This is a genomic window from Ligilactobacillus sp. LYQ60 (assembly GCF_045033015.1).
GTDB lineage: Bacteria > Bacillota > Bacilli > Lactobacillales > Lactobacillaceae > Ligilactobacillus.
In genome coordinates, this window is record NZ_JBJFZV010000004.1 from 56,653 (window position 1) to 113,974 (window position 57,322).

Genomic DNA, 57,322 nt, shown 5'->3' on the forward strand with positions numbered 1-57,322 from the left:
CCAAGGTCAGTGCCGGAGTTGCTGGAGAAATGCCGGCCGCTAACGCGCACCGCCGGGCCAGGTTTCCGCCCTGATTAACAGCGTTTCCCAAAACCACCATATCAGGTGTGGTGGGGATTCCTTTCTCCCGTTGGCCCTGGATTAACTGGCGGTATAACTCTTCGGGCGCCACCTGCCGCAACATGCCGTTTACTTTTCCCACCGGTGTCCGGTGCGCCGCAACAATCTTAACCTTCATCATGAAACCCTCCCCGTAAATACTGCTGACAAAGTACCTTCCGCGCAATTTTATGATTATGGAGCGGAATGGCCGCAACCCGAATGATCTCTGCGGGAACCATGTACGCTGGCAGGTCATGCTGTAAGCGCGTGCGCAGGGCAGCAACGGTTCCCTGTAACCCACTCACCAACAGGACCACCCGCTCCTCGTAGGTGGGATCCGGCACCCCAAACACCGCACACTGACCGCACCACGGGGCGACGACGGTTTCAATTACCTGGGGTAAGAAGGTATTCCCCCCGTGACTGATCATGTCGTGGGCCCGGCCGCGCAGGGTAACCTTCTGCCCCGCAACCGTACCGTAATCGTCCGTCACCACCGTAGTAACCTGCTGGGGATGGGCTGCCGTTCCCGCGTAGAGGTAAGGTGATTGCACCTGTAGCCGACCATCTGCCGTAGTCGTGGCGCGAACCCGCGGGAAAAGGCGTCCGACCCGGCCCGCGTGCTCATCTCCTGTCCGTTCCTGGGTGGCAATAAAACTCGTTTCGGCCGTCCCGTACGCTTCAAACACGCGACAGTGCGGCGCCTGGGCCTTAATTTGCCGCACCAACTCGTTCGGGGTGGTTCCGCCACAAAGGATCACCCGCCTAATCTTTGCCCACGGGAAGTCAGCGAGGTGCTGTTGAACATAGGCAGGAACCACAAAGAGCGCCGTCTGTTCCCCGATAGCCGTCAGTTGCCGGGTAAACGGGCGCCCGGTCGTCAGGGCAAAAATCAGGGAGTGGAGCCCCAACGTCGTTGTCAGGGGACTGGGACAAAAGATAGTCATCTGCGGGGAAAGCGCAAAACTTGTTGCACACGCCGCAAAACCCGCCGTCCATGACGCCACCGTTCGCCAGAGCACTTTGGGTGCGCTGGTCGTCCCCGACGTCAACGCAAGGAAAACGGGCGGCTGGGAGTGAACCGGCGCCGGCGTGAAGCGTTGCAGGGCGCTCGTCGGGCCAACAAACGGCACTTGGTAGTTAGTCAGGGTCGCCTGCCAATCCACCCACACGTTTGCCTCATCATCCGGATTAATCACCACCACCGAACGGGACGAGCGGAGTTCCTTACTGCGCACCGCCACCCGGTGGCGAACTGCCATTGGTGAAAGCCACTCCCCTGTTGCCGTTGTAACCACTTTGTCGCAGAACGCCATCAAACCACTCCTTTGCGTCAACATTATATGATTATAGGTTAACACAAACATGCTGCAGATTAGAAATAAAAAAACCAGCGGTGGAAAACCACCGCTGGTTGAACTAATCGTTTAACCGGCTGATTACTTAAGCGTAACCGTAGCACCCGTTTCTTCGATCTTGCTCTTGATTTCTTCGGCTTCGTCCTTAGCAACGCCTTCCTTAATAACTGAAGGAGCGTTGTCAACAAGTCCCTTAGCATCCTTAAGACCAAGACCAGTGATTTCCTTAACCGCCTTGATTGTCTTAACCTTAGCGTCGCCGGCAGCCGTCAGTTCAACGTCAAATTCTGACTTCTCAGCAGCACCGTCAGCACCTGCAGCACCTGCAGCTGCAACCGGAGCAGCAGCTGAAACGCCGAACTCGTCTTCGATTGCCTTAACTAAGTCGTTTAATTCAAGAATGCTGGCTTCCTTTAAGTCAGCAATAATCTTATCTGTATCTAAAGCCATTTTATTTACCTCCGTTTATTATGAAATGTCGTGGCTTAAGCCGCACAATTATGCAGCATCTTCGTCCTTGCTGTCGGCAACGGCCTTGACGGCGTATGCAACATTCCGGACAGGTGCCTGCAGAACAGACAGTAACATTGAAAGCAGCCCTTCGCGGTTCGGCAGCTTGGAGAGCGCCTGAATTTCTTCAAGTGAAGCAACCTTCCCTTCAATCATGCCACCCCGTAATTCAAGGTTCTCATGATCCTCAGCAAACTTAGCCAAAATCCGTGCTGGTGCCGTAACGTCGTCGTTAGTAAAGGCAACGGCCGTTGGGCCAACGAAAATGTCGTCTAAGCCTTCGATACCAGCCTGCTTAACGGCCCGCTTTAAGTACGTATTCTTAATAACACGCATCTCAACGCCAGCTTCACGCAACTGTTTCCGCAGATCCGTAACTTCCTCAACGGTTAATCCCCGGTAGTCCACAACAACGTTAGCAACGCAGTCTTCAAACTTCTTTGCAACTTCGTCAACGATTGCGGCCTTCTTTGCGATAACTTCCTTACTCAATTGATTCACCTCCCAGTCAGTGTGTCAACGGGCAATAAAAAAGCCCTCCATCCACTAAGACATAGAGAGTTCCGATAATTAATTATCTCCTCGGCAGGATATTAAGGCGCATGCCACCTGAGTCTTAGGTAGAATCATATTAAATTGACCTTCTTGAGGTTACCATGTTTTGCTTAAAGCGTCAACAGACATCACATAAATCACAACAAAAAGAGCCCGGTCCCCCGGACTCTTTTTCGTCTTATTGTGCTAGAGCCGCTTACATCGTGGCCGTGTCAATCGTAACACTTGGGCCAAACGTTGAAGCAACTGAAAGGTGCTGAACGTACGTCCCCTTAACACTTGCCGGCCGCAGCTTCAAAATGATGTCGTAAATCGTCTGGAAGTTTTCTTCCAGGGCCTTAGCATCAAACGAAACCTTTCCAAACGGAACATGAACGTTCCCGTCGCGGTCTGTCCGGTACGTTACCTTCCCGGCCTTGGATTCTTCAACGGCCTTCTTAACGTCCATCGTTACCGTCCCGGTCTTCGGGTTTGGCATTAAGCCCTTTGGTCCTAAGACCCGTCCAAGCCGACCAACCTGGGCCATCATGTCTGGTGTGGCGATGGCAACGTCAAAGTCCAGCCAGCCATCCTGAATTTTCTTAACTAAGTCATCGTCGCCAACAACGTCGGCCCCAGCTTCTTCAGCTTCCTTAGCCTTCGGCCCCTTGGCGAACACAACAACCTTCTGGTCTTTCCCAGTTCCGTTTGGCAGCACAACGGCGCCCCGAAGCTGCTGGTCAGCCTGCTTGGTGTCCAGGTTCAGCTTGAAAGCAACTTCCATGGTGGCATCAAAGCCAGCAAAATCAATCTTCTTAACCAGTTCGATCGCTTCAGCAGCCGTGTACGACTTCCCTGCTTCGACCTGCTTAGCAGCTTCTAAGTACTTCTTACTCTTTTTCTTAGCCATTAGTGATTATCCTCCTTGCAATCTGTGGTCAATCGGATATACCTCCCACCTGATTTTCGGGCTTTCGTCCCGAAATCCGACTGAGAAGTATGGGATTAGCCTTCGACGGTGAAGCCCATGCTCCGTGCAGTACCTTCAATCATGCGCATTGCGGCTTCGACATCCGCAGCGTTTAGATCTTGCATCTTTGTTTCGGCGATTTCCTTCACCTGATCCTTTGTCACCGTAGCGACCTTCTTGGTGTTTGGTTCACCGGAACCCTTCTGGACACCAGCAGCCTTCTTGAGTAAAACGGATGCCGGCGGAGTCTTAGTAATGAAGTCAAATGACCGGTCTTCATAAACACTAATAACAACTGGAATCAGCATGCCCGCCTGGTCCTGTGTCCGGGCGTTGAACTCCTTAGTGAAGCCCATGATGTTAATTCCGGCCTGTCCAAGGGCAGGACCTACTGGCGGAGCTGGAGTTGCTTTACCAGCAGGAATTTGTAATTTAACAACGTTAACTACTTTTTTAGCCACGGTAATACCTCCTTAAAATCCGTGTGTGGTCGGATGGCTGCGTCGAATTCAGCCTCCCACTGAATGCATGAAGCGCCATGCATACTTGAATAGTCTACCATGTTAATCCTTAACCGACAAGCCCCTGCGGCCGAGAAACGTGGCAATTAACCGGTCAACCATCGCGTTCTGGTGTAACAGACTGTGCTGGGCTAATAGCCCGGTAAACTTATGCTCCTGATACCGCGAAGCCGGCACCAAATGCTGGAGTGCCCGGGCGGAGTTAACCCCCACGGACCCATCAGTATGGGCGTGCAGCTCACCGTAAACGTTCAAAAACCTGGTGGTCGCCGGGATTGCCGCGTGGTTTCGTTGCAAATGCCGGTACCGCGGAGTCTGGTATGTTGGACCAGCTGAGGTCAGCGCATAGTCCTCAATGTGGGCCCAATTCGTCTTACCCGGATCGGTATCGTTAAACGGCGCGGCAATTGTGACCGCTTGTTGAATCACCGGCTCCATGTGGACATTATGAGTTACCAGGTAATGTAACAGGGCAACCCCACCCATTGAGTGGGCAACCACCTGCACTTCTCTCCGCCCAAGGTGATAAAGCGCCCGCAACAATCCCCGCAAATCCGAAACCTGAATCTCTACGGGTCCCCGGTTTTGGACAAACAAAACCTGAACCAAGTCGCTGGTTGCCAGTTCACCCCGAACCCGGGTAATTCGCCCCTGATCAAGCCACACCGTCGCTACCTGAGCGCCCCAGCCGTGTTTCACAAAGCGCCTAATCATCGGGCCAAAAGAAAACCGATTACCCCTATATCCCGGAATAAATAAAACGGGGACCCGCCATTTGCCCGGCTTCACACAGGGCGAAGCATGGTGGCTGAGCCAGTGACTACCGCCGGCAAGCAGGCCCGCACTGCTTAGTCCCTGACCCCATTTCCGTCGTGTCATGGCCACCACCTCTTTTCCCCTTAAATTAAACTAGTTGACCTTATCAACCTGATCGAAATCGAGTTCTGTTGCCGTTTCCCGCCCAAACATATCAATGTTAACCTTTAACTTCATCTTTTCGTGATCAATGGCCGTAATCTTGCCTTCCAGGCCGCTAAACGCGCCGTTAATAATCCGAACGGTATCGCCCACATCCGCCTTGAAGTCAATGTGGCGCGTGGACATTCCGAGCCGCCGTAAAATTAATTGAATTTCATCATCCAGCAGCGGCGCCGGCTTGCTGCCGGATCCGTGCGACCCCACAAACCCGGTGACCCCCGGAGTGTTCCGAACAACGTACCAGGACTGGTCCGTCATAACCATTTCTACCAGAACGTAACCCGGGAAAGTCTTTTCCATTTCAACCTTGTCCTTCCCGTCCTTCAGCTGGTGGTGTTCCTCTTCTTCCGGTACGATTACCCGAAAGATGTAGTCCTGCATCCCCATTGAGGTTGTCCGTGATTCCAGGTTATTCTTAACCTTGTTTTCGTAACCAGAGTACGTGTGCAGAACGTACCACTTCTTTTCGTTTTCTGTTGTCGTCATAAGTAAGCTCCTCTTAAATTCATTAGGGTAAAATAAAAAAACCTTGCCGCAACAAGATTTTTCGCTTCAATCGTATTATACAAAACCGCACGAATCCCCGCAACTAGTGTCGCCTAAAGCGCCCCAACAATCATCTGGGCTGCCCAGTCAACGAGCGCAAAAAATATGATAAACAAAATTGATGACATCACTACGATGTCGGTTGAATGCATTGTCTGCCGGAAGTTCAGCCATGTTGTGTCCTTCATGGTCTGAATAACACCCTTAATAAACTTCATTTCTGCCGTTCCTCCGTTACTTTGTTTCCCGGTGCAGCGTATGCTTCCCGCAGTACCGACAAAACTTCTTAACTTCAAGCCGCTCAACCCGCTGGGGGTTCGCCGCAATCGTATAATTCCGTGAACCACACACGGAGCATGCAAGTGCTACCCGCTTTTGTGCCATGCTGATCACTCCTCACACGTTATCCCTAGCTACCCTATCATAAACGCGGGAAGCGTGTCAATTTCCGGCGCTACCCCCGCCGAGACGTAAACCCCTGGTACATGACGAGTCCTGCTGCCACACTAGCGTTGAGGCTTTGAACGTGCCCGGTCATCGGAATGGTCAGCATTTCATCACACGTTTTTTTAAGAAGGGGGGTAATTCCCCGCCCTTCATTTCCAATTACCACAACGGTTGGCCCCTTCGCTTGCCATTGCCGGAAATCAGTTCCTTCCATATCGGTGCCAAACAACCAACACCCGCGTTCCTTCAGCATCTTCGCCGTCTGCACCATGTTGGTAACACGGGCAACCGGAACGTGTTCGATGGCCCCGGTGGACGTTTTGGCGACCGTGGCTGTGAGTTGAACGGCCCGGCGTTTAGGGATAATAATCCCATGAACCCCGGTTGCATCAGCCGTCCGCAAAATTGAACCGAGGTTGTGTGGATCAACAATCCCATCCAGCATCAACAGGTACGGCGCCTCACCCCGCGCTTCTGCCCGGGCAAACAGGTCATCGACCGTTGCGTATTCGTACGCCGCAATTGCCAACACAACGCCCTGATGGTTTTGCCCCGCCACCAGACAATCAAGCTTCTGCTTCGGCACGGAACTAACAATGATGTGTTGCTGCTTGGCCAGTTGCATCATCGTACGCACCGCATCCGCCTTTAAGTCCGCCTGAACAAACAACTTATTAGCTTCCTGGTGGGCCTTAAGTGCCGTCATAACGGGGTGCCTGCCCATAATAAAGTCCGCTGCCATTACTTTCCCTCCCGTTCAACCGTTTGGATACACCAGTTAGCCAGCTCAGTCAACCGCTCCTGTTGCCCACTTAAAAAGAGGTACCCAAACAACGCTTCAAATCCGGTTGAGATCCGGTAAGTGACCACGTTCGTGTTCTTTGCGGAAGTATGACTCTTAGCATTCCGTCCCCGCCGGTAAAATTCCCGTTCGGTCGTTGTCATCACATTTTCTGCTTCCATCTTATCGATTAAAAACGCCTGTGCCTTGGCCGAAACGTAGTGGGTCGCCCGGTGGTGGAGCTTTGTCGGTTTGCTAATTCCGCTAGCTAGTAGGTGCCGCCGAATATACACTTCATAGATGGCATCCCCGATGTAGGCCAGGGCAATCCCGTTTAACTGTTGATAGTCAACGTCACTCATGCGCGTTTCCACCTCGTTCCCTGGGGAGTATCTTCAAGAATAATCCCCTGTTCCTTCAATTCAGCGCGAATTTGGTCACTCGTCGCAAAATCACGCTGCTTTCTAGCCGCTTCCCGTTTGGCAATCAACGCTTCAATTTGGGCGTCGTCATCCGCCCGCGTCGTTTCAGCTGGGAAAGTAATTCCAAAAATTGCCATTACCGTGGTGAAGTGATCCAATAACAACGTAAGCGTCTCACGGAAAACGTTATTCCGAGCACTGTACGTGTTAAGCACCTTAGCCATTTCGTACGCGACTGCAATTCCGTTTTGCGCGTTGAAATCGTCATCCATCGCTTCCTTAAATTGCGTTTCCAGGGTAACAAACTGTTCCTCAACGCCCGCGTCGTGGCCTGGGTGGGCAGTTGCTAACCGGAAACGAGCGTTTGCCACCGCCGTTCGCAGCTTTGTCAGGTTAGCTTCTGCTTCATGCAGGCTAACTTCACTGTACTGAATTGGATGGCGGTATTGAACAGTAGCAATCAAAAACCGGAGTACCTGCGGGTCGACCTGCTTAAGCAGTTCGTGGACCGTCACAAAGTTGCCGGCCGACTTACTCATCTTCTCGTTTTCCGTACCCACCGTTACAAAACCGTTGTGCATCCAATAACGGGCAAACGGCTTACCGGTAACCGCTTCGCTTTGCGCAATTTCATTTTCGTGGTGCGGAAACTCAAGGTCCTGGCCACCACCATGAATGTCCACCGTGGCCCCTAAGTACTTGGTAGCCATCACCGAACATTCGATGTGCCAACCCGGGCGTCCATTACCCCACGGTGCATCCCAGCTGATCTCGCCGGGCGTTCCCGCTTTCCAAAGAGCAAAGTCGAGTGGATCCTCCTTCTTGTCCTGGTCGCGCGCATCCGTTCGGGCACTTGCGCCCTGCTCAAGGTCGTCGATCGTTTGCCCGGAAAGTTCCCCGTAGTGGGCGAACTTACGGGTGCGGTAATAAACGTCCCCCGCGCTGACATAAGCGTATCCCTTATCAATGAGCTGGTGGATAAAGTCAATGATTGCGGGAATATTTTCGCGAACCCGCGGGTTTCCCGTTGCCCGCTTAACGTTGAGGGCAGCCGTGTCCTCATAAAACGCACTGATGTACTTATCCGTCAATTCATTAACAGTCATTCCCGTTTCCCGACTGGCCTTAATAATCTTATCGTCAACATCGGTAAAATTGGAAACAAACCTAACGGTATACCCGCGGTATTCCAGGTAGCGGCGAATCGTATCAAACGCCACAACACTCCGGGCGTTTCCAATATGAATATAGTTATATACTGTTGGACCACAAACGTACATCAAGACCTCATTTGGATCCCGCGGTGTAAATTGTTCTTTTCGATTTGTGAGCGTGTTATAAATCTGAATCACTGGAATTCCCCCTAACAAAAAGCAGGTATGGCAAAACAAAGAAAACGAGCGTGATGAAAGCAAGAAAGCGAACGAATCACGTAGCAGCGATTTGGCGGCTTTCGAACTCCCATTCAGCTCGTTCAATTGGGAATCCGGTTATTAAGTTAACCAGAACCTTTGTTATCCCCTCTCCGTGGTCCCGCGCCCCGCCTAGTTAATTTCGGCAAGCGTTTGGTCGATGTACTTCAAGACATTGTCCCGCCCAAACAACTCGATGGTCGGCCCAATCTCCGGACCGTGCATGGAGCGGGTGGCCGCAATCCGAATTGGCATGTAGAGCTTCCGCCCCCGCACACCCGTCTCATGCTGAACGTCCCAAATAGCATTTTGAATCTCCGTTGCATCAAACAACGGCATTGTCTCAACACGCTTCTTAAACGCTTCAACTACTAAAGTGGCGTTTTCATCAGCCAGTTCCGCTTGGTCAGCAGCACTTAATTTAGCAGGAATGTTGAAGAAGATATCCGCCATTTCAACAATTTGTCCCATGTAAGACATCTGCCGCTTATACAGGTTAATGAGCTTCCGGGCCCACTCAATCGTCGCAACGTCCGGATCCTCCTTAATTAAGCCGGCTTTAATCAGCTGCTTGAGGGCCAGATCAACCACTGTATCCTCGTTTCCTAACTTGACGTAACGGTTATTGACCCACTCAAGCTTTTTAACGTCAAAGGCCGCTGGCGACTTGCTCAGCCGTTTGTAATCAAACATCTTGATAAACTGCTTGCGCGTAAAGATTTCTGATTCACCCTTGGGTGACCAGCCAAGCAGCGTGATGAAGTTAAACATCGCATCCGGCATGTATCCCAGAGACCGGTACTGTTCGATAAACTGGAGCACCGTCTCGTCCCGCTTACTGAGCTTCTTGCCTGTTTCAGCGTTAATGATTAAGGACATGTGACCGAACTGGGGCGGCTGCCACCCGAAAGCCTCATAAACCACTAGTTGCTTGGGGGTATTGGCAACGTGGTCGTCACCCCGCAGTACGTGGGTAATCTCCATCATGTGGTCATCAACAACAACGGCAAAGTTGTATGTCGGCATCCCATCCCGTTTCTGAATGACAAAGTCGCCCCCGATAGTCTCAGACTTAAAGCTAACGTGACCCTTAACCATGTCATCCCACTCGTAAACTTTATTAGCCGGAACATGAATCCGAATAACCGGTTTCAGTCCCTTGGCCGCACACGCTTCCTGCTTAGCTTTAATTTCAGCGGCGCTCATCCCCGCGTATTCGTATACGTAGCGCGGAGCTTCGCCGTTGGCCTTTTGCTGCTCCCGCTGAGCCTGCAACTCCTCTTCAGTCATGTATGACTTGTAGGCAATTCCCTTGTCAAGCAGTTCTTGAATTAACGGTTGGTAAATTTCCCGCCGTTCAGACTGCCGGTACGGGCCAAAGTCACCCGGCTTATCCGGGCCTTCGTCCCAATCAATCCCCAGCCACTTCAGGTTATTAAGCTGGCTTTTTTCCCCGTCTTGAACGTTTCGCTTCGTATCAGTATCCTCAATCCGAATTACAAACGTTCCGTTATTATGCCGGGCAAATAAGTAATTGAACAGGGCTGTCCGGGCATTCCCGATGTGAAGATGTCCTGTCGGGCTCGGTGCGTACCGCACACGAATTTTTTGTGGTTGTTCCGCTTCTGCCAAAATGAGCGCCTCTTTCTTCGTAATAATCTCACAGTAGGCGGGGCACCCCCGCCTACCAGTCTTCTCAATTCTACAATGCTCCCCTACGTTCCGCAACTACTGCTGGTTAACAGCTCCACTGGCCTGTTGGTCATTATCCTGGGATGCAGGTGCCTTTTCATCCTGTTTTTGGGTCGACTGTTTTTGGATGACCCCACTGGACTGCTCATCACCGGCCGTTGACTGATCCTGAGCCGCGGATGAACTTTGCACTTCGGATGAACTTGCCGTTGAACTAGCCGCACTTACCCCACTATTTTGATCCTCCTGACTCTTTTCGGTAGAAGCATCCTTTGTCGGATTGTGCCGTAAGATATAAACGTTAACGGCGTGCACGATCATCTTCCAGAGCCGTTCAAAGAAATTCATGTGGGCGTTCTTCCAGTCATTGGCGTTAATCATGTTTCCGTTTTGGTTGTTAGCCACGTTGTGTTGGACGTTTTTAATCGTATTAACAACCGTGCTGGTCTTCGCAACCGGGGCATGCTCAAAGTTAACCAGGGCCTGGACAATCTGAGCGATCGCCGACTGCGGAGTTTCCCCGGCAATTCCCTGCTTTTGCAGCTGCTTCATTAACATACTCTGAATCTCAGCGGCGGAATCCATCTTGCCATTCTGCCGGTCCTGCGCCACCTGCTGGGCAACGGCCAAGACCGCCTGGACTAGTTTTCCGGAGTACTGGGAATCACCCTGGTTAGCCTGAACAGCGGGTTGGGTGGCCTGCAACAAGCCGTTTGCTGCCGTTGTGTTCTTACTGTTCAGTTGAATGCCGTCAACCGCGAGGGCCTTGTACACCCCAGTTAAAGCAGACGTCCCAGAAACCGACGTGTTTGCCGTTACTACAATGTTCATATCCTTTACTCCGGCACAAGCCGCTGCCATGGCGTACTGCTGGGGGGTTACCTGGGTAATGTTGTCCTTACCGTCAAAGTCCTTGATGGAGACGTTAATGCCCGTTCCCGGATCAGCCGGCTGAAGGGCCACTGAACTAATCATGGCTGAGTCCGTCGTTGCCTGCCCATTACCCACGTACTGGCCATAGTCCTGCCCCGTCGCCGTCAGGTTCGTGAAGTTAGCGGCGCTACTATTCCCTGCCAGAACCTGGGCAACCTGTTGCCGCTCACTATCAGATAAGCCCGCCCCAAAGACCATGTATGGCTTGCTGAGCTGCTTGGTTTGAACGGATTGGCCCCCATTATTAAAAGTGGGTGCACTCTGGTTTGACTGCTGTGTCGTGGTCAAAGAATTAGCGTTATCCCCCGTTACGTCATCAGCACACGCCACCGGTGTTGCGGCTAAGAGTGCTAACCCCACCATACTTGCTGTCATTAACTTGTTTAACTTCATGTTTATCCTCCTAATTCTTTTCCCGGAGCTCCCGCTTCGAGTGCGTTGGTTTGGCAAAAATCATCCGGCCGGCATCGGTCTGTAAGGCGCTTGTGACCTCCACTTCAATGGTCTTATTCATGTAATACCGCCCGTCTTCAACCACAATCATCGTTCCATCATCCAGGTACGCAACCCCCTGGTGGCGTTCGGTTCCGTTCTTAATCACCATGACAGTCAGCTTCTCCCCCGGAATCACCCGCGGCTTAAGTGCTTTCGCCAATGCGTTAATGTTAAGAACCTCAACGTTCTGGAACTCACAGACCTTATTGAGATTATAGTCGTTTGTGACGATCACTGCATCCATCATCTTTGCTAACTTAATTAACTTGCTGTCAACTTCTTGGATGTCCGGGAAATCACCCTCATACATTTTTACCGGCACGTCATTTTCCTTCCGGAGTTTGTTTAAAATATCCAGTCCGCGCCGGCCCCGAACCCGTTTGATACTATCGCCCGCATCCGCAATGTATTGCAACTCATACAATACAAAGTTAGGGACCACTAAGACCCCTTCAATAAAGCCAGTCTTTACGAGGTCATAAATTCGCCCGTCAATCAGAATGTTGGTGTCCAAAAGCTTATACTTATGGAAATGATCGTCCACCTTCCGTTCAAGGACGTCCCCCGCCGGCCGATCCCGGTGCATCAGCCGCTTAAAGAAGGCCGGATCAAGGTCACCAAACTTGTTGCGCCCAAACACGTACCCGGCATACCCAAACAACAGCATCAAAATCACCGGTAACACCGTGTTCATAAAGAATAAGTGGGAGTGAGAAAACAAGCTAGAAACCAGCGCCGCAATCAACATTCCTACAATCACCGATAGGGAGATGGCTGCAATGGCCGCTGGATTCTGCTGGGTAAGCCGCTTCTCAACCCGGGCCAGCATCCGGTCAACCAGGTTACCAAACACCACCATCATTAACCCCATCACAACCAGCCCAATCAGCATGTCTGTTAGGGGGTTGTTAATCACAGGCTGATAAATACCGCCGAGTTGCCACAGATATGGTAAAAACGTGTACCCGCCCCCCAAACCAAGGAGGGCAAATACAATCATAATGATTTTCTTGCGCACATTAATGCACCTCAATTCCTACTTATTGAAAACTATCCGGAGCGCATCGTTAATTGTTGCCACCCCAACACATTTAATTCTAGCGGGCGGCGTCCAATCCCGCAGGTTATTTTGCGGGAGAATCACCCGCTTAAACCCGAGTTTAGCCGCCTCGTTAACCCGCTCTTCAATCCGGTTAACCCGGCGGATTTCTCCGGTCAACCCGACTTCGCCGATAAAGCAATCGGTCGCCGCCGTCTCGACGTCCCGGTAACTTGACGCGATGCTAACCGCCAGGGCCAGATCAATTGCTGGCTCGTCCAGCTTCACCCCACCGGCTGCTTTCAGGTAAGCGTCCTGGTTTTGAAGCAACATCCCCGCCCGTTTTTCCAGAACGGCCATGATAAGGGCTACCCGGTTATGGTTAAGCCCCGTCGTGGTTCGCTTGGCATTTCCAAAGGCTGTTGGGGTTACCAACGCCTGAAGTTCAACCAAGATTGGGCGGGTTCCCTCTAAGGAGACGACCACGGCCGAGCCAGTGGCCCCGCGAAGCCGCTCTTCCAAGAAAATCTCGGAGGGGTTGGCCACTTCACGGAGCCCACCAGTTCGCATCTCAAAAATCCCAATCTCATTGGTCGAGCCAAACCGGTTTTTGACCGCCCGAAGAATCCGGTAACTCCGATGAAGGTCCCCTTCAAAGTACAGCACGGTATCAACCATGTGTTCCAGAATCTTCGGCCCGGCAAGCGCCCCTTCCTTAGTTACGTGGCCGACAATAAAAATCGTGATTCCGTTTTCCTTCGCAATCCGCATCAGGTCGGCGGTCACCTCCCGGATCTGGGAAACGCTGCCGACCGCCGCGGTCATATCCGGTTCCTGCATCGTTTGCACGGAATCAATCACTACAAAATCCGGGTGAAGGCTGGCAATATTTTCCTTAATTGCCCCCATGTCCGTCTCAGGGTACAGGTAAAACTGGTCGCCGCCAACTCCTAACCGGTCAGCCCGCATTTTAATCTGAACGGCACTTTCTTCCCCGGAAACGTACAGCACCTTCTGCTTCGTTTCTGCGAGCTGGCCAGATACCTGTAGCAAAAGCGTGGATTTTCCGATACCAGGATCACCCCCAATGAGGACGAGTGATCCCGGAACGATGCCCCCGCCCAGAACACGGTTCAACTCAGCAAGCTGCGTTTTAATTCGTGGGGTTTCCGTCGTTGTAACCTGTCCGATTAGTTCTGGCTTAATGGTGCGTCCTGCCATTGTACGGTGCGCCACCGCTGCCTGGTGGGATTCCGGGTGATCCACCTCTTCAACGAGGGTATTCCATTCACCACAGTTCGGACACCGTCCGAGATACCGCGGCGACACGTACCCGCACTTTTGGCAAACGTACTTCGTCTTTGCCTTGGCCACCAGACCGCCTCCCTTCTCCGCTTTGTGTTTTAGTTACTTACCACTACTTCCGAACCCACCCGTGCGCTTGGCTAACGGTGTTTGTTCGTCATCCGCCCGCAGGTACGGCATGAAAATTGCCTGGGCAATCCGTTCCCCCTGCTTAACGTGGTAGTCACGAACGCCAAAATTTAACAGCTGAACAAACAACTCACCCTCATTGTTGGGGTTGTTGTAGTAGTCCGCATCCACCACCCCAATGCCGTTAGGGAGGATCAATCCCCGCTTCAACGGGCCACTTGATCGGTCGGCAATGAGGACAAACTCATCATCCTGCATATACGCCTTTACGCCGGTTGGCACCAGGTATGGTTTTAAGACCGCCCACGCATCATCCAGCGCAGCGTCCGTAACGGTGTTCTCCCGGCGCAAAGCAGCCAACACCTTCAAAAAGGGACGCCGCCAAATACTCGGAAGCGTAAAGTCCCGCGCCGCAAACAAGTCATAACCCGCTGCGTGCTGCGTTGCCCGGACCGGTAAATGGACGTCTTGTGGGTCGTACGAACTAACCCGTTCAAATCCTCGTTTCATCGTTTTCCTCCATTTTATATAAGTACATTCATCTTACCACTAAGTCCTGGTTCCGAGTAGTATTCCTTGTAGGGGAATCCCCCATAAAAAATGGTATAATAGCGCATGGAATGGAGGCGGTAAATTTGAAGTATGAATGGCGAAGCACGCGGGTGCGGTGCCTGGATGATCAAGGACAGCGCGTCGGTGAAATCGGCTGGCACATGATTGATGATGACCAGACCTATGTAATTGAGCGCACGTGGGTTGATCCCAACCACCGCGGATCAACTATCGCAGCTAAGATGACTAAGAAGCTACTCGACAAGATCGCCGCGGAACATAAGAAATTCATTCCGTTGTGCAGTTTTACGGAGCACTTCTTGGATAAGGAACCGCAGTACCGCAAGGCGGCCTACTATCCACACGACGAGGAGGAATTTTAGATGACGCAGGATGAGTTAAAGCAGATGGTGGGGCAAAAGTCCGTTGAATTCATTGAGGACGGCATGATTGTCGGCCTTGGAACCGGAAGTACCTCTACATATATGGTGGCCGCTCTTGGAAAGCGAATCGCCAACGAAGACCTCCACATCACGGGAGTAACAACGTCAAAGCGAACGGCAAACCAGGCTAAACAGCTTGGAATTCCGCTAAAATCTATTAATGACGTCGACCACATTGACCTCACCATTGATGGCGCTGATGAGATTGATAAGGACTTCCAGGGGATCAAGGGCGGGGGCGCTTCCCTCCTCTTTGAAAAGATTGTGGCCACCAATTCAGACCGAAACATCTGGATTGTTGACGAGGGTAAGATGCGCCAGCAGCTGGGCAGCTTCCCACTAGCAGTTGAGGTGATCCCATACGGGAGCCAACAGCTCTTTAACAAGTTTAGCGCCCGGGGATTAAACCCAGTATTTCGACGGGATGAGACCGGCGACTTTGCCCGAACGGATTCAAATAACTGGATCATCGACCTGCACGTTAATCCAATCACCGATCCGTACGGCCTGCAAGACTACCTGATCAACCAGGTCGGGGTTGTTGAACAAGGTCTCTTCTTGGACGTCGTAAATACAATCATCGTAGGCCATCCGGCCGGACCGGAAATTATTCACGCCCGGAAATAAAAGGAGTACAATGAAAGTATTATTAGAGAAAGGATAGAATTTTCATGAGTAAATCAATTAGTACTGATGAACTAGGGCGGTTCCGGGATAACCTCCAAAACCGGAAAGACGCCGCGGTCATTGCCCGCAGCGTGGCGAAGAACGGAATTCTTGCCTCCGCAACGGACTACAAGGCTGCAACTAAGATGGAGCCGGTCTTCTCCATTGACCTGGATACCGGAAAAGTGGCCGACCAAAAACGGTCGGGCCGGTGCTGGATGTTTGCCTGCCTCAACACGATGCGGCACGCTATCCGGGAAGAATACAAGGTGGCCGATAACTTTGAACTTTCCCAGAATTACACGTTCTTCTGGGACAAGCTGGAGAAAGCCAACTACTTCTACGAAAACGTGCTGAAAACAGCGGACCTGCCGACCAGCGACCGGAAAGTAGCCTGGCTGATGACTACGCCCCAGCAGGACGGCGGCCAGTGGGACATGATCATGGCCATCATCGAAAAGTACGGGGTTGTGCCGCAGAGCGTAATGCCGGAAACGGTTAATTCATCCAACTCAACGGAAATCAACGACATGTTAAACCTGAAGCTGCGCAAGGACGCCGTTGAACTGCGGGAAATGGTTGCCGCCAACGCTACGGATGACGACATTGCGACCCGCAAGGAAAAGATGCTGACGGAAGTTTACCGGATGCTGGCCTACAGTTTCGGTGAGCCACCAACAACCTTTGACTTCGAGTACCGCGACAAGGACAACAACTTCCACCGCGACACCAACCTGACGCCAAAGAAGTTCTTCGACAAGTACGTTGGTTGGAACCTGAGCGACTACGTTTCCATTATTAACGGGCCAACCAAGGACAAGCCGTATAACCACATGTACACGGTCGAAATGCTCGGGAACGTAGTCGGTGGCCGGGAAGTGCGGCACTTGAACGTGGACATGCACGAGTTCCGGAAGATCGCCATCAAGCAGCTCGAAGCTGGCGAAAGTGTTTGGTTTGGTTGCGACGTCGGCAAGGAATCCGACCGCAAGAAGGGAATCATGGATACCAACCTCTACCACCAGGACGAACTCTTTGACGTGGACTTCTCCATGTCCAAAGCAGACCGGTTGGACTACTGTCAGAGCCTTATGACCCACGCCATGGTACTCACCGGTGTGGACCTGGTCGACGGCGAGCCAACCAAGTGGAAGGTTGAAAATTCCTGGGGTGACAAGGTCGGCACAAAGGGCTTCTTTGTCATGAGCAACGACTGGATGGAAGAATACTGCTACCAGGTGGTTGTTAACAAGAAGTACTTGCCGGACGAACTCAAGCAGGTTCTCAACGAAGAACCAACGATGCTGAAGCCATGGGATCCAATGGGATCACTGGCATAACAGCATAGTTAAATAGGATATTAAACAACGCAGCGGACGAGATGGTTCGCTGCGTTGTTTTCTTATTTTAACCGGGATGCCTCAGTATGAAGCTTTTCGGTGAGAGCGTCCGCCTAGTTGCCTAAACTAACAGCACTGATCTGCTCGCCAACACTTTCAACCCTTCCACCCAAGTGACTTGCCTGCTGCTTCATTTTCCCGCAAAGTGCGTTAACCCGGGCTTCAACCTGCTCGTCCGGTCATCTTACGTGAAAGGCATGATGAAAGAACGCACTTGCATTCTAATGTGATAGAATACTGTTAGTAATTTTAAGGAGGCGCTAAAATGACAACTTCTACCAAATCCACGACCATCCGCTTTGATAAAAGCGTTTTGAATCTAATCCATAAACAAGCCGCTTTAGACGGTGAATCACCCACCGAATACATGCGGGATGCAGTTTTAGAAAAACTTGCAGATAGTTTGGATTATCAGGACGCTGTTCGTAATATGCAGGCCTCCCACGGAGAAACCGTTTCACGGGATGACGTGAAAAAACAATTAGGACTGCAATAATGAAATTTACATGGGAATTTGACCGAAAAGCCTTTAAAGACTTCCAGAAGGAACTGGATAAACCTGTTCAACGGCGAATTATTGCGTGGCTTGATTCACACATTGAAGGAAGCGATAATCCCCGCCCCTGGGGAAAAGCGTTAGAAGGCAAACTCGGAACACTGTGGTGTTATCGGGTCGGAAGCTACCGGGTCATTGCGGATATTCGAGATAACATCTTTACCGTCGTCGTAGTCAAAGCAGGGAAACGGAGTGATGTTTACAAACGCTAATTTGTTAATTATGAGTAATCCTTATCGTTTGAACAGGTAAAACCCAAGAAATCAACCATGGAACATCAGCAAAGTTCCTGTGCAGTAATTGCTGACAATAACAAAATAAAGTACACGGGGGTGAATAACATGGTAGTGGCATTGACCCAAAGCGATTTTAAAGCGCACATAAAAAACATTTAGACCGAGTTAACGATGAGGACAAAACCATATATATTGCACGAGCAAATAGCCGCGGCGTTGCGGTAATCTCCCAGGAAAAAATGTACTGGGTGGAAAAGGCCCTTCAAGCAAAGGAGGATTAGTTGGACTATGCAGTAGCGCGGAACCAGCTAATTCAGCGTCATGTTTTACCTGATGATCCAATTATTGCGGCCGATGACGCCTACTGGGAGCAATTTAAATAAAGCGATTAAAGTTCAGGCCCCGAGCAATTTTTAACGTCGGCTTAAAACGGCTTGGTCGGTTAAAACCCACCATTGTTAATGAAGTTAAGGCTGCAGTGAATGAAATCCTTGAAACCTGAACTCTACCAGCCAAAATGGAGACCACCCCATTTCCACCTAGTTTGCCGGAATCACCGTTGCTCCCAAACAATCCTTAAAATGTGCCAGCGCCCACTCCTGACCATGCGGCGTAAAGGTTGCTACGCCTGCTTCCGGAACAGTCAACCGGTAATTCAGGTTGTACGCATAAATTGCAGTGTGAAGCACACAAATATCCGTACAAACACCCGTCAACCATAATTCCGTGATACTGCGTTCCCGCAGGTAATTGTCGAGGTTTGTGTTTTGAAAGGCCGAATACCGGTTCTTCGCAAACTGCCACACCCGACTACTTTCTTGATGCGTTGTGTACCATGATGCCAATTTTCCGTACAACTCATGTCCCCAACTTCCCGCCAGGTTATGCTCGGGAAACAACTGATGTTCAGGGTGAAACTGATCGTTTGGTTGGTGCGTATCTGTTGGAAGCAAAACGTAGTCACCTGCTTCTAAGAACTGATCCGCCAGTTGAATAATTGTTGGCTCAATTTTCTGCGCAGGTTCCCCACACGTCAGCGCCCCGTTGGCCGCTACAAAATCGTTTGTATAATCAATAATTAACAGTGCCTTTGTCATGAGTTAGTTACTCCTTTCCTAATGACATGGAAAACGCCATTAAGTTAGCGTCCTCTTTAGGATTCATCATTTAACGTCGCCTAAATTTAACACCTAATACCAGTTAAATTCAATGGTTACCGGATAAAGTTCGCAATTCACCCGAACGATTCCCAATTAAAAGGGTATTTATCACATTATTATGCGGATTATTGTTGATAATTTTTTTGTTAACAGCTAGAATGTTCGTTGTAAATTTATAATTTATGGAGGACTATTCATGCACTGGTTAACTGATTTAATGGCCGCAATCGGGGTCGTCCTTAACGGAATTCCCCAGGGAATTATGGCGATGGGATTAGGATTTGCTGTTTTCCCAACCACGTTTTCGTTTGTTTTAGTGGCCGGGATCAACTTTTTCTGCAAGTCCGTTGCTCCCGTTTCGTTTCAGGCAGAGTCCCTTGCCCTAACAAGTGATGTTGGCCGCAATCCCCGCGAATTTACATCAATTATTTTTGGTGGATCCGTCATCATGCTAATTATTGGGCTCACAGGAACACTAACCAAAATTGTTCATTTCCTTGGCACACACATCGTAACCGGTATGATGGCTGGGGTAGGACTTATGCTCGTTAAAATTGCACTTGAAATGGCCAAGCCAACAGAAGACGACGCTAGAAGCTTTACCCCCTGGATCTCGATTATTGTCGCCATCATTACATACCTTATTTCCAAAGATTTAGTTTGGACGATTTGTTTATCCGTAATTCTTTCCAGTCTCTACGCCATTTTTATTGAACACTATCATGCTGACCTCCCTGCTAGTGTTACCCGGCGTAAATTTATGTTCACCAAACCCATTTTCAACCAACGAACAATTCGGGGCGCCCTAAGCCTTGCTTGCCTTAACATTGGCGCTAACCTATCGTACGGCCTTATTACTGGCCAGATGACGGGCATTAAGCCTAACCCCGTTAACCTCAACCTGTTAACCAGCTCGCAGGCTTTCGCCGACATGGGGACTAGCCTTCTTGGTGGTGCTCCCGTTGAAACAATCATTTCAGCAACGGCTAATGCTCCCGAACCAGTGATTGCTGGTTGCCTAATGATGTTAATCATGGCCGTCATCCTGCTTATCGGTCTTCTTCCTAAAATTGGCCGGTACGTTCCCAGTTCTTCAATCGCTGGCTTCCTCCTGGTTTTAGGACTCTTCGTCACTTTCCCAAGTAACGCCATCACCGCCTTACACGGGGGAAACTGCCTCGTCGCCGCGACTGCAATCATCGTTACTGGTTTAGTGGATCCGTTTGCTGGTTTAGTTTCAAGCGCGGCACTTCAGGCTATTCTTGGAATCTTATAATAAGGAGACTATCTTATGGAATGCAAACTAAACGTTGCTGGTTTAACCCGCGACCTTCCCATTATTAAAATTAACGCGACCACTGCGATTGCTTCTTTTGTTTTACTCGGTGATGATGAATTATCAGCTGCGGCTGCTAAGGCCATTCTTCCCCAGCTGCCCCAGCAGTTTGATTTTATCGTCACGGTTGAAAGTAAGGGGATTCCGTTTGCGCACGACCTTGCCCTCTATTCTAAGCACACCCCGTCCATTGTTATCCGCAAATCCGTTAAAGCGTACATGGATTCACCCGTCGTAACAAGCGTTAATTCAATTACGACGCAGCACCCCCAACAACTTGTCCTGGACGGCACCATTGCTAGCCAACTACGGGGAAAACGAGTAGTTATTGCTGACGACGTCATTAGCACCGGAAACTCATTACGGGCAGTAGAAGAACTGATGACCCGAGTAGGCGCCCAAGTTGTCGGCCGGGTCGCTATTTTAGCAGAAGGAGCGGCTGCTCAACGTACAGACATTCACTTTTTATCCCCGCTCCCACTGTTTAATTTAGACGGGACGGAAAAACAATAACCACTATTTCAATTACAAAAAGAGGCCTAAGTGTAATCACACCTAGGCCTCTTTTTGTAATTAAATTATTTCTATCATTAAGGTCACGTTATCCTACTTAGTCACTTTAACTGAATTGCTGTCCGCTTTCTGGACGGCGACCCCTTCGTGAATTAAGAACACACAGGCAGCCCCAACAATCAAGGCAATTCCCCCGATCATCAACATTGCTGGCTGGTAGTGCCGCACTAACGGGAAAATAGCAAAGCTCAATACCGAAGCCAAGATTTGCGGTACGCAGATTCCAACGTTAAATAATCCTAGGTACGCCCCTTCATTTTCACCGTTTAAAGATGACGTTAAAAGCGTAAACGGAACGGTACTTAACGTAAAGCTCCATATTCCCGACAAAACCGCCGCTCCAATGTCAAGCCACTTGTTAGTGACCACCGCTTCAGCAATCAAAGCAATTGCCCCTAAGATCGTTCCAAACGCATACCACTGTTTCCGGTGACTTGGCTTGGTCTTTGCATAAAAAATGCCGTAGATTACACCAGCAATACTGGACACCGCCGTCATTACTCCGTACCAGTTCCCTGCAGCCTGGTAAGAAGCCGTCACGGGGTTTGCCGTATGCCATACCCGCCGGGCAATTGTTCCCGTCGTGTAAGTCCAAGTATACATCGTCGCAAACCACGAAAATAATTGAACCAAATTAATCGTCCAAAAGGCCTTCGGGGCTGTCTTTACCAGATGCCACAGACTAACACTGTTTTGCTTCTTCTGAATATCAATTCCGTGGTACTTGGCGTACGTAGCTGGATCATACTCATGTACGCTAAAGACCGTCGCAAAGCACGTTACCAGTAAAAGTGCCGCCGATACCAGATACGCCCAAATAACCGAATTAGGAACAACCCCCTTTTTAGCCGTGTTCGACATTCCAAACATCGTAAAGACAAATGGCAGCAACGTTGCTAAAATTCCCCCAGCATTTGAAAATACCTGTTGCCATGACCACGCAAAGTTCTTCTGCTTATTGTTAACCATATCACCGACAATCATCCGGAATGGTTGCATGCAAACATTTGAAAATAAATCCATAAAGCAAATCGCAAACATTGCGTAAATCATTGCCAGTAATGAACCATAACCAAAGCCAAATGATCCCGAAAACGGCAACATGATTAGTACCAGTGCAGCCAATGGTGCTCCAAACAGTAAGTATGGCATCCGCCGTCCAAACCGGTTCCACGTCCGGTCAGAATACTTCCCCAGTAACGGCTGCACAATCATCCCCATTAGGGGTGGAAAAATGAAGAAAAAGCCTAAGTTATTGGGGTTTGCCCCGATCGTTTGGCAAATCCGACTCATTTGAGAGCTTTGCAGGGAAAACGCCATATTAATTCCCATAAAGCCAAACGTCATCGCTAAAATTGTTCGCTTCGGTAAATCTGGCATGTTTGTATCAACATTGACCGTTTTTGTGTCCTTATTGCTCATTATCCTCAACCTCCTTTTTTATAACCGGTAAACCTTTGCTTCATACGGCCGCAATACTTCGCCTTGATCATCGTTATAATTGCTGATCAACAGTTCAGCTCCCTGCGGCCCAGCATAATCGCGGGTCACCTCCCTTGCCGTATAATTCGTAACTACAAGTAACCGCGTGTGCCCGTCATCACGGGTATAAGCAAAGACCGCATCATCCGTTTCGTTTCCCGTAACCAGTGCATAATCACCATCCGTAATGACTGGAAAGGTATGCCGCAGCTCAATTAGTCGCTGATAGTAGTAGAAAACTGAATTCCGATCAGCAAGCGCTGCCGCCGCATTAATCTGTAAATAATTAGGGTTAACCGCTAACCACGGTGTATGTGAACTAAACCCGGCGTTTGGCCCATCATTCCACTGCATCGGCGTTCGGGCGTTATCCCGCGAGTGTTCTTGCAAGTAACGCATCATCGTGGTGCCATCAACGAGGTGTTGTTCATCAACTAATTGATGATAGGCATTAATCGACTCAAGGTCGTTATACTCCGCCAACCTATTAAACCGAACATTTGTCATGCCCAGTTCTTCGCCTTCAAAAATGTACGGGGTCCCCTGCATCATGTGAAGCATGGTTGCCAGCATCTTCGCCGACCGTAACCGAAACTCTTCGGTCTGGTCGTTTCCAAACCGCGAAACCACCCGCGGCTGGTCATGATTATTCCAGTACAGTGAGTTCCACGCCGTTCCCATCAACGCTGTTTGCCATTTACTCAGATTAGCCCGTAGCGCTCTGAGCGGAACCTTTTTGAGACTCCATTTCCCTAGGGCAGGATCCTCACTCTTATCCAACTCCATGTGTTCAAACTGAAACACCATGTTAAGTTCCCGCTCATCAAGGTTGGCGTATGCGCGCGCATCGGTCGGCGTTACGTCAGGGGTTTCGCCGACCGTAACCATCCGGTGCTTTCCCATCACGTTTGCGTGCATCTCCTGGAGAAATTCGTGCACCCGCGGACCGTTTGCCACGTTGGCATTCCCGTACAGCGCATTCGTACTTTGCGGACCGTTTGGAAGTCCGGCGGGTTTAGAAATAAGGTTAATTACATCCATTCGGAACCCATCAACCCCCTTAGCAACCCACCAGTTCATCATGTCATAAACTGAATGACGCACGGCTGGATTTTCCCAGTTCAAATCCGGCTGTTCAGGAGCAAATAAATGCAAGTAGTATTCATCGGTTTGCTGGTCGTACTTCCATGCTGGTCCAGAGAAGTACGATCCCCAGTTGTTCGGGGCGTGTCCATTCTTTCCGGGCCGCCACACGTAGTAATCCCGGTATTTATTTGTTTTACTTTGACGGGCCTGCTTAAACCATTCGTGCTGGTCGGACGTGTGATTCACCACCAAATCCATTACCAGTTTCATTCCCCGCGCATGGAGTGCCGTCACTAGTTCTTTAAAATCAGTCATCGTCCCAAAATCAGGGTTAATTGCCTGATAATCACTAATATCGTACCCATTGTCAACCTGCGGTGACGAGTATATTGGATTAAGCCACAGGATATCCACTCCCAACTTTTGGAGGTAATCTAACCGTTGGATAATTCCCTGAAGGTCACCAATTCCATCCCCATTACTATCCTGAAAACTCTTCGGATAAATTTGGTAAACAACTGCGTTTTTCCACCAATGGTTATTCTTCATCTTCGGCTTCCTCCTTCACAACAACGTACTGGTCCTGACCGGCATACCGGAACCGCTGAATTCCCATCATCGTTTCGACAGTAATCTTCTGGTAACACGGTCTATACCCGTGGTGTTTGAGTTTAACCGTGGCCTGGCCAGCCGTTACCGTAACCCGATACAGATTATATTCACCTTTCTGATACTGGAAATCACACCCATTATCCTGGTAATGGGTCGTTGCCCCATCATTTCCAAAAACCCGGAACTTCATTTGCTTATCAGGAGCAGCAGCAACGTGCATCGTGACGCACCCCCACGGAATAATGGCGTTTTTCCGAACAAATAGTGGTAGGCAATCCAACGGCGCATCCACCACAATATCCTGGTTGCCGGCATATTCCCGGTTGTTCCAAAAATCAATCCATACCCCCGCCGGCAAATAAACTAAGCGCCGGCGTTGCGCCTTAACTACAACCGGTGCAACCAAGATGTCATCACCAACCATGTACTCATCGTTAACGTTTGCCGCCCGTTCATCATCCGGGTAATTTAAAATTACCGGCCGCATTACCGGCAACCCAGTTTCCTGGTGGTACGCAAAAAGGTCATACAGGTACGGGATAAACCGGTACCGTAACCGGACGTACTGCCGGTATATTCGAAGCGTCTGGTCATCAAACGCCCACGGCTCCTGATGCCGCGTTCCTAATTCACTGTGATTACGGTATAACGGACTAAATAATGCAGCCTCAACCCACCGAACCAAAAGTTCAGGCGTTGTATCAGAGGCAAAGCCCCCAATATCCGTTCCACAAAACGGGAACCCACTGAGCCCTAGGTTACATAATTGCGGAATTGCCCACTGCAGGTGCGGCCAAATACTCCGGTTATCACCGGTCCACACGGTCGAATACTTCTGAGTTCCGGCATAGGCCGCCCGGGTAATAACAAACGGTCGCTTCCCGGTGGCGTCCTTTATTCCTTCATAAGTTGCCCGTGACATGTTATGCCCGTACACGTTATGAACCTGTCGTTGGGGGACGGTCGTATCCTCATCCGTACATTCCAAGTCAAGCGGCAACGGGCCGTTGAATGATGCGGGTTCGTTCATGTCGTTCCACGTTCCAGCAACCCCTAAGTCTGTAAGAAACCGCTGCTTTTGTCCCCACCACCGGCGCACACCAGGGTTCCCGAAGTCCGGAAAGACCGCATCTCCCGGCCAAACAGTATTTACGTACGGGCTCCCGTCATGATCCCGAATAAAGTAATGACGTTCTTTTCCTTCCTTATAGACCGAATACCGTTCATCCTTCTTAACGCCCGCATCAATAATCGTAACAAGCCGGTAACCCTTCCGTTTCATAGCTGCCACAAACGCCCGGGGGCCCTCAGGGTACTTCCTTTGATCCCACGTGAAATCCCTGTACCCGTCCATGTAATCAATATCAAGGTGAATAGCGTCACACGGGATCTTATGCTTGGTTAACCCGTCCGCGACCGCCATCACTTCCGCTGCACTTCTGCTGTATCCCCACCGGGATTGCTGGTATCCTAACGTCCACTTCTGAGGAAGCGGGGTATGCCCGGTTAACCGGGTATAGTTCGCGACAACTTCCTTTAGCGTTGCTCCCCCTAAGAGGTAATAATCGAGGTTGCCTTCATCCGCAGAGTAGTAATAATACGCTGGGTTTTCCCGGCCAAAGTCAAAGTGGCTTCGGTTTGGATTATCAAAGAAAAGGCCCACCGGACGGCCGTGATCCAAACTAAACATCACCGGGATTGACTTATACAAATTAGGTTGAATTTCCAATTGGGGGGCAGAAAAATCTACGTTCCAGTTATCGTATGCATACCCCCGCTTATCCAGGTAGCCCGTTTTATCACCAAGCCCGTAGAAATGCGCCGTGGGCGATAATTGTTTAATAACGGTGATTGCTGCTTCTTGCGGAGCCTGAGCACCAAGCGAATGACCCTCACCGGCGATAAGTTTTCGGTGTTCCCGATCAACTTCATCCAACCCTTGCGGGGCCCGCTTCCCCCGGTAATCAACGGCAAGGGCATTCCCCGCAACGTCATACACATCAACGTGCCCCGATTCGTCAACTTTAAGCACCAACTTAGCCGTCCGTAATTCCGTTACTTCTTTGTCACGGGTTACGCTCACCGTTGTTTTCTCCCACGGCACAGTCGTAATTGCCTTAGAATGGGAGGGGTATCCCCGATCCTGAAAGACGTGAATTATTCCGGGCGAAATCACCGTAATGGTCATCCCACTAATAGAAAAGGTCTGCTGTTGTTGCCAATCTAACATGTTAATCACCCTCCTACTAACTGCATTCGCTTCGCCCTTAATATAACTCTTATCGTAAACGTTTACAACACTGTTTTTACAAAAAGGTAAACGTTTACATATAAAGGGAATCAGATCTCCGCTTTTCGCGTTATAATAACTTTTAGATCTACCACGGAGGAACATGGTTATGAAACCGACAATTAAAGACATCGCTGCCCGAGCCGGCGTTTCCATTGCGTCAGTGTCCCGCATTCTTGCTAACAAAACCGGTTCGTTTAACGTCAAAACAGGCGAACGTGTCCGGCAAATTGCCCAGGAAATGGGTTACCAGCGAAATGAAACCGCTGCAACCTTAGTACGCCAGCAATCCAACGTAATTGCGGTCATCATTAATAACACCCCTACGCCGTTTGCGGCCCAAGTCATTCATGGCATCCAGCACCAGGCGAATGCCGCTGAAAAGCGGGTCATTATGCTTTCAGCTGGCGATAACAACACACACCTGCAGCACCAGGCAATTCAAACCGCACTACAACGCACCGTTACCGCCATTATCCTAGTCGGTGTATTCCCGGATGATCAGAGTACGGCCCTACTTACAGCCGCCCACGTTCCGTTTTGTTTTGCGGCCACCAGGCTACCCGCATACCCCTTTGTTAGCTCCGATGATTACTGGATTGCCTACCAGGCAGCCAACTATCTCATTGAGCTTGGTCACCGGCGCCTCGCCCTTGTAGGAATTGACCAGGGGCCAACGGGAACGCAACGTCAGGCTGGTTTCCAGAGTGCCCTTACTAATGCAAAAATTGATATCCCTCCGGTAATCATAAATGGTGATTATGGGCGAAAGGTGGGCATTACCGCCCTCCCCGCCCTTAAAAGCCATAGTGTTTCCGCCGTTGTAGCCGGGAGTGACATGGTTGGTGCGGGAATCATCCAGGCAGCCCATCACGAAGGCTTACACCTCCCTGACGACCTATCCATCATTTGCATCGACGGGACCTACATTTGCGAGCTAACTACCCCCCAACTCACGAGCGTAACCCAAAACTTTGCGCAGATTGGGGCGGCCGCCGTAGACCGGGTGCTCAACCACACCGCAGTAACTAATATTCCAACGGTAGTTACTCCCAGGGAAAGCGTGAAACGGATAAGGAAATAAACCAATACAGCCGATAATAATCCCCCTAAGTCTCGGACCTCATCTCAGACTTAGGGGGATTTCTCTAATATCAATTTTAATTTCGTTCTAGCACCGTCACACTTTCCACGTGCACCGTCTGTGGAAACTGGTCGACCGGCTGAATTGGCGCACTCACCCGGTATCCTGCCTGCATGAACTGCTGTAAGTCACGCACCAGCGTCGCCGGGTTACAGCTAACGTACACCACCCGCTGCGGTGCCATTTGGGCAATGCTTGCGATTAAGTCCGGTGTCAGACCCTTTCGCGGTGGGTCAACGAAGATTACGTCTGGGCAAATTCCCTGGTCCACCCACTTGGCCATCCATTCCTGGGCGGTTCCCACGGCAAACGTCGCGTTGGTAATCCCGTTTAGTTCTGCGTTTTGTCGCGCATCCTTAATCGCCTCCGGGACAATCTCCACTCCGTAGACGTGCTTAACATGGCGGGCCACCGTCAAAGTAATCGTCCCGATACCGCAGTAGGCATCGACTGCCGTCATTTCCGGCGTAAGGTGCGCCCGTTCAACGGCCGTCGCGTAAAGGCGCTCGGTTTGTTGCGGGTTTACCTGGTAAAACGACTGGGCAGACACCGCAAACCGGACCCCGTTTAACTCATCAGTAATCGTTGGTTGCCCGGCTAACACCGTCGTCGTTTCTCCCATGATAACATTTGTCCGCTTTGGATTAACGTTGTGCATGACCCCCACAACGTCCGGACACTGCTGCATAATCTGAGTGGCAATCTCCTGGGCGTGGGGTAGTTTCCGGGAACGGGTTACCAGCACTACCATTACTTCGTGCGAATAGTATCCCCGGCGCACCATAATATGCCGCAATTCCCCGCGATGATGCTCCTCATCATATGCTGTGACCCCGTACAGATCACATACCGTGCACACCACCTGCAAAACCGCGTCAATCCGTTCATCTTGGATCCCGTAGTCCGTGACCGGCACAAACTGGTGACTCCGTTGACGGTAAAAACCCGTTTGTAAGTGTCTGTGCACCGCTCGGACCGGAACCTGGGCCTTATTGCGGTAGTGCCACGGATCGTCCATCCCCATCACGGGCGCAACTTCAATCTTTAGGTGCGCTTTTTGTAGCAGGTCCGTGATGAGTTTGCGTTTAAACCGGAGCTGCGCGGCATAACAAAGGTGGGCTAACGGAGCAATTCCGGTCTGCGTGAGGACCTTATTGGGCGCAGCTATCCGGTCTGGGCTGGTGGTTTCCCACCGGACTACCCGCGCATACCCGAAGTTTTTTTGCACCTTCGTAACGTGGATGACCACCCGCTCTGCGGGAAGCGCCCCCGTCACAAAGAGCGGGTACCCCGTCACTTTAGCAACCCCTAATCCCTGATACGTCAAATCGGTAATGGTCACGGTAAGTTCATCGTTTTTCTTTACTGGCGCGTGCTGCTTCACCGTTTTTTCCTCCTAAAAATAAAGGTGTGACAAAACAAAGAAAACGAGCATCGTGGAAGTACCAGGCCGAACCAATTACGCGAAGCATTGATAAGGCAGCTGGCAGACTTCTAGCTCGTTTGTTAGGGTTAGTCATCCCTACTTAATTCTTCTTTTCTTGCGCCTGCTCCTTAGCATCGAGTTCCTGCTGCAACCGGGTTGCTTCATCCTGATCAAGATCAGCAATCTCATGCATCAACTCGTCCCGGGTCGCCTGTTCAACCTTCGTCCGCGCCGTCACCGCCGTCTCCGGCAACTGATCCGTATTCGCACAGATTTCCAGGTGCTGCTTGAGGTTTCTAAACGTCATCGGCGCATCACCGCCGTACTCGCCATCGATATTGATCATCATCCGTTCACTCGCAGTTTTAGCGACTAGCTTCGCCGTCTTTACGTACAGAATGGACGGATCATCAATGTGATTGCCACCGGCAAAAACCTTCACCGCTAGCTTCATCAGGTCAAGCAAGTTACCCGTCTTCACCACAATCAGGGTAAACTTCCCGTCATCAAGGGACGCGTCTGGCGCAATCTGCTCAAACCCGCCAACGGAATTAGTCAGTGCCAGAAAGAACATTGACGCCTTACCATCATACGTACCACCGTCATACTCCAAGTGCATGTCGACCGGCTTAATTTTAGGAAGAAGTTCAGCTCCCTTAACCAAGTACGCCATGTACCCAAACATCGACTTTAATTCTGACGGAACACTGTACGTTAGCTCGGTTAACAGCCCCCCCGCCGCAATATTAGCGAAGTAGCGGTCACCCGCTTGTCCAATGTCAATCTTGATTGTTTGCCCCCGGGCAATTACCCGCGCTGCTTCAACCGGACTTTCCAGCGGGATGTGAAGGGCCCGGGCATAGTCGTTCGTTGTCCCAGCAGGGATAATTCCTAGCTTCGGCCGTTTTTTCAGGGGGGCCAAGCCGTTGACAACCTCATTAATTGTGCCGTCCCCGCCGGCCGCAATAATCAACGCAAACCCGTTCTTCGCCGCCCGAACTGCTTCGTTCTTTGCCGAATCGGGCTCCGGGGTCGTTGCGTACGCGCTCGTCTCATATCCCGCCCGTTCCATGATGGTCAGGATATCAACAAGGTCGTTCCTCATCGCTTCCCGTCCAGATGTGGGGTTATAGATAATGCGACACCGTTTTTGCATCTTCCTTGGTCCTTCCTAATACTCTTACCGCGCGTTTAAGCTCTTCATTAACAGCTTATTAACCACCTTCGGGTTCGCTTGACCACGCGTCTGCTTCATGATTTGGCCCACTAAGAAACCAACAGCCCGGTCCTTTCCGTTCTTAAAGTCAGTGATGGATTGTTCGTTATTATCAAGCACGTCATCAATAATTGGTTGTAACTTCGCCGGGTCGGATAACTGAACCATCCCTTTTTGCTCAACCCAAGCCCGGGGTTCCGTATCGTTCTTGATGATTTCCTTGAAGACTTTCTTCCCAATCTTCCCCGAAATCGTCTCGTCCTGAATCATCTTAATCATCGTTGCTAGGTGCGCCGGGGTCAATGCCGTATCAGCTAATTCGACCTGGTGGGCGTTTAAGTAGGAGTTAACTTCCACCATCAGCCAGTTTGCCGCTAACTTCGGGTCCGCCCCGTGGGCAACCGTCGCATCGAAGAAGTCGGACATTTCCTTCGTTTGTGTCAGAACATCCGTGTCGTACTCAGACAAGCCAAATTCGTTTTCATAGCGCTTCCGCCGCTCGTCGGGCATTTCTGGGATTGAATTGCGAACCGCTTCAATCCACTCATCAGAAATATGCACTGGCGGAATATCCGGTTCCGGGAAATACCGGTAATCGTCCTTTCCCTCCTTCACCCGCATTAGAATTGTCTTGCCGGTCGGCACATCATACCGCCGTGTTTCGGACTGAATAGTGCCCCCGCTCATTAGAACCTGCGCCTGCCGGTTGGCCTCGTACTCCAGTCCCTTCCGAACATGGTCAAACGAGTTCAGGTTTTTCATTTCGGTCTTAGTACCATACTCAGTGGCCCCAAACGGCCGGATTGAGATGTTTACGTCCGTCCGCATGGATCCTTGTTCGAGCTTCACGTCAGAAACCCCAGAGAACATGATAATCTGCCGTAACCGCGTAAGATAACGGTAAGCCTCCTCTGGTGAGGCAATATCTGGCGCCGACACGATTTCAATCAGCGGCGTTCCCTGCCGGTTTAAATCAACGTACGAGTACCCGTTTGGGTTATGGGTGTTTTTCCCGGCATCTTCTTCCACGTGCATTTCCCGGATTCCAATCCGCTTCTTACTACCGTCTTCAGCGGTGATTTCTAACCAACCATTCCGCCCTAGCGGCGTGTCTGACTGGGTAATCTGGTACGCCTTCGGGTTATCCGGATAGAAGTAGTTCTTCCGGTCAAAGTGAATATCCTTGGTAATCTCACAGTTGAGGGCCAACGCTGCCCGCATTCCATACTCAAGAATACCCCGGTTTAGCTGGGGAAGGACCCCCGGATATCCCCAATCAATAACGTTGGTATCCGTATTCTGGGGCTGGCCAAACCGTACTGGGGCCGGTGAAAAGGCCTTTGACTTCGTCTTCATTTCAATGTGGACTTCAAGCCCAATCGTTGTTTCAAAGTTCATTAGTTCTGCCCCCCAATCGCTGGTACGTTCTCAAAGAACCGGGTCGCCTGTTCGTAGGCGTATGCCGCCCGGTACATGGTCTGTTCATCAAAGGAGTTAGCAATAATGTGGAGTCCGACTGGCATGCCATCCACGAACCCAGCCGGAACCGACATCCCCGGTAACCCAGCCAAGTTACTTGGAATCGTCAACACATCGTTCATGTACATTGCAACCGGATCATCGACCTTTGATCCGAATGAGAAGGCCGGAGTAGCCGTCGTTGGCGCCATGATAACATCATGATCCTTAAAGACACGCGCAAAGTCGCGGCATACCAAGGTCCGAACCTGAGCAGCCTTCTTAAAGAACTTATCGTAAGAGCCCGCTGCAAGAACGTAGGTCCCAAGCATAATCCGGCGTTTAACTTCCGGCCCGAAGCCTTCCGCCCGCGTCCGCATGTAGACATCCTCCAGGTTCTTTACGTCCTTCGCCCGGAAACCGTACCGAATTCCGTCGTATCGCTGAAGGTTAGATGATGCCTCAGCACACGCTTGAACGTAGTAAATTGGCACCCCGTACTTGCTGTACGGCAGGGAAACTTCGTCCACAACTGCCCCCAACTTTTCCATTTCAGCCAGCGCCTGCTTAATCGCATCCTTTACCCCATCAGCGATCCCCGCAGCGAAGTATTCTTTCGGCACCGCAATCCGGAGGCCCTTAATGCCATCTTCGATTCCGGCCGTAAAGTCCGGTACGGCCTTACTAGAGGTCGTCAGGTCATGATCATCATGGCCAGCAATTGCCCCTAGAACCAGCGCATTATCCTTCACCGTCCGGGTAATCGGCCCGATTTCATCCAAGCTAGAAGAAAAGGCAATCAACCCGTACCGGGAAACCCGGCCATACGTCGGTTTGGTTCCCACAACACCGTTAAACGTGGATGGCTGCCGCACCGAACCACCGGTATCAGACCCAAGGGCAACCGGGACTTCACCAGCGGCAACCGCAACCGCCGGGCCCCCGGACGATCCGCCCGGCACCTTTGTTTGATCCCAAGCATTCTTGGTCTGCTTAAACGCAGAAGTTTCCGAGGAACTTCCCATCGCGAACTCGTCCAGGTTTAACTTTCCAACGTTAATCATGCCGGCTTCCGCCAGTTTTTCCATTACCGTCGCATCATAAATTGGGTTGAAGTTCTCCAGAATCTTGCTGGCGGCCGTGGTCGTTAGTCCCTTCGTTACGATATTGTCCTTAATTCCTACGGGAATCCCCGCAAGAAGTTGGTTCTGATCAATTCCCCGCTCATCTAAAGCCGCCGCCTGCTTTAAGGCCGCCTCCTCATTAAGGGCCAAGAAGGCCTCAAGCTGAGGTTCGCGCTGCTTAATCGTCGCAAACGTTTCTTTGACCAGCTCAACCACGCTAAACTGCTTGTTAACCAGTCCCGCGTGAAGGGCTGTCAGGTCGTTTTTTAAGTAGTCCATCTAGCCTTCCTCGCTTTCATCAATAATTGCTGGCACCTTAATGTAGCCATCTTCGCTTTCCGGTACGTTTTTCATGAGTTCCGTCCGGTCCGTTCCTGGTACCGCTTCATCCGGCCGCATTACGTTGCGGGCGTCCGTGACGCTGTACGTCATCGGAACATCAGTCGTATCAACTTCTTGTAACTGTTCAACCATTTCCAGAATATCATCCATCTGGGCGGTAAATGTTGCTAATTCCTCGTCAGTTACGGCCATCTTTGCTAGTGCTGCAATGCGCCGGACTTCTTCTGCCGAAATTGCCATATTATCGTCTCCCCGTTTTGTAATCTTAGTAACTATTCAACACCTGTGCAGTAAATTTTCCCCCATCAGCCGGCCGGGTAATCACGCTCTGCGTTTGCCCGTTGGCGCCGTTAACCGTAATGTCAACCGGAATCTGTGACGGCAAGTACGTCTTGGCCGCCTGCGCAACGTACTGACTAAAGTGGGTGATTTCCGTTTCACTGTAAAACTGGGTTGTAATGGTAACCTTCATTCCCTGAATCTGCTTTCCCTTATACCGAGCCTGGGCGGTAACCCCCGCTAAGTTTGGGAAGAAGTTCTGGATCTTATTCTTAAAGTTTTCAAACGATTGCTCGTCGTTAGCGTTAGGCACCGAATGATCGGCAGTTGCCGGGAAAACTACGTTTTGGAAATCAGTTTGCTTCCAGTTACCGAGATCCGTCCCGTGGTAACTAACCGCGTACTCGTAAAACACCCCGCCAACTAGGCTATCGTTAGGCGCTTGCTTGTACATTCCTATCAAAATTGGCACATCGTTCCCAACCCCCGGCAACTTCCGTATGCGGGCAAGAACGGTCTGCGCCGCTTCCCGGCCCTTTTCTTCCATCGTTGCCGTTGGGATGTCCGTCGTAAACGTTGGCCCGTACTGCTCCTTTTCGTAGTAGTCCTTCTGGTTCATGCCAATTCCAATCGTCATCCCCCGCAGGGTAAGTTTATCGCCGTCCTGTTTCATATAGTCCTGCTCACCAATCTGCTGAACATACATCGGCGCCCGCTTGTTGGCATCCTTCTGGCCGTTATCCGGCGGGTTCAACCCGGTTGGATTATCCTTAGATTCCCGTTCTAGCCACTTCGTTACGGTCTTCTTAGTCAAATACTGGCCTTCCTGGAAAACGTAGCTCTTCGGCGAAAACTGCTGCTGTGACAATTCCGTCATTCCATCCTCAAAGCTCTTAAGATTTAGCTGGTTTCCGGAATCCTGATTAAGGTCAACGCCCCGGGCCTTAGCAGTCTTATACCGCCCGTTTTGAATGACCCCCTGATACTGGTGATCACTTGCTTGACCAGTGACCTGAATTTTATCGTTTGAACCCCGCGAATTGCTGTCCCGCCCGCAAGCGGCAAACAACAACGCACTCGCAAGAATCGTTCCCACGACTACTACTCTCTTCTTCACCGTTCTTCCTCCATTTGTGCGCAAAACGCGCCTTCGTCCATTACAGTAACCCCCAATTGCTGGGCTCGGGCCAGCTTACTTCCAGCAGCCGTCCCTGCAATTAACAGGTCCGTCTTCCCGGAAACACTGCCCGTTACGGTTGCACCGTGAGCTTCAAGCCACTTCTTAGCGTCCGCCCGTTTCATTGCCGTAAGTGTGCCGGTTAACACGACCCGCTTTCCACTAAAGAAACCGGACGTTACTGGTGTTTGCTGGGGTTTATGGTACGTCATATTGACTCCCGCAGCAGCAAGCTTACTAATCAACGTTACCACCGTTGGATTGGCGAAGTACTTCACCACGCTATCCGCAATGGTTTGCCCGATTGTCGGGATGGCCGCAATCGTATCTGCCTGGGCATTCTGAATGGCCGTCATTGTCTTAAAATGCGCCGCAATCAACTGGGCCGCCTTTGCCCCCACGTGCCGAATTCCCAGACCAAATAATAGACGCTCAATAGAATTATTGCGGCTTTTATCAATTGCTGTCAATAGGTTTGTTGCTGATTTGTCCTTAATTTTATCCAATTGAACCAGCTGATCGAATGTCAAGGCGTATAAATCTGCCACATCGTGAACCAATCCGCGCGCAAAGAGCTGGTTAATAATCCGGGGGCCGACCCCCGTAATATCCATTGCGTTCCGGGAACAAAAGTGAGTCAAGCTTTCCTTAACAAGTGCCGGGCACGCCGGGTTAACGCACCGTAACGCCACTTCGTCATCGAGGTGAACCAACGGTGCCCCACACTCAGGGCAAGTGGTTGGAATAACGTAGGGTTGGCTACCCGCTGAGCGTTTGGCAACTATAACCCGGTTTACCTCGGGAATAATATCGCCAGCTTTGTGTACCGTAACGGTATCACCCACCCTGATGCCCTTAGCTTGAAGATAATCCGGATTATGCAAGGACGCCCGGGAAACGGTGGTCCCAGCAAGCTGTACGGGCTTCATTATGGCCGTCGGGGTGACCACCCCGGTGCGCCCTACCGTCCACTCGATTGCCCGCACCACGGTTTCTTGTTCATCCGGCGGAAACTTGTAGGCAATCGCCCACTTAGGCACCTTCACCGTATTCCCTACCTGAGCGTGTACCGCCAACTGATTGGCCTTCAGAACAATGCCATCAATTTCATACGCCAGGTCCGCCCGTTTGGCGGTGTACTCATCAATGTACTCATCAAATTCCGCCCGGGTTGTTACGGTCCGGTAATCCGGGTTAACCTTAAAGCCCAGCGCTTGCAACTTGGCAAGCGCCCCACTTTGGGTAGTTACTCCCAGTTTCTCTGGTTCCATTAGGTAGTACATAAACGTGCTCAGTTGCCGGGCAGCCGTAACCCGTGAATCAAGTTGACGAAGCGAACCCGCCGCGGCGTTTCGTGGGTTCGCAAATACCGGTTCCCCGGCGGCTTCCCGTTCTTTATTAAGGGCTACAAACGCCGCTTTGGGCATATAACACTCCCCACGCACCTCGATTGAGACCGGCTCGGTCAACACCATCGGAATGGCCTTAATTGTCTTTAAGTTGGCAGTAATATCTTCACCGATTATCCCGTTTCCCCGGGTTGATCCCTTTACGAAATGCCCGTTTTCATACGTTACGGAAATGGCCAACCCATCGATCTTTAACTCACAGTTATACGCCAGGTTGCGGCCTACCGTCTCGTTTAGGTTCGTAATGAAGGTGGCTAATTCATCCTTTGAAAACACGTCTCCCAAGGATAACATCGGAATGGTGTGGGTCACTTTAGTAAATTGGTCAAGTACTGCGCCCCCCACTCGTTGCGTTGGTGAAGTGGGCACTACTAATTCCGGATACTGCTTTTCAATGTCTTGTAATTCCCGGTACGCCGCATCGTAAACGTGATCCGAAACGCTTGGCCGATCAGCCCCGTAGTATTCCCGTCCCCACTGGTTCAACTGCGCCCGGAGATGAGCGGCGTGTTGTTGAATTTTTACTGGAACTGTCATTTCAATTCCTCCTAAAGCTTGGTAATCGGGGCAAACGCGGCTAACAACCGCTTGATCCCCTGCTCCTTAAACGCAATGTCAAGTTCAAGGTCTTCACCATTTCCGTTAACCTTCACGACGGCTCCCTGCCCCCATTTCTTATGCATAACAAGGTCGCCAACCTTCCAGGTCTGCTTGTCTGCACCCGTTCCTTGAGGGCGTTCCACCGTTCCGGCCGGTTGCTTATATGCCGGTTGCTTATACGGTGTTGGGTGCGATTGGTTTCCAAACGGCAAATGAGCTTCATCCAGTTGCTGACTTCGCTGAGTAAGGGTATTATTGGCCGGTTGTAATAACTCATCGTTAATCTCTTCAATAAAGCGTGACGGCACGTTAGCCTGCCGCCGCCCATATAACGTCCGGGAAAAGGCGTTAGTCAAGAAAAGCTCCTCCTGAGCCCGAGTAATTCCCACGTAGGCTAGCCGACGTTCTTCTTCTAACTCATCATGGTCCTCGGTCGCCCGGGATAGCGGAAAGAGCCCTTCTTCCATTCCAACCATGAAAACCACCGGATACTCCAACCCCTTCGCCGCATGCAGCGTCATCAGCGTGACCTCGTCGGCATCCTCAATTTCATCCTGAGCCGAAACCAGCGCCAAGTCAGCCAAAAATTCCACAAACCGGTCCGCTTCCTCATCCTCCGGTTGCCACTGGCGGTCAAAGTCCTGCGTTACGGTCAGAAATTCATTTACGTTTTCAATCCGGCTTTCATTCAGTTCCTTATTCGCCCGCAACGCGTCCATGTACCCCGTCTCATCGAGGATTTGCTTTGTTAATTCCGTGACGGTAGTATCCTTTTCCGCACCCTTAAACGTCCGCATCATCCGGGCAAAGGCCAACAAACGGTTAGCAATCCGCGGTGTAACCCCCTCAATTAACGAGGCGCTTTCTGCTGCCGCTAACAACGATAACTGGTTGGTTTCCGCAAAGGCCTGTAATTTATCGAGTGTTCCGGCCCCAATTCCCCGCTTGGGCTCGTTGACCACCCGCTCGAAGCTAAGCGAATCATCCGGATTTGTCGCTAACCGCAGGTACGCCAAAACATCCGCAATTTCCTTGCGTTCGTAAAACTTATGCGCCCCGACAATCTTATACGGTACGTTAGCTTTTATTAGTGCTTCTTCCATCGTTCGGGACTGAGCGTTAGTCCGGTACAACACGGCAAAATCACGGTAATGGCGTCTGGAAGTCTGCCGTTCGCGGTTAATGTTTTTAATCACGTAGTACGCTTCATCGTTAGCATTATCCGCCCGGTAGTACTTAATTTTGTCTCCGGCAGCATTATCAGTCCACAGCGCCTTCTCCTTCCGGTTGGTATTATTCTTAATCACCGCGTTGGCAGCTGCAAGAATCGTCTTCGTTGACCGGTAATTTTGCTCCAGCTTAATGGTCGTGGCGTCCGGGTAATCGGCTTCAAAGTCCAGAATGTTTTGCATGTTAGCCCCCCGCCAGCCATAAATACTCTGGTCGGCATCCCCCACCACGCACAGGTTGCGGTTGGCCTTCGCTAACATTGCAACCAACTCATACTGGGCTTGGTTGGTATCCTGGTATTCATCAACGTGAATGTACTGGAACTTACGCTGGTAGTAAGCCAGGGTATCAGGTGCCTGTCTAAATAACTGGATGGTTTTCATAATCAGGTCATCAAAGTCCATCGCTTGATTAGCATGCAGCCCTTCTTGGTATTCACGGTAAACCTTTGCAACCACGTCTTGAAACGGGCCGACCGCCTTAGCAGCGTAGTCCGCCGGCGTTAACATATCATTCTTAGCGTTTGAAATGGCGCCAAGAACCCCCCGCGGATCATACCGTTTAGGGTCAATGTTTAAATCACTCATTACGTGCTTAATGAGGGTGCGTTGCTCGCTGGTCCCCGCTACCGTAAAGGAACGATCATACCCAATTTCCCCAGCATTCCGCCGCAAAATACGCATACACAGGGCATGAAACGTTGACACCCAAATCTCGGCAGCACCGTCCCCAACAATTTGGTTCACCCGCGTCCGCATTTCCGTTGCGGCCTTATTGGTAAACGTAATGGCTAAAATATTCCATGGATTAACGTTTTTTTCAGCAATCAGGTACGCTACCCGGTGAGTTAGTACCCGGGTCTTCCCGCTTCCCGCCCCGGCAATTACTAGGAGCGGGCCTTCCGTTGTCTGTACCGCTTGGCGTTGCTGCGGGTTCAATCCCGCTAACAGGTCGTTTACTGCCACAAGTTCCACTTCTTTCTCCTTAATTAGCTAATCTCCATTATAACAAAAAAAAGCGGGGCGGCAGCCGCCATCATCCCTTGATGGCTTCTGTCACCCCCTCAATTATTCGTCTGGTTCCGTCACCGTATCCCAAATTGCCGTTGAATCAATCTGGTCCCGGGCCTCCTTGATGGTTGGTGCCATTGCTAATAGGTAACCTAAAGGCCGGTGGGCTTGCAGCGATTGCGGGTAACGAAAGAAGTTATACCGCCAATTGCTTTTTAGCACCCACTGTGTCCGCAATGCTGGCATGTCCTCCTGCTCAACAATTACCATGGCTGTTGGTTCGAGAATCTCCGTCCGCGCCAGCGGCATATTAGCAATCGCCCGGATGTGCTGGGCAAACATACTGATGTTTATCGCCGCGTCAAAGACATACCCTGGCATGGATAAAGCCGGCACAATCCGCTTGACGTACAGCATTCCTTCCGCCGTCATAAAGTAACTAACTTCAAACGTTCCGCGCGCCTTAAACTGCTGAACAATTTGCATCGATAGCCGCTGAATTTCCCTTTCAACGTCATGGCTAATCTGCGCGGGCACGAGTGTTTCGTGTAACCGCCCGTCATGGTAAATATTCTCAATAATTGGAAAATAATTCTGAGCCTTTTTCCCGTCCCGGGTCACGATAACGGAGAGTTCCTTCACAAACGGTACCCAGGTTTCCAGGATAAACGTTCCGCCCTGTTCCAACAGGCCCGCACACTTTGCGATGTCCGTCTGCCGCTTAATTATCATAAACCGGTCATCCCCCGGCTGCTTTTGAACGGGTTTTAACACACACGGATACCCAATCGAAGTAACCGCCTGGTAGACATCATCCAGCGTGATAATCGTTGCGTACGGCGCAATGTTAACGTTTAACTGATCGTAAAAGGCCCGCTCAAGCAGCCGATCCTGGGCGATCTCCAGTAATTCCGTTCCCTGAGGTACCTGCGTGTACTTGCTAACTACCTCAACGGCTTCCAGCGGAACTTCTTCTGATTCGTAAGTCACCGCATCACACCGCTGGGCAAAGTCCTGGAGGCGTTGGTGGTCGTCCATTCGTCCGACCATTGGAACGTCCGCTTCTGCAAGGGCGGGATTCCCCTCCTGCGTGCAGTACACAACAACCTTAAAGCCTAGTTTCTTTGCTGTCCGGGCTAACATGATTCCGTTCGGGCTATCACCAATAATCCCGACCGTGCTGCCCGGAAATAAAACATCATCCGCCATCCCAACAACGATCCTTTCATCCGCAAAACGCGCTTGTTTCACGTTATTTTACCACAAACATACTACAAAAGAGTGTTCATATCATTAATCATACTGGTCAAGGTGATACTGCCTAATTAACCGGATCAACTTCGCCGCGTAGTCTGGATCACTCGCATATCCCCCGTTCTGTAAGGCACGGGCCGCCGCAACGTAATTGGAAGCTTGCAGTACTCCCGCATACCGCTGATTACCTGCAAGCAACTCATCGTGGGCCATCACAGCTGCCTGCCACGTGGGATACACCACAAAACTAGCCCGCACCGTAATCCACTGCCCGTTAACGTATTCCTTGGTCAGCATCATTGCCGAGTTGGTTCCGGTTCCCTTGACCCCGAATAAGTTATTGTACTTACGCGCAAGTTCGCTTTGCCCCCAGTCCGACTCCAACGCCGCCTGAGCCAGGGTAATGCTAGCAGGGACACCGGTAACTCGTTGGGCGCGCTGGGCAATAGGAGCCACCTGTTTAATAAACGTTTGCCGCTGCTGGGCGGCAGGCGTCACTGGAGTGGGTGGTAGCGCGCGGTGAACGCCCCAATCTGTTAAGCCACAAATGATAAAGAACATTACCACAATTACGCTCACACCTCGCCGGTGGCGCCGGATTATTCGCTTTAATTTTCGCCACCACCGGCGCATTTAATCACTCCTGTCGCCAAATCCCCGCTGAGCCAACGCCCACGTAATTGGAGGAACTACCATCATTGCTAAAACCACCTCAGGAATTCCGTTAGTCGCCACCACCGTCAACAAATACGGCAATAACGCATGGACGGCCACCCCGTATAATGCATGCGCATGTCCCCGATACAGTAGGTAGATGAAGCCCAGTACTAATACAGTATTAGTAAGGGCGCCACTCCCCGCCGCCACGGCGGCACCAAGTTGCCGGTGCTGTCGGCCCAACCGCTTAAACACCATTCCCGCAACCACGCCAACCAAAACCCGGGGGAGCACGGAAACAACCGGATTAACCATCACCAAGGCTGCCAGCGGACTTGTCGGCCAGCAAAACGCTCGGAGCCAGTCGATTACCCCCCAAATCCCCCCAATTAAAGCACCAGCCCGGGGGCCAAAAATTACCGCCGCCACGGCAACCGTAACGGGGATCACCGTAATACTTAAGGGGCCAATTGGAATATACCCTAAAAACGGCACAATGTTTTGGACAACAATGATCGCCACCAACAGCGTCAGCGCGACCATTTTGCGCAACCGTTTCTTTGTATTCATCAGTTTTCCCTCCTCATTGGCCCTTATTGTACTACATTTATACCTCAAAACGGGGATCACCGCTAGGGTCCCTGAAACCCGGTGCGGTCATCCCCGTTGATGACTACTAATTTTTTGCTGGTTAGCGCCTACTTATTCTGGTGTTCCCGGACAAACCGGGTAATTTGCTTGCCGGCCTGCTGCCCAAAGATTACAGTATCAGCAATGGAGTTTCCCCCGATCCGGTTGTTTCCGTGCAAGCCCCCGGCAACTTCCCCGGCAGCGTACAATCCTGAAATAACCCGCCCGTTCGTGTCGTACACGCGGGTTTGCGGGTCGATGTGCAAGCCCCCCATCGAGTAATGAATGGCCGGCGCAATGTGGATGGCGAAGAACGGTCCATCCGTAAACTGGTGGTTCAAACCAGTCGTCCGCCCAAAGTCTGCGTCGTTTTGATCAGCAACCATCGTGTTCCACCGGTCAATCGTGGCCGTTAATTTGTCCGCAGGAACACCAATCTTCTTGGCAAGGGCGTCAAGCGTTTCGCCATGCTCGACTAACCCAACGCTGTCATAAAAATCGATGGCCTTAGCGTGGTCACGAACATCTTGATTAAAAATCAGGTAAGCACTCTTTTCTGGCAGGGCCGTAATTGCCGCAGAAACCACCTTCCGCGTATCCAATTCATTAATAAACCGCTCCCCCTGGCCGTTAACCAGAATGGCGCCTTCCCCCCGCACAGCTTCTCCAATCAGATATACATGTGGGTTATCCTGCTGGACGGTTGGGTGAATCTGAATAAAGTTCATGTCAACGAGCTGGCCGTCAACCTCTTCCGCCAATTTCAAGCCATCACCAGTGGCCCCTTCTTGGTTGGTTGTTTTGTAGTTTACCAGATCCGGCCGGTACTTCTTGATGAGATCCTTAGCGGCCCCAAACCCACCAGTAGCAAGAAGAACCGCCGGTGCCTTCACGGTTCGTTCCTGCCCGTTTTCATCGGTCAGCTTTACGCCGGTGACCCGATTAGCATCATCGTGTAACAGCTGCGTGACTTTTGTGTTATTAAAGACCGGAACGTTATCTTCTTGAACCACCTGTAGCAGGTGCTTGATAAGAAACGCTCCAATTGGCGCCGTGCTGGCAGGCCGGTGGGCCCGTTTCCGGCTCATCCCCCCGGTAATCGTCACGTCCTCAAGCTTAATCCCATGGTCAAAGAGCCAATCAACCGCAAGGGCAGCATGGGACGTGAAGTAGCGCAACAAATCCTGATCATTAAGCTTCCCACCGCCCTGGTACGTCTCGGTGTAAAAGTCATCAATGCTGTCGACAATTCCATGCCGCAGTTGCACGTTTGTTTCCGCCGCATTCATCCCTGAAGATGCTCGGTTGGAATTCCCCCCCAGCTTCTCCATCTTCTCAAAAACTGCCGGTTTCAAGCCAAGTTCCTTAGCCTGAATTGCGGCCACCAGCCCGGTCGCTCCAGACCCGACAATTACCACGTCATACTGATTCTTCAGCATGTTTGCGCCCCATGGTTGGTACCAAAACTTCGCCATTTCACTTACCTCCGTTAGTCATCCTGATCAATGTTTGTCATTTTCAATGGGTCAACCCACTCGTCAAACTGTTCAGCCGTTAGCTTTCCGGACTTCAGCGCTGCTTCCCGCAGGGTTGTTCCTTCCTTATCGGCCTGCTGCGCAATCTTTGCACTGTCGTGATAGCCGATATGCGGCGACAAGGCCGTAACGGTCATCAGGGAGTTATCAACGAGCTCTTTCATCCGCTCCTCGTTAACCGTCATTCCGGCAATCATCTTGTCGGCAAAGCCCATCATCGTGCCCCGTAACAGGTCCGCGGATTCCAAGAAAGCCGCAATCATCACTGGCTTGTAAACGTTCATCTCAAAGTTCCCCTGGGAGCAAGCCACGTCAATCGTCACGTCGTTCCCCATTACGCGGGTAGCCGCCATGGTAATGGCTTCCGCCTGCGTTGGGTTCACCTTCCCCGGCATAATGGAAGATCCTGGTTCGTTAGCCGGAATATTTAATTCGTTGTACGCCGCCCGCGGACCAGAAGCTAAGAACCGCACGTCGTTAGCAATCTTCATCAGATCGGCTGCCAGCGATTTAATGGCCCCGTGGACCACGTTAATTCCAGAGTGAGCCGCTAACCCGTAGAACTTATTGCTCTTAGCAGTAAAGTCAAAGCCGTAGTACTCCTTAAACTTAGCAGCAATCATGTCGGCAAAACCCGGCACAGCATTTAAGCCCGTTCCAACGGCGGTTCCCCCAATCGCCAATTCAAGTAAGGTATCATCCAATTCCTTTAAATAGTCCAGGTCATGCTGAACCATGCTAACCCAACCGCTTACTTCCTGACCAAACGTCAACGGCGTGGCATCCTGCAGGTGGGTCCGCCCAATCTTAACGGTCTTCCAGTACTGCTTTTGCTTTTTGGCTAACTCGTCAATTAGGTGCTGAGCGGCCTTCTCAAGCTGAGCAACCGCCTCAACTGCTGCCACGTTCATTGCCGTCGGGAAGGTATCGTTTGAACTTTGCCCCCGGTTAACGTCATCGTTGGGCAGAATCTCGATGGACGGATCCAGTTGCATCGCCTTGTTAGCCACAACTTCGTTAACATTCATATTTGTTTGTGTTCCCGAACCCGTCTGGTAAACGTGCAACGGAAAATCCGCCCGCAGTTCATCATCACTAAGGGCAAGCAGACTGTCGACCGCTTGAATAATGAGTTCACCCTTTGCCTGGTCAATATTCTTTAATTCCAGGTTGGATTCAGCAGCGGCCTTCTTGATGTTTAACATTGCCCGAATAATCACAATCGGCATCAACTCGCCCGTTGGGAAATTGTTCCGACTCCGCTCGGTCTGTGGCCCCCACAATGCCTCGGCGGGAATTTTAACTGGACCTAGTGTGTCCTCTTCAATGCGGTATTCAGTCATTGTACTTCCTCCTTAAAGTGAGTTAATTGTTACCTATCCTACATCAAAAATAATACAGAATGACCGGTTTTATGTCAACCCTTACATTGGCTTAATATAGGTGTTCTAATTGATATTTATCGCCGTGTTTAAGCTTAAATCACCGTGCTCCTTTCCTGAATTTGTGAAACTATACATTTATTTTTTTGAATTCATTCTCTAAAAAAACGGTGACCCTCAATTATTCGGACCACCGCTTAGCTAGAAGCACAAATTAATCTTTCCGCTTCTTATTTTCCTCAATTCTTTTATCAAGCCCGGATCGCCGTAACAACGTCACCGTCTCCTTTAATACCCGCTGGAAGGTTGCGATGTCATCAGCGGAAACCTTTCCCCCCAGGTCTTCTTGTAACCTCTTCCAGAAGTCATCACCACCAGCCCGCATCATTGAACGGTACTTATCCGTGACAAACAGGTGCGCAACTCGCCGGTCTTTTTTATCCATCACCCGGTCAATTAACCCTAAACTAACCAACTTTTTAACATGGTAGTTAGTGTTGGGTGTTGACTGATCCAACAGGTGAGAAACCGTTCCAATCGTTGGCTTTCCCAGTTGATTAATCGCTTCCAGGTAACAAATATCAAATGCTCCCAAACGCTCCATTTCACTGTCGTCGTTGCCGCTAATCACCTGATGCAGATGGAGCTGCTGACTTAAATCCAACATTAGCTTTTCAAACGTTGCCATTATCAATAACCTCCAATAACCTCTTAATTATTTCTTAGTATATTACATTTTAGTTCTATCTACAAAACTATTTTATCGCTTTTGGTTTCTCCTGCTGACACTCCTGCGGCGGGAAGAGGCAATTACACGATAATGTATCCGGAGCGGTCTTTCGCCGCTTGGTTAACAACCCGATGAGGCGCTCAATGTCCGCCGTCGTTAGGGGGATGTTCTGAATTACATGGATTAGTGCCCGGCCAGCATGCCGTTGGCAAATCTTATCGAAGCTCATCTTCAACTGAGCATCAATTGTTGCCTGCTCTCCTACCACTGCCCGGTACAGGTACCGCCGACCACTTTTCCTTGCCACAACGTATTCCTTATTCACCAGTCGGCCTAACAAGGTTTTAACGGTTGCCGCCTTCCACCCCTGCTTTCTGACTAATAAATCCGCTAACTGCTTACTGGAAGCTTCGCCTAACGACCATAACAGACGCATAACCTCCCATTCTGCATTGCTAATTTCAACCTGGCTCATCGTTTTCCTCCTCCAGTAATTAGTACCATTATCCTACCATTTTCTGCCAAGTCCATTAACGGCTAACCTTAAAATCCTTCCGTTCCAACATAACAGCAAAAGCGGCAATTCCCCCGTTTTTCGCAATAAACCAGGGTTAATTACCGCTTGTTGATTAATGGGTAAATCCATACGTCTTAGGCGTTTCCTTTTCATGAAAGACCAGGTGGCTATGTTCCAGTTCATTCAAAGCAGCATGAAGGTCCTGCACAAAAGCGTGTGCCATATTCATCCCAAAGTCCGCCCGCACAACTAGCCGTTGGATAACGGTTTGTTGTAGGTCTTCTGGGAGCGGATAAGCCGGGACTTGCCACCCCTTCATTAGCAGCCGATCCGCCAAATCATACAGCGTCCACTCATGCTGCTTCGCCGGATTTTCCTTATAACACACAATTGGGAGGTGACTACCATCATTTAATATTTCAAAGAAACCGGTCTTCTTCAGTGCACGGGCCAAGTATGTCGCCACGTTATTCGTTCGCCGGTGGATATCACGGTACCCTTCAAAACCAAACCGGATAAAGTTGTAATACTGGCCAATAATTTGAGCAGCGCTATGAGAGAAGTTAATTGCCATCGTTGGCAACTCACCGCCCAAATAACTCACGTTAAAGATCAAATCCCTTGGCAAGAAGCGTTGGTCGCGCCAAACAACCCAGCCAACTCCCGGATAAACTAAACCGTACTTATGACCTGAAGCGTTAATTGACACAACGTTCTTTAACCGAAAATCCCATTCTAATTCTGGTTCTGTAAACGGCGCAAACAATCCCCCCGACGCTCCATCTACGTGAATGTAGACTGGGTATTCGGAATGCTTATTATACTCCGCCACCTTTTCATCTAACCGTTTAATATCATCATACTGGCCGGTATAGGTAATTCCCATAATTCCTACAATCCCAATTGTGTACTCATCAACATAATCCATTACGTGATCAATATCCAATCGCAAGTGCCCTTCATCAAGCGGAACCGCGCGGAGTTCCACATCCCAATACTTGCAAAATTTCTCCCAGCATACTTGATACCCGGCTGAAATAACCAGGTTGGGCTTTTTCGCGGTTAAATCGAGACCCTTTTCTTCAGCCCGCTTACGCCACGCGAACTTCAACGCCATGCCCCCCAACATGCAGGCTTCTGATGAGCCTACCGTGGAGGTCCCCATGAACCTTTCGTGCTCCTCATCAGCATGCCACAAAGCAGCAATCATATTAACACAGCGGTTTTCAATCTCCGTGGTACGAGGATACTCAGACTTATCAATGGCATTCTTTTCAAGCGTTTCAGTCATTAACTTAACTGCTTCTGGTTCCATGTATGTTTGGCAAAACGTTGCTAAGTTTAACCGGGCGTTTCCCTCGTCTAGTAACTCATCATGAACCAACTGGTAAGCCACCCGCGGCTCAATTGGTTTTCTTGCTAACCGATACTTAGGGAGATCATGCCCCTCACCAATTGAGCCAAAAATCGGCTCAAGGTCGCCGGTTTCCCGGTCTTCTTTTCCGTATAACATCGCCCTCACCTCACTAATAAACTAAACAGTTATCTGTTTACCATCATTAAACCGCTGTAATTTCATAAAAGCAACGGTCCGCCTTCAAGATAGTCCGGTTTCTTTTTGCTGATGAACCCCGCCAACCATTAATCCTAAGCCAAACGCAAGCTAATCACTGCCTGGTTCATCATTCCTTCGCCAACGCATTAATGTTGACACGGTGTCACTTTATGTGATAAGCTACAAGCATCATCCGGTGACACCGTGTCACTGAAAGGAGTGTTTTTATGGCAACACCAACGTTTGCCCATTTGCCCGCTGCCAAACAAGAACGGATTCTCGAAGCGGCGCGCACCGAATTTTCTCGTTATAGCCTTGCTGAGGCACAGGTCGCCCGAATTATCAAGGATGCCCAAATTTCGCGGGGTGCATTTTATAAGTATTTTACCGACCTTAAAGACGCCTACCACACCGTGTTTCAGGCGGCTATGACCACCGTTCATGCCCCCATTAAACACGCAATAACCAGTCCAAGCGAGCTTGCCCAGTTCGTAACGGCTATTCTCGCCTCCCCCTATGCCGCGTTTTTACGCCTGTACTTCACGGTCAACGAAGGGGTCATCAATGCCCATCCCGCTTTAACCAACCTCGCCCCGGTTGAATGGGCGGCTACCGTCCTTGCCCACGAAACGGTTCGGGCCGTTCTGGTTACGCCCGCTAACCAGCAGGACTTACTTCATCGCTATGCTACCGCAATTAATCACCTAAAGGAGGACCATCATGTTTCTCGCACTTAAAGAAATCACCCACGAAAAGCTCCGGTACGGGCTCATCGTCGCCCTGGTAACCCTGGTAAGCTTTTTAATCTTCATCTTAACCAGCCTCGCCCAGGGACTTTCCAACCAAAACACGGCTGCCATTAACTCGTGGCACACCCGCCAAATTGTCCTTACCAAGGACGCGAATACCAACCTGGCCCAGTCGTTGATTACCACTAAAGACGCCGGTAAACTTCACTTAGGGGCGAACGAGGCGTACGTAGGACAAGCGCCGGTTGTTTTAAAGGGAACTCACCGAACCAAGCAATCTGCCCAGTTCATCGGCTTGGCGCCCCACCAATACATCGCACAGCACTTACAACTAGTGGCAGGCCGCATGCCCAAAACAAACCATGAAATCATCCTGGACACTTCACTAAAAAACGCCGGCTATCAGCTCGGTGATCACGTCCGGTTAAACACGGTGGCCCAGCGCTTTACCGTCGTTGGGTTTACCAAAAACGCCAAGCTTAGTATTGCCCCGGTTATTTATGGCCGGTTGGCAAGTTGGCCGCAGCTCAAAAACATTCCCGCTGGATTTAAAGCAAGTGCCATAGTATCAAAACAGGCAAGCTTTAAAAGCACGGTAGGCAATCTCACGACGGTTCCGGTCGCTAAGTTTATCCAACAACTGCCCGGATACACTGCTCAAAACATGACCTTTGAATTTATGATTGGCTTTTTGATGGTAATTTCACTGATCGTCATTGCAGTCTTCTTGTACATCATTACCATGCAAAAGCTTTCCCAATACGCCGTCCTGCGGGCCCAGGGAATCCCCGCGCGCGTTTTAGTGAACGCCGTTCTCATCCAAGCGGTTCTCCTGACGGTCATCGGGTTAGCCCTTGGCGCCATACTAACGGCCGGGACGTTCCTAGTCGTTCCTGCCGCTGTTCCGTTGGCCGTTAACCTACCACTTCTCGGCGGGGTAAGCGTTGGCCTCATTGGAATGGCGCTCCTCGGAACCCTAATTCCGATCCGCACCATCCTTAAAGTTGATCCCATAACAGTGATTGGAGGTTAATTTCATGCCAGCAATTCAACTTACAAACGTTAACAAATTCTTTGGCCACGATGCTGCCCGCGTCCACGTCCTTTCAGACATCAACTTCACGGCTTCAGCGGGAAAAATGGTCCTTATTCTTGGCCCGTCCGGTTCGGGAAAAAGCACACTCCTCACCATTGCAGGGGGCTTACAAACCCCCACAAGCGGAACCGTTACCGTGGCCGGTAACGCCCTAACAACAATGGGCAAAAAGCAGCGCGACCAACTGCGGCTCACCCAGATTGGTTTTATCCTTCAAGCATACAACCTGGTTCCCTATCTAACAGTAACCGAACAGTTTGCCCTGGTGGATCGCGTTAAACGTACCGGTAATCTCAATCCCTCCCAACTTACCCAGCTACTAACGGATTTAGGCATTGCCCAATTACAACACAAGTACCCGGCAGAACTTTCCGGTGGTCAACAGCAACGGGTTGCCATCGCCCGAGCCCTGTATCCCGATCCCGCAATCATCCTCGCCGACGAACCTACCGCTGCCCTGGATAGCCCGCGGGTGGTTAAGGTAGGCCAACTCCTTGCCACGCTCGCCCGGGACTACCACAAGGCCGTTGTTGTTGTAACCCACGACCTGCGGCTCCGTGACTTTGCCGATGAAATCTATCACTTAGAAGACGGCCGGCTTACCAAAGAAACCACTCAAAAGTAATTTAACCAGCCCGTTAAACCACATAAAAAAACGTGGTGGAAGTTGTTACTTCCACCACGTTTTTTCAATCAAATTAGATGCTAAATTTCATTTTCCTGGGACTGATGAAACCCTTCCAGCTTCTTATTCCGGGATAATAACGTACAAATAATTGCCCCGATGGCCGCAATGATGAACAACCCAAAGACAGCAAGCCACCCCATATGATCGGCAATTATTCCGATTACTAGGGTAGCGACAACCGCCCCTAACACGTAACTAAAAGTACCTGATAAGCCGGCCGCCGCTCCGGCCGCAATCTTCGGCACAATTCCCATGGCGTACAAACCAATCGTCATTACCGGTCCGTAAATACCAAATCCAAGGCCAATTAAGACCGCATAATCGGCAAGCAGGTAGCGATTCCCTGCCGGGATAAACCAGTAAAGTACAACCAGAATCATGGTTAATCCCAGAAAAGCAACGTTAGTTAACGGCATCGAGTTATTAAAGACTTTCCGGCAAATTACCATAGCGCACAGCATTCCCAGCACGCCCCCGATTTCAAAGAACGAGAAACCGCCCATCCCAGCGGCAGCGTTCACGGCCTTCCCGCCAACACTCTGCGGGGCTGCCAAAAAACGCGGGGCCCACACAACAATCCCGTACCGAAGAACATAGACAAATGCCCCGTACATGCACGTCCACAGCAGTTTCGTGTTCGGTAAAATGTACTCGCGGATAACCACTTTCATCGGTGGTACCGCTGCCGGTTGCTTCTTGGCTGGCAAGTGGTGGTACTGTTCCACGGACGGCATCCCTACCGATTCTGGGGTGTCCTCCTGAATAAAGTACACGAACACCGCGATAATAATAACCACAATTCCGGGAAGCCAGTACGCCGCATGCGCTCGAGCCATGGCGTTATTTCCCGCAACCGCTAATCCTAATCCAGCCAAAGCCGGGGCGAGGGCTCCCCCAAAGTTATGGGCAAGGTTCCAAATTGACCCCCATAACGTCCGTTCCTCGTCATCAAACCAATACACCAGCGACCGCGAACATGGTCCGTACCCCATGCCCTGCAACCAGCCGTTAATCAGGTACATCACGGTAAAAATCCAAACGGTGGAAATAATTCCTGGGATCACCCCAATCAGGATGTTAACAATTCCCGATAAAATTAGTCCTAACGGCAAAAAAATCTTGGCGTTTGAACTGTCAGCAATATGGCCAGACACAAACTTGGAAATCCCATACGCCACGTACGACGCACACGAAATAATTCCAATTTGGGTGGCTGACATCTGCAAGATTCCGGAAAGAACCGCCGTGGTATTCCGCACAAAGTAATACCCCATGTACCCAACAAAAATACCAATAAAAACGCGTACACGGTACCGCGGGTAGCGCCGTTGTACCTCCGCATTATCACGAAGCGGTTGCGCGGGTGGTGGCGCTAATAATTGCTTTACCCAATTCATAATATCGCCCCCTAAAAAAATAACTGAAATAAATGTTTCATCACTATTATATCAAAAGTATAACCGTTTTATTAGATGAGTGTTATTTTCACAAACAAAAAAGAACCCAGAAAAACCTGGGTTCTTTTTCATTATCATTAACCGATAACCGATTAACGCTTGGAGAACTGTGAAGCTTTCCGGGCCTTCTTGAGACCTGGCTTCTTCCGTTCCTTCATCCGTGGGTCCCGCGTTAAGAGACCCGCACGCTTTAATGCGCCCCGGAAATCCGGGTCAACTTCAAGGAGTGCGCGGGCAATTCCGTGCCGCGTAGCACCAGCTTGTCCTGAGAAGCCACCACCGTTAACGTTGACGAGCACATCGTATGAGTCCTTTGTTTCCGTAACGTCAAACGGCTGAACCATGACTTCACGTAAGTTTGCAAATGGAATGTATTCTTCTGCAGGCTTGCCGTTCATCGTGATCTTACCAGTCCCCGGAACTAACCGGACCCGGGCAACTGAGTTCTTCCGGCGACCTGTACCGTAGTATTGTACTTGAGCCAATTCGATTTCCTCCTAGATCTAGATTAAGTTCGTAATATCTAATACTTCTGGCTGCTGTGCAGCATGCTTATGGTCAGCACCACGGTATACATGGAGCTTCTTCAGCTGCTGGCGACCAAGAGTACCCTTCGGCAGCATTCCCTTAACTGAAAGGGCAATGAGCTTCTCGGGATCCTTTTCACGGTAATCACCGGCTGTCCGTTCCTTTAATCCACCCGGATGGTTGGAGTGGTGGTAGTAGACCTTATTCTTAGCCTTTTTTCCGGTCAGCGCAACCTTCTCAGCGTTGATAACAATGACAAAATCACCAGTATCAACGTGCGGGGTAAACGTTGGCTTGTTCTTACCACGCAGAACAGATGCAACAACCGCTGATAATCGTCCCAAAGGAACATCAGTGGCGTCAACGACATACCATTTCCGCTCAACTTCGCCTGGCTTTGCAATATATGTTGTACGCACGATTATATCCTCCAATTTCTGTATGTTTGACAAACAATAAGGTTAACGGGGCTTACTGTGGGGCAAACAATACCAGCTAATATGATACTCTTTTGCCCCGCACGCGTCAATTACCTTCCCCGCTTTTTCGGGTTAATTCAAGTCCAGACTGATCATAATAAACGGCCTTTAAGTATAACCCGCTTGCTGGGGCTGTTTCACGGCATTCGTTACGGTCCTTAACTTTATAAAGCCGCCGGAAATCATGCACCGGCCGCCGCCCCGCACCAATTTCGAGCAGTGCAGCAACCATAATCCGCACCTGGTTATACAAAAAACCATTCCCGGTAAACGAGAAGATAACCTCGTCGTTTGCCTGGTCCTCCCGAACGGTTGCCTTATACACCGTCCGAACATGGTTGGTTGCTTGACTTCCCGCGGCCACAAAACTCGAGTAATCGTGGGTTCCTTCCACGTCCGGGAGGGCCGCCCTGATTTTAGCAAGATCCACCTTAAACTTATAGTGCCCGGTGTAATTTCGCTTAAACGGATTAACAAACTCTCCGCGACTGACCCGGTAAACGTACGTCTTCGCGTGGGCCGTATAGCGGGCGTGAAAGCTTGGGGGCACTACTTCGCAGGCCACCACCTCACAGTCCAAAGGCAGCATGCTGTTTAGCCCGCGGAGCATCCCCCGTGCCGGAATATCGTGGGGAAAATCAAAGTGGATTACCTGGCCGAGAGCGTGCACCCCCGCATCGGTCCGGCCTGACCCCACCACATGGATGAAATCATCCCGTTTACTCATCTTATTAAGGGCCCGCTCTAGAACCCCTTGTACCGTTCGCTTATAGGGTTGTACCTGGTAGCCCGCAAAATTAGTTCCATCATAGGCTAGCGTTACCTTGTACCGCGGCATCCGCCATCATCCCTTCTGCATTAAATTCATCCTAAGCACGGAGCCATACGAGCGCGCCCGTTAGCAGTACAAATGCCACTACCGCAACGGTATCCATCAGGTGCCACTGCTGGATGCGGTACTTTGTCCGGTGTGCGCCGTCCCGGTAACCCCGTGCCTCCATTGCAGTGGCGAGGTCCTCCGCCCGTTCAAACGAGCTAACAAAAAGTGGTACTAAGAGCGGAATTATGGCCTTAATCCGATCACGAACCTTTCCGGTACTAAAGCTAACCCCGCGCGCCCGCTGCGCATTCATGATTTTTTGGGTTTCATCCATCAACGTTGGCACAAACCGCAACGCGATTGATAACATTAACGCGATTTCTGCAACCGGTACCCGCATAAGTTTCAGGGGAGTCATCAGCGACTCCATGGCATCCGCAATTGCTAGTGGCGGTGTAGTAAGAGTCAACAGAGTTGACATACAAATAATTAGCATAAACCGGCAAAACACGAAAATCCCGTTGGTAATCCCCCCCGCCGTCAGAAAGAGAACCCCCCAGTGCCAGTAAACGGTCCCTCCCCGAGCAAAGAAAACCTGAAGCGTCACCGTTAAAAGGATCAACCAAACAAGGGGTTTCACCCCAGCGATAAAGAAACGGACAGACACCCGCGAAAGCACGACGCACCCCAACGTAAACGCACTTAATACCAGGTACGTTGCCCAATTATTTGCCAAGAAAATAATGGCAATAAACGCAAAACTAAGGGCTAGTTTAGCCCGAGCATCCATCCGATGAAGTATTGAATTGCCAGAGACGTACCGGCCTAATAATAGCTTAGTCATGGTGAGCCTCCTCTTGAAGCTGTGGAACAAGCTGGTCAGCAAGTTCGTGTTCGGTCAACGGTAACGGAGCAAACGTAAAGCCTCGCGCTACCAGCTTTTCCGCCATTGCTGCCGTTTGCGGCAACCGTAGGTGATGCGCACGGAGCCATTTTGCATCCGCAAATACCTGCCGCGGCGTTCCCGTCAGCAGCACCTGACCGTGTTCCATTACAACCACGTGATCAGCATAATCCGCCACGTCATCCATCTGGTGAGTCACCAGAATAATTGTGAGGTGGTGCTCCCGGTGTAACCGGTCGAACAGCTTCATCATGCTCCGCCGCCCCTGCGGATCCAATCCTGCCGTAGGTTCATCCAAAATCAGTGTATGAGGCTCCATTGCTAAGATTCCAGCAATGGCCGCTCGTCGCATTTGGCCGCCAGAAAGGTCAAACGGTGACTGGGTAAGCGTTGCTTCACTCAACCCTACCATGGCTGCCACCTTACGAGCAATTTGCTCCGCTTCGGTTGCGCTCTTGCCAAAATTACGCGGTGCAAAGGCGATATCCTTGAGCACCGTTTCCTCAAATAATTGCGCCTCCGGAAACTGAAATACAAACCCTACCTGCTGGCGGAGATCACTCAATTCCTTATTCTTCGTTGCGGGGGTAATCGTAACCCCGTTCACCGTCACTTGACCAGCTGTCGGCTTAAGTAACCCGTTGAAATGCTGGAGGAGCGTTGATTTTCCGCTCCCCGTATGCCCGATGATTGCCGTATAACTTTCATCTTCAATCCGAAGGGAAACATCCTGCAAAGCCGGGGTTGCCATGGGTGTGCCCGCCTGGTAGGTGTAACTTAAATGGTTGACTTCAATTGCGATAACCAGTTCACCATCCCTTCGTTTGTGAGGTATTCCTTAGGCACCCGGATTCCCCGGGCAGCAAGTGCCCGCTTTAAACGAGCAGAATACGGTACGTCTAATCCCCGAGCAACTAACGCATCTTCTTGTGCAAAAACGGTTGCCGGCGAAGCAGCAGTTACTACCTGACCATTATCCAACATAATCACCCGGTCAGCCAACCCGGCCTCATCAATATCATGCGTGATGGTAATAATCGTTAGCCCTTGTTCGTGAAGGGTGCGCATGAGTGTTACGATATCATCCCGGCCAGCCGGATCAAGCATACTAGTCGCCTCATCAAAAATGACAATCTCCGGGCGCAACGCTAACACCCCAGCAATCGCGACCCGCTGCTTTTGCCCTCCCGAAAGGCGGCTAGGAGCATGGGTAGCATACTCTGTCATTCCCACTACTTTCAGTGCAGCAGCTACGCGCCGGTGCATCTCTTCACGGGGAATTTCCTGATTCTCGAGGCTAAACGCCACGTCCCCCGCAACATCCGCTCCGACAAACTGATTATCTGGATTTTGAAAAACCATTCCGATCCGCCGCCGAACCGCCCAAATATGCTCTTCATCAACCGGAATCCCCGCAACGTGAATGGTCCCTGCCATCAGGGGAACCAGGCCGTCAAGTGTCCGGGCAAGGGTGCTCTTCCCACTACCGTTATGGCCAATTAAGGCAACCCACTCTCCCTGCTCAACCTGCAGTGAAACGTGCTGCAGTGCAGGATGATCCTCATCGCGGTACTGGACTGTTATGTCCTGAACATCAATGACCGGCATATTAATTCCTCCTGACCGTGTAATTCCCCCACATTATATCAGAGAACACGGAACCAGTACCATGATTTCCTTGGAATCCGCCATAAAATAAAAAATCACTTTTTACGGTGAATTTTCATCCTCACGGACTACTTAGGACTAGACTTGGCATTCGCCATCATCATAACATCCTTCCATCATCGTAAAAGTGACCCTTTACGTATTTAACTAGCAGATTTAATTAAACCAGTTCGATGATTGCCATCTGAGCAGCATCACCGCGCCGCCGGTCCATCTTCAAAATCCGCGTATACCCGCCGTTCCGTTCAGCGTAACGGGGAGCAACATCATCAAATAGCATCTGGAGTGCCGTCTTAATGCTTGCATCTTCGTCATTGTCGTTATCAACAACAACATCCATGATGTAACCAGCGGCTTTCCTGCGAGCAGATAAATCGCCCTTCTTACCAAGGGTAATCATCTTTTCAGCCATTTTCCGAACTTCCTTGGCCTTCTGAACCGTCGTCACAATCTTGCCGTTTACGATCAAATCGGTTGTCAAGTTCCGAAGCATTGCTTTCCGGTGTTCGCTGGTCCGTCCTAATTTACGATAAGCCATCAATAGTCCCTCCTTTATGTTGTTATTAGTCGTCTTGACGAAGACTTAACCCAAGTTCAGCTAACTTACCTTCAACCTCATCGAGGGACTTTCGTCCGAGGTTCCGCACCTTCATCATGTCAGCTTCTGACTTATCAGTCAGTTCCTGCACCGTGTTGATGCCGGCCCGCTTTAAGCAGTTGTATGACCGCACGGAAAGATCAAGCTCTTCGATGGTCATTTCCAGCATCTTCTCCTTGGCCGTCTCTTCCTTTTCAACCATGATTTCAGCATTCTTTGCTTCATCAGTCAGGTCGACGAACAGGGTCAGGTGTTCCGTTAAAATCTTAGCGGATAAGCTAATTGCCTCACTTGGCGTTAGTGAACCATTTGTCCACACGTCAAGGGTTAATTTGTCATAGTCATCCTTTTGACCAACACGCGTCTTTTCAACCTGATAATTGACGCGCTCGATTGGGGTATAAAGTGAGTCAATCGGTAAAACACCAATTGGCATATCATCTGCCTTGGCCTTGTTTTCATCAGCCGAAACATATCCCCGCCCCGTGTTGGCAGACAGCCGGGCGTGGAATGTGGCACCATCAGCAACCGTACAAATATACTGATCGGGGTTCAAAATTTCAACATCACTTGACCCCTGGATGTCACCAGCCGTTACTTCAAGCGGCCCGGTCACGTCAATTTCAAGGTCCTGCTTGTCTTCACCGTTGATTTTTAAGGCAACCTTCTTGAGGTTCAGGATTATCTTGGTGACATCCTCTAACACTCCGTCAACGGTTGAAAATTCGTGCAGAACACCATCAATCTGAACGTCAGTGATCGCTGCACCCGGTAACGAAGAAAGCAGAATCCGGCGTAACGAATTCCCGAGCGTCGTACCGTAGCCCCGTTCAAGCGGTTCAACGATAAACCGGCCATAGTCCTTCGTCTCTTCAATCTTATGAATTTTTGGTTTTTCAAATTCGATCATTAGTAATGCATACCCCTTTCAAAACGCATCGTGTCAGCCAACAAAACCGTTGCGAACCCGCCCCAACGGTAATGTCGCTATTAAACACGACGACGCTTTGGCGGACGGCATCCGTTATGCGGAACCGGCGTTACGTCCTTGATGGATGTAACCTCAAGCCCTGCGGCCTGAAGTGCCCGAATAG

General features: G+C 50.6%; 59 protein-coding genes, 1 pseudogene and 1 other annotated feature (2 of these 61 running past the window's edge). Of the genes and pseudogenes, 12 read left to right on the forward strand and 48 right to left on the reverse strand.

Going from position 1 to position 57,322, the window contains the following annotated elements; genetic code table 11:
- The 18 genes from ACI3EZ_RS04910 to ACI3EZ_RS04995 all read right to left on the reverse strand — a co-directional run.
- Positions 1–238, reverse strand: partial view of a thiolase family protein gene (locus tag ACI3EZ_RS04910; protein WP_405025735.1) — the beginning only. The gene continues 887 nt to the left of window position 1, outside the view; only the first 238 of its 1,125 coding nucleotides appear in the window; it begins with the start codon at positions 236–238; the stop codon falls past the left edge of the window.
- Complete coding sequence (locus ACI3EZ_RS04915) at positions 228–1,418, reverse strand: AMP-binding protein (protein ID WP_405025736.1); 1,191 nt, start codon at positions 1,416–1,418, stop codon at positions 228–230. The genes ACI3EZ_RS04910 and ACI3EZ_RS04915 overlap by 11 nt, the downstream gene beginning before the upstream one ends.
- A 123-nt stretch (positions 1,419–1,541) precedes the next feature.
- Positions 1,542–1,910, reverse strand: a complete 369-nt coding sequence (rplL, locus tag ACI3EZ_RS04920) for a 50S ribosomal protein L7/L12 (protein WP_405024350.1) — start codon at positions 1,908–1,910, stop codon at positions 1,542–1,544.
- Between the two features lie 48 nt (positions 1,911–1,958).
- A complete protein-coding gene (rplJ, locus tag ACI3EZ_RS04925; RefSeq protein ID WP_405024349.1) occupies positions 1,959–2,462 on the reverse strand; it encodes a 50S ribosomal protein L10 in 504 nt (167 codons plus the stop codon).
- A 27-nt stretch (positions 2,463–2,489) separates the two neighbouring features.
- Positions 2,490–2,609: a sequence feature (ribosomal protein L10 leader region), on the reverse strand.
- 112 nt (positions 2,610–2,721) lie between these two features.
- Entirely contained in the window at positions 2,722–3,414 is a 693-nt protein-coding gene (rplA, locus tag ACI3EZ_RS04930) for a 50S ribosomal protein L1 (RefSeq protein ID WP_405024348.1), read from the reverse strand.
- A 95-nt stretch (positions 3,415–3,509) separates the two neighbouring features.
- Positions 3,510–3,935, reverse strand: coding sequence for a 50S ribosomal protein L11 (gene rplK / locus ACI3EZ_RS04935; protein WP_283582113.1), 426 nt, complete (start codon positions 3,933–3,935; stop codon positions 3,510–3,512).
- A gap of 102 nt (positions 3,936–4,037) precedes the next feature.
- Entirely contained in the window at positions 4,038–4,874 is an 837-nt protein-coding gene (locus tag ACI3EZ_RS04940; protein WP_405024347.1) for an alpha/beta hydrolase, read from the reverse strand.
- Between the two features lie 30 nt (positions 4,875–4,904).
- Positions 4,905–5,459 carry a transcription termination/antitermination protein NusG gene (nusG, locus tag ACI3EZ_RS04945; protein ID WP_405024346.1) on the reverse strand — a complete coding sequence of 185 codons (555 nt, stop codon included), beginning with the start codon at positions 5,457–5,459 and terminating at the stop codon, positions 4,905–4,907.
- A gap of 113 nt (positions 5,460–5,572) precedes the next feature.
- On the reverse strand, positions 5,573–5,737 hold the full coding sequence (secE, locus tag ACI3EZ_RS04950; RefSeq protein WP_405024345.1) for a preprotein translocase subunit SecE: 165 nt from the start codon (positions 5,735–5,737) through the stop codon (positions 5,573–5,575).
- A 16-nt stretch (positions 5,738–5,753) separates the two neighbouring features.
- The gene (gene rpmG / locus ACI3EZ_RS04955; protein ID WP_283582109.1) at positions 5,754–5,903 is read right to left on the reverse strand and encodes a 50S ribosomal protein L33; all 150 of its coding nucleotides are present in this window, start codon (positions 5,901–5,903) and stop codon (positions 5,754–5,756) included.
- A 70-nt stretch (positions 5,904–5,973) separates the two neighbouring features.
- Positions 5,974–6,708, reverse strand: a complete 735-nt coding sequence (rlmB, locus tag ACI3EZ_RS04960) for a 23S rRNA (guanosine(2251)-2'-O)-methyltransferase RlmB (protein ID WP_405025737.1) — start codon at positions 6,706–6,708, stop codon at positions 5,974–5,976.
- Complete coding sequence (locus ACI3EZ_RS04965) at positions 6,708–7,109, reverse strand: Mini-ribonuclease 3 (protein ID WP_405024343.1); 402 nt, start codon at positions 7,107–7,109, stop codon at positions 6,708–6,710. Before ACI3EZ_RS04965 ends, rlmB begins: the two co-directional genes overlap by 1 nt.
- Positions 7,106–8,521, reverse strand: coding sequence for a cysteine--tRNA ligase (gene cysS / locus ACI3EZ_RS04970; RefSeq protein ID WP_405025738.1), 1,416 nt, complete (start codon positions 8,519–8,521; stop codon positions 7,106–7,108). Before cysS ends, ACI3EZ_RS04965 begins: the two co-directional genes overlap by 4 nt.
- 192 nt (positions 8,522–8,713) lie before the next feature.
- Entirely contained in the window at positions 8,714–10,213 is a 1,500-nt protein-coding gene (gene gltX / locus ACI3EZ_RS04975) for a glutamate--tRNA ligase (RefSeq protein WP_405025739.1), read from the reverse strand.
- A 96-nt stretch (positions 10,214–10,309) separates the two neighbouring features.
- Entirely contained in the window at positions 10,310–11,599 is a 1,290-nt protein-coding gene (locus ACI3EZ_RS04980; protein ID WP_405024340.1) for a DUF1002 domain-containing protein, read from the reverse strand.
- A 10-nt stretch (positions 11,600–11,609) separates the two neighbouring features.
- Positions 11,610–12,719, reverse strand: a complete 1,110-nt coding sequence (locus tag ACI3EZ_RS04985; RefSeq protein WP_405024339.1) for a PIN/TRAM domain-containing protein — start codon at positions 12,717–12,719, stop codon at positions 11,610–11,612.
- 18 nt (positions 12,720–12,737) lie between these two features.
- Entirely contained in the window at positions 12,738–14,114 is a 1,377-nt protein-coding gene (gene radA / locus ACI3EZ_RS04990) for a DNA repair protein RadA (RefSeq protein ID WP_405025740.1), read from the reverse strand.
- 33 nt (positions 14,115–14,147) lie between these two features.
- Complete coding sequence (locus ACI3EZ_RS04995) at positions 14,148–14,684, reverse strand: dUTP diphosphatase (protein ID WP_405024337.1); 537 nt, start codon at positions 14,682–14,684, stop codon at positions 14,148–14,150.
- 125 nt (positions 14,685–14,809) lie between these two features.
- Here ACI3EZ_RS04995 and ACI3EZ_RS05000 point away from each other — a divergent pair, with 125 nt between their 5' ends.
- From ACI3EZ_RS05000 to ACI3EZ_RS05025, 6 genes and pseudogenes are all read left to right on the forward strand, one after another.
- Entirely contained in the window at positions 14,810–15,109 is a 300-nt protein-coding gene (locus ACI3EZ_RS05000) for a GNAT family N-acetyltransferase (protein WP_405025741.1), read from the forward strand.
- A complete protein-coding gene (rpiA, locus tag ACI3EZ_RS05005; protein WP_405024335.1) occupies positions 15,110–15,796 on the forward strand; it encodes a ribose-5-phosphate isomerase RpiA in 687 nt (228 codons plus the stop codon).
- 44 nt (positions 15,797–15,840) lie between these two features.
- Entirely contained in the window at positions 15,841–17,175 is a 1,335-nt protein-coding gene (locus tag ACI3EZ_RS05010) for an aminopeptidase C (RefSeq protein WP_405025742.1), read from the forward strand.
- 325 nt (positions 17,176–17,500) lie between these two features.
- Positions 17,501–17,731 carry a DUF6290 family protein gene (locus ACI3EZ_RS05015; RefSeq protein WP_405024330.1) on the forward strand — a complete coding sequence of 77 codons (231 nt, stop codon included), beginning with the start codon at positions 17,501–17,503 and terminating at the stop codon, positions 17,729–17,731.
- Positions 17,731–18,003, forward strand: coding sequence for a type II toxin-antitoxin system RelE/ParE family toxin (locus ACI3EZ_RS05020; RefSeq protein ID WP_405024329.1), 273 nt, complete (start codon positions 17,731–17,733; stop codon positions 18,001–18,003). The genes ACI3EZ_RS05015 and ACI3EZ_RS05020 overlap by 1 nt, the downstream gene beginning before the upstream one ends.
- 129 nt (positions 18,004–18,132) lie before the next feature.
- Positions 18,133–18,410: pseudogene (locus ACI3EZ_RS05025) on the forward strand (type II toxin-antitoxin system Phd/YefM family antitoxin).
- A 156-nt stretch (positions 18,411–18,566) separates the two neighbouring features.
- Here ACI3EZ_RS05025 and ACI3EZ_RS05030 read toward each other — a convergent pair.
- Positions 18,567–19,124, reverse strand: coding sequence for a cysteine hydrolase family protein (locus tag ACI3EZ_RS05030; RefSeq protein WP_405024328.1), 558 nt, complete (start codon positions 19,122–19,124; stop codon positions 18,567–18,569).
- Between the two features lie 259 nt (positions 19,125–19,383).
- Here ACI3EZ_RS05030 and ACI3EZ_RS05035 point away from each other — a divergent pair, with 259 nt between their 5' ends.
- Both ACI3EZ_RS05035 and ACI3EZ_RS05040 read left to right on the forward strand, forming a co-directional pair.
- Positions 19,384–20,463, forward strand: coding sequence for an NCS2 family permease (locus ACI3EZ_RS05035; RefSeq protein ID WP_405024327.1), 1,080 nt, complete (start codon positions 19,384–19,386; stop codon positions 20,461–20,463).
- A gap of 15 nt (positions 20,464–20,478) precedes the next feature.
- Entirely contained in the window at positions 20,479–21,036 is a 558-nt protein-coding gene (locus tag ACI3EZ_RS05040; protein ID WP_405025743.1) for a phosphoribosyltransferase family protein, read from the forward strand.
- Between the two features lie 93 nt (positions 21,037–21,129).
- Here ACI3EZ_RS05040 and ACI3EZ_RS05045 read toward each other — a convergent pair whose 3' ends face one another.
- The 3 genes from ACI3EZ_RS05045 to ACI3EZ_RS05055 are packed head-to-tail and all read right to left on the reverse strand — an operon-like array spanning position 21,130 to position 26,506.
- On the reverse strand, positions 21,130–22,518 hold the full coding sequence (locus ACI3EZ_RS05045) for an SLC45 family MFS transporter (RefSeq protein ID WP_405024325.1): 1,389 nt from the start codon (positions 22,516–22,518) through the stop codon (positions 21,130–21,132).
- Positions 22,519–22,536: 18 nt separating this feature from the next.
- The gene (locus ACI3EZ_RS05050) at positions 22,537–24,213 is read right to left on the reverse strand and encodes an alpha-glucosidase (RefSeq protein WP_405025744.1); all 1,677 of its coding nucleotides are present in this window, start codon (positions 24,211–24,213) and stop codon (positions 22,537–22,539) included.
- Complete coding sequence (locus tag ACI3EZ_RS05055; protein ID WP_405025745.1) at positions 24,203–26,506, reverse strand: glycoside hydrolase family 31 protein; 2,304 nt, start codon at positions 26,504–26,506, stop codon at positions 24,203–24,205. Before ACI3EZ_RS05055 ends, ACI3EZ_RS05050 begins: the two co-directional genes overlap by 11 nt.
- A gap of 169 nt (positions 26,507–26,675) precedes the next feature.
- Between ACI3EZ_RS05055 and ACI3EZ_RS05060 the strand changes: the two genes are divergently transcribed.
- On the forward strand, positions 26,676–27,650 hold the full coding sequence (locus tag ACI3EZ_RS05060; RefSeq protein ID WP_405025746.1) for a LacI family DNA-binding transcriptional regulator: 975 nt from the start codon (positions 26,676–26,678) through the stop codon (positions 27,648–27,650).
- A 76-nt stretch (positions 27,651–27,726) separates the two neighbouring features.
- On the opposite strand, the gene rlmD is transcribed toward ACI3EZ_RS05060, so the two are convergent.
- The 16 genes from rlmD to ACI3EZ_RS05140 form a co-directional block, all read right to left on the reverse strand.
- Positions 27,727–29,094: a 23S rRNA (uracil(1939)-C(5))-methyltransferase RlmD gene (gene rlmD / locus ACI3EZ_RS05065; RefSeq protein WP_405025747.1), complete on the reverse strand. Its 1,368-nt coding sequence runs from the start codon at positions 29,092–29,094 to the stop codon at positions 27,727–27,729.
- 142 nt (positions 29,095–29,236) lie between these two features.
- Complete coding sequence (locus ACI3EZ_RS05070) at positions 29,237–30,292, reverse strand: diacylglycerol kinase (protein WP_405025748.1); 1,056 nt, start codon at positions 30,290–30,292, stop codon at positions 29,237–29,239.
- A gap of 24 nt (positions 30,293–30,316) precedes the next feature.
- The gene (gatB, locus tag ACI3EZ_RS05075; protein ID WP_405024319.1) at positions 30,317–31,750 is read right to left on the reverse strand and encodes an Asp-tRNA(Asn)/Glu-tRNA(Gln) amidotransferase subunit GatB; all 1,434 of its coding nucleotides are present in this window, start codon (positions 31,748–31,750) and stop codon (positions 30,317–30,319) included.
- Positions 31,750–33,213, reverse strand: coding sequence for an Asp-tRNA(Asn)/Glu-tRNA(Gln) amidotransferase subunit GatA (gene gatA, locus ACI3EZ_RS05080; protein ID WP_405025749.1), 1,464 nt, complete (start codon positions 33,211–33,213; stop codon positions 31,750–31,752). The genes gatB and gatA overlap by 1 nt, the downstream gene beginning before the upstream one ends.
- Positions 33,214–33,516, reverse strand: a complete 303-nt coding sequence (gatC, locus tag ACI3EZ_RS05085; protein WP_405024317.1) for an Asp-tRNA(Asn)/Glu-tRNA(Gln) amidotransferase subunit GatC — start codon at positions 33,514–33,516, stop codon at positions 33,214–33,216.
- A gap of 25 nt (positions 33,517–33,541) precedes the next feature.
- Positions 33,542–34,672 (reverse strand): CamS family sex pheromone protein, encoded by a 1,131-nt coding sequence (locus ACI3EZ_RS05090; protein WP_405024316.1) that lies wholly within the window; start codon positions 34,670–34,672, stop codon positions 33,542–33,544.
- Positions 34,669–36,678 (reverse strand): NAD-dependent DNA ligase LigA, encoded by a 2,010-nt coding sequence (gene ligA, locus ACI3EZ_RS05095; RefSeq protein WP_405025750.1) that lies wholly within the window; start codon positions 36,676–36,678, stop codon positions 34,669–34,671. Before ligA ends, ACI3EZ_RS05090 begins: the two co-directional genes overlap by 4 nt.
- 11 nt (positions 36,679–36,689) lie before the next feature.
- A complete protein-coding gene (pcrA, locus tag ACI3EZ_RS05100) occupies positions 36,690–38,936 on the reverse strand; it encodes a DNA helicase PcrA (protein WP_405025772.1) in 2,247 nt (748 codons plus the stop codon).
- Positions 38,937–39,038: 102 nt separating this feature from the next.
- Positions 39,039–40,190, reverse strand: coding sequence for an ATP-grasp domain-containing protein (locus tag ACI3EZ_RS05105; protein WP_405025773.1), 1,152 nt, complete (start codon positions 40,188–40,190; stop codon positions 39,039–39,041).
- 84 nt (positions 40,191–40,274) lie between these two features.
- The gene (locus tag ACI3EZ_RS05110; RefSeq protein WP_405025751.1) at positions 40,275–40,868 is read right to left on the reverse strand and encodes a glycoside hydrolase family 73 protein; all 594 of its coding nucleotides are present in this window, start codon (positions 40,866–40,868) and stop codon (positions 40,275–40,277) included.
- Positions 40,869–41,462, reverse strand: coding sequence for an ECF transporter S component (locus ACI3EZ_RS05115; protein ID WP_405024313.1), 594 nt, complete (start codon positions 41,460–41,462; stop codon positions 40,869–40,871).
- A gap of 128 nt (positions 41,463–41,590) precedes the next feature.
- Complete coding sequence (locus tag ACI3EZ_RS05120; protein WP_405025752.1) at positions 41,591–42,997, reverse strand: flavocytochrome c; 1,407 nt, start codon at positions 42,995–42,997, stop codon at positions 41,591–41,593.
- A gap of 14 nt (positions 42,998–43,011) precedes the next feature.
- The gene (locus ACI3EZ_RS05125) at positions 43,012–44,400 is read right to left on the reverse strand and encodes a class II fumarate hydratase (RefSeq protein WP_405024311.1); all 1,389 of its coding nucleotides are present in this window, start codon (positions 44,398–44,400) and stop codon (positions 43,012–43,014) included.
- A 253-nt stretch (positions 44,401–44,653) separates the two neighbouring features.
- Positions 44,654–45,127: a MarR family winged helix-turn-helix transcriptional regulator gene (locus ACI3EZ_RS05130; protein WP_405025753.1), complete on the reverse strand. Its 474-nt coding sequence runs from the start codon at positions 45,125–45,127 to the stop codon at positions 44,654–44,656.
- 67 nt (positions 45,128–45,194) lie between these two features.
- Positions 45,195–45,644 (reverse strand): CopY/TcrY family copper transport repressor, encoded by a 450-nt coding sequence (locus ACI3EZ_RS05135; RefSeq protein ID WP_405024309.1) that lies wholly within the window; start codon positions 45,642–45,644, stop codon positions 45,195–45,197.
- Between the two features lie 154 nt (positions 45,645–45,798).
- On the reverse strand, positions 45,799–47,199 hold the full coding sequence (locus ACI3EZ_RS05140) for a glutamate decarboxylase (protein ID WP_405024308.1): 1,401 nt from the start codon (positions 47,197–47,199) through the stop codon (positions 45,799–45,801).
- 269 nt (positions 47,200–47,468) lie between these two features.
- Here ACI3EZ_RS05140 and ACI3EZ_RS05145 point away from each other — a divergent pair, with 269 nt between their 5' ends.
- The 3 genes from ACI3EZ_RS05145 to ACI3EZ_RS05155 are packed head-to-tail and all read left to right on the forward strand — an operon-like array spanning position 47,469 to position 49,711.
- On the forward strand, positions 47,469–47,978 hold the full coding sequence (locus ACI3EZ_RS05145; RefSeq protein WP_405024307.1) for a TetR/AcrR family transcriptional regulator: 510 nt from the start codon (positions 47,469–47,471) through the stop codon (positions 47,976–47,978).
- Positions 47,962–49,023 (forward strand): ABC transporter permease, encoded by a 1,062-nt coding sequence (locus ACI3EZ_RS05150; RefSeq protein WP_405025754.1) that lies wholly within the window; start codon positions 47,962–47,964, stop codon positions 49,021–49,023. Before ACI3EZ_RS05145 ends, ACI3EZ_RS05150 begins: the two co-directional genes overlap by 17 nt.
- A 4-nt stretch (positions 49,024–49,027) precedes the next feature.
- Positions 49,028–49,711 carry an ABC transporter ATP-binding protein gene (locus ACI3EZ_RS05155; RefSeq protein ID WP_405025755.1) on the forward strand — a complete coding sequence of 228 codons (684 nt, stop codon included), beginning with the start codon at positions 49,028–49,030 and terminating at the stop codon, positions 49,709–49,711.
- 80 nt (positions 49,712–49,791) lie between these two features.
- Here the strand turns inward: ACI3EZ_RS05155 and ACI3EZ_RS05160 are convergent, their stop codons facing one another.
- From ACI3EZ_RS05160 to rpsK, 10 genes are all read right to left on the reverse strand, one after another.
- On the reverse strand, positions 49,792–51,171 hold the full coding sequence (locus tag ACI3EZ_RS05160; protein WP_405025756.1) for an MFS transporter: 1,380 nt from the start codon (positions 51,169–51,171) through the stop codon (positions 49,792–49,794).
- A 152-nt stretch (positions 51,172–51,323) separates the two neighbouring features.
- The gene (rpsI, locus tag ACI3EZ_RS05165; RefSeq protein WP_405024303.1) at positions 51,324–51,716 is read right to left on the reverse strand and encodes a 30S ribosomal protein S9; all 393 of its coding nucleotides are present in this window, start codon (positions 51,714–51,716) and stop codon (positions 51,324–51,326) included.
- Positions 51,717–51,734: 18 nt separating this feature from the next.
- Complete coding sequence (gene rplM, locus ACI3EZ_RS05170; protein WP_283582064.1) at positions 51,735–52,178, reverse strand: 50S ribosomal protein L13; 444 nt, start codon at positions 52,176–52,178, stop codon at positions 51,735–51,737.
- Between the two features lie 106 nt (positions 52,179–52,284).
- Positions 52,285–53,076 carry a tRNA pseudouridine(38-40) synthase TruA gene (gene truA / locus ACI3EZ_RS05175; RefSeq protein WP_405024302.1) on the reverse strand — a complete coding sequence of 264 codons (792 nt, stop codon included), beginning with the start codon at positions 53,074–53,076 and terminating at the stop codon, positions 52,285–52,287.
- Positions 53,077–53,107: 31 nt separating this feature from the next.
- Positions 53,108–53,902, reverse strand: a complete 795-nt coding sequence (locus ACI3EZ_RS05180; RefSeq protein WP_405025757.1) for an energy-coupling factor transporter transmembrane component T family protein — start codon at positions 53,900–53,902, stop codon at positions 53,108–53,110.
- Complete coding sequence (locus ACI3EZ_RS05185) at positions 53,895–54,764, reverse strand: energy-coupling factor ABC transporter ATP-binding protein (RefSeq protein ID WP_405025774.1); 870 nt, start codon at positions 54,762–54,764, stop codon at positions 53,895–53,897. Before ACI3EZ_RS05185 ends, ACI3EZ_RS05180 begins: the two co-directional genes overlap by 8 nt.
- On the reverse strand, positions 54,740–55,570 hold the full coding sequence (locus ACI3EZ_RS05190; RefSeq protein ID WP_405024300.1) for an energy-coupling factor transporter ATPase: 831 nt from the start codon (positions 55,568–55,570) through the stop codon (positions 54,740–54,742). The genes ACI3EZ_RS05185 and ACI3EZ_RS05190 overlap by 25 nt, the downstream gene beginning before the upstream one ends.
- A 220-nt stretch (positions 55,571–55,790) precedes the next feature.
- A complete protein-coding gene (gene rplQ / locus ACI3EZ_RS05195; protein ID WP_405024299.1) occupies positions 55,791–56,168 on the reverse strand; it encodes a 50S ribosomal protein L17 in 378 nt (125 codons plus the stop codon).
- A 25-nt stretch (positions 56,169–56,193) separates the two neighbouring features.
- Positions 56,194–57,138 carry a DNA-directed RNA polymerase subunit alpha gene (locus ACI3EZ_RS05200; RefSeq protein ID WP_283582059.1) on the reverse strand — a complete coding sequence of 315 codons (945 nt, stop codon included), beginning with the start codon at positions 57,136–57,138 and terminating at the stop codon, positions 56,194–56,196.
- A gap of 80 nt (positions 57,139–57,218) precedes the next feature.
- Positions 57,219–57,322 carry the end of a 30S ribosomal protein S11 gene (gene rpsK / locus ACI3EZ_RS05205; RefSeq protein ID WP_283582058.1) on the reverse strand. It continues 283 nt past the right edge of the window, so 104 of the gene's 387 nt are visible here — the last part of the coding sequence; its start codon lies beyond the right edge, outside the window — the gene reads right to left on this strand; it ends in the stop codon at positions 57,219–57,221.

Excerpts from the sequence above, each read along its gene's own strand:
- ACI3EZ_RS04915 (WP_405025736.1), bottom strand. The coding sequence starts at position 1,418 with ATGGCGTTCTGCGACAAAGTGGTTACAACGGCAACAGGGGAGTGGCTT.
- rplL (WP_405024350.1), bottom strand. The coding sequence starts at position 1,910 with ATGGCTTTAGATACAGATAAGATTATTGCTGACTTAAAGGAAGCCAGC.
- rplA (WP_405024348.1), bottom strand. The coding sequence starts at position 3,414 with ATGGCTAAGAAAAAGAGTAAGAAGTACTTAGAAGCTGCTAAGCAGGTC.
- ACI3EZ_RS04940 (WP_405024347.1), bottom strand. The coding sequence starts at position 4,874 with ATGACACGACGGAAATGGGGTCAGGGACTAAGCAGTGCGGGCCTGCTT.
- nusG (WP_405024346.1), bottom strand. The coding sequence starts at position 5,459 with ATGACGACAACAGAAAACGAAAAGAAGTGGTACGTTCTGCACACGTAC.
- secE (WP_405024345.1), bottom strand. The coding sequence starts at position 5,737 with ATGAAGTTTATTAAGGGTGTTATTCAGACCATGAAGGACACAACATGG.
- rpmG (WP_283582109.1), bottom strand. The coding sequence starts at position 5,903 with ATGGCACAAAAGCGGGTAGCACTTGCATGCTCCGTGTGTGGTTCACGG.
- rlmB (WP_405025737.1), bottom strand. The coding sequence starts at position 6,708 with ATGGCAGCGGACTTTATTATGGGCAGGCACCCCGTTATGACGGCACTT.
- ACI3EZ_RS04965 (WP_405024343.1), bottom strand. The coding sequence starts at position 7,109 with ATGAGTGACGTTGACTATCAACAGTTAAACGGGATTGCCCTGGCCTAC.
- ACI3EZ_RS04980 (WP_405024340.1), bottom strand. The coding sequence starts at position 11,599 with ATGAAGTTAAACAAGTTAATGACAGCAAGTATGGTGGGGTTAGCACTC.
- ACI3EZ_RS04995 (WP_405024337.1), bottom strand. The coding sequence starts at position 14,684 with ATGAAACGAGGATTTGAACGGGTTAGTTCGTACGACCCACAAGACGTC.
- rpiA (WP_405024335.1), top strand. The coding sequence starts at position 15,110 with ATGACGCAGGATGAGTTAAAGCAGATGGTGGGGCAAAAGTCCGTTGAA.
- ACI3EZ_RS05010 (WP_405025742.1), top strand. The coding sequence starts at position 15,841 with ATGAGTAAATCAATTAGTACTGATGAACTAGGGCGGTTCCGGGATAAC.
- ACI3EZ_RS05015 (WP_405024330.1), top strand. The coding sequence starts at position 17,501 with ATGACAACTTCTACCAAATCCACGACCATCCGCTTTGATAAAAGCGTT.
- ACI3EZ_RS05020 (WP_405024329.1), top strand. The coding sequence starts at position 17,731 with ATGAAATTTACATGGGAATTTGACCGAAAAGCCTTTAAAGACTTCCAG.
- ACI3EZ_RS05030 (WP_405024328.1), bottom strand. The coding sequence starts at position 19,124 with ATGACAAAGGCACTGTTAATTATTGATTATACAAACGATTTTGTAGCG.
- ACI3EZ_RS05035 (WP_405024327.1), top strand. The coding sequence starts at position 19,384 with ATGCACTGGTTAACTGATTTAATGGCCGCAATCGGGGTCGTCCTTAAC.
- ACI3EZ_RS05040 (WP_405025743.1), top strand. The coding sequence starts at position 20,479 with ATGGAATGCAAACTAAACGTTGCTGGTTTAACCCGCGACCTTCCCATT.
- ACI3EZ_RS05045 (WP_405024325.1), bottom strand. The coding sequence starts at position 22,518 with ATGAGCAATAAGGACACAAAAACGGTCAATGTTGATACAAACATGCCA.
- ACI3EZ_RS05050 (WP_405025744.1), bottom strand. The coding sequence starts at position 24,213 with ATGAAGAATAACCATTGGTGGAAAAACGCAGTTGTTTACCAAATTTAT.
- ACI3EZ_RS05055 (WP_405025745.1), bottom strand. The coding sequence starts at position 26,506 with ATGTTAGATTGGCAACAACAGCAGACCTTTTCTATTAGTGGGATGACC.
- ACI3EZ_RS05060 (WP_405025746.1), top strand. The coding sequence starts at position 26,676 with ATGAAACCGACAATTAAAGACATCGCTGCCCGAGCCGGCGTTTCCATT.
- ACI3EZ_RS05070 (WP_405025748.1), bottom strand. The coding sequence starts at position 30,292 with ATGCAAAAACGGTGTCGCATTATCTATAACCCCACATCTGGACGGGAA.
- gatB (WP_405024319.1), bottom strand. The coding sequence starts at position 31,750 with ATGAACTTTGAAACAACGATTGGGCTTGAAGTCCACATTGAAATGAAG.
- gatA (WP_405025749.1), bottom strand. The coding sequence starts at position 33,213 with ATGGACTACTTAAAAAACGACCTGACAGCCCTTCACGCGGGACTGGTT.
- gatC (WP_405024317.1), bottom strand. The coding sequence starts at position 33,516 with ATGGCAATTTCGGCAGAAGAAGTCCGGCGCATTGCAGCACTAGCAAAG.
- ligA (WP_405025750.1), bottom strand. The coding sequence starts at position 36,678 with ATGACAGTTCCAGTAAAAATTCAACAACACGCCGCTCATCTCCGGGCG.
- ACI3EZ_RS05105 (WP_405025773.1), bottom strand. The coding sequence starts at position 40,190 with ATGGCGGATGATGTTTTATTTCCGGGCAGCACGGTCGGGATTATTGGT.
- ACI3EZ_RS05110 (WP_405025751.1), bottom strand. The coding sequence starts at position 40,868 with ATGCGCCGGTGGTGGCGAAAATTAAAGCGAATAATCCGGCGCCACCGG.
- ACI3EZ_RS05115 (WP_405024313.1), bottom strand. The coding sequence starts at position 41,462 with ATGAATACAAAGAAACGGTTGCGCAAAATGGTCGCGCTGACGCTGTTG.
- ACI3EZ_RS05120 (WP_405025752.1), bottom strand. The coding sequence starts at position 42,997 with ATGGCGAAGTTTTGGTACCAACCATGGGGCGCAAACATGCTGAAGAAT.
- ACI3EZ_RS05125 (WP_405024311.1), bottom strand. The coding sequence starts at position 44,400 with ATGACTGAATACCGCATTGAAGAGGACACACTAGGTCCAGTTAAAATT.
- ACI3EZ_RS05130 (WP_405025753.1), bottom strand. The coding sequence starts at position 45,127 with ATGGCAACGTTTGAAAAGCTAATGTTGGATTTAAGTCAGCAGCTCCAT.
- ACI3EZ_RS05135 (WP_405024309.1), bottom strand. The coding sequence starts at position 45,644 with ATGAGCCAGGTTGAAATTAGCAATGCAGAATGGGAGGTTATGCGTCTG.
- ACI3EZ_RS05140 (WP_405024308.1), bottom strand. The coding sequence starts at position 47,199 with ATGTTATACGGAAAAGAAGACCGGGAAACCGGCGACCTTGAGCCGATT.
- ACI3EZ_RS05145 (WP_405024307.1), top strand. The coding sequence starts at position 47,469 with ATGGCAACACCAACGTTTGCCCATTTGCCCGCTGCCAAACAAGAACGG.
- ACI3EZ_RS05150 (WP_405025754.1), top strand. The coding sequence starts at position 47,962 with ATGTTTCTCGCACTTAAAGAAATCACCCACGAAAAGCTCCGGTACGGG.
- ACI3EZ_RS05155 (WP_405025755.1), top strand. The coding sequence starts at position 49,028 with ATGCCAGCAATTCAACTTACAAACGTTAACAAATTCTTTGGCCACGAT.
- ACI3EZ_RS05160 (WP_405025756.1), bottom strand. The coding sequence starts at position 51,171 with ATGAATTGGGTAAAGCAATTATTAGCGCCACCACCCGCGCAACCGCTT.
- truA (WP_405024302.1), bottom strand. The coding sequence starts at position 53,076 with ATGCCGCGGTACAAGGTAACGCTAGCCTATGATGGAACTAATTTTGCG.
- ACI3EZ_RS05180 (WP_405025757.1), bottom strand. The coding sequence starts at position 53,902 with ATGACTAAGCTATTATTAGGCCGGTACGTCTCTGGCAATTCAATACTT.
- ACI3EZ_RS05190 (WP_405024300.1), bottom strand. The coding sequence starts at position 55,570 with ATGCCGGTCATTGATGTTCAGGACATAACAGTCCAGTACCGCGATGAG.
- rplQ (WP_405024299.1), bottom strand. The coding sequence starts at position 56,168 with ATGGCTTATCGTAAATTAGGACGGACCAGCGAACACCGGAAAGCAATG.
- ACI3EZ_RS05200 (WP_283582059.1), bottom strand. The coding sequence starts at position 57,138 with ATGATCGAATTTGAAAAACCAAAAATTCATAAGATTGAAGAGACGAAG.